The following is a 57,671-nucleotide window of genomic DNA, read 5'->3' on the forward strand; positions in this document are numbered from 1 at the left end:
TTATCTAAAATTTTATCTTTCGGCTCTGTAATGATGTTGATTTCTGGTTATTTGTTGACTTTGTTTTTTAAATTAAAGGGAAGTTTGATTTCCGTTTTTTTTATAGAAGGTTTAATCACAACTTTAATAATATTACTTTGTTTTAAAAAATATAAAATTAGTTTAAGAACATTTCAAATCAATAAATAAATATGCAAGAGTCTTATTTAGAGAAAGAAAAGGAATATTTTTCAATAATCAGAAAAGATATTATTTCTTTTATTGGTATGGATAAGGATTTAACAATTTTAGAAATTGGAGCAGGAAGCGGTGCGACATTATTAGAATTAAAAAACAAAGGCATTGCAAAAAAGATAATAGGATTTGATATAGTAGATGTTGCACACAACAAAGAAAAATTTGATTTTTTTATTATTGGAAATGTTGAAAATGATGAATTTTCGTTTGAATCTGACTTTTTTGATAGCATAATATTGGCAGATGTTCTTGAACATTTAATAGAACCACAAAGAACAATTCAAAAATTAATTCCACATTTAAAAAAGAGAGGAAATTTTTATATCAGTTTACCGAACATTAGAAATTATGAAGTTTTTTATAAAATCTTTGTTAAAGGAACTTTTGAATACACAAATGAGGGAATTTTTGATAAAACACATGTTCGTTTTTTTTGTAAAAAAGACATGTTAAACCTAATCAATCTATTTCCAGAGTTAGAAGTTCAGAAAATAGAATCAAATTTAAAGCATATTTCTTCAATGAAATCAACTTTAAACAAACTAACTTTTGGTGTTTTTGAACCTTTTTTAAGTACACAGTATTTGATTAAGGTAATTCGAAAATAAAAGAAATAATACTGTTGATGAATAAGAAAGTATATATTGTTCTTTTAAATTACAATAGTTCTGCAGATTCTATTGAGTGCTTGGAAAGTATTTTAAAGTTAAAGTATACTAATTATCAGGTAATTGTTATTGATAATAGCGAAAAATCGCAATATTTTGAAGAACTAAAATTATGGGCTCAGGGAACTCATATTCCTAAGCACGAATTCTTTAAAAATCACACTCATCCTTTAGAAAAAAAGCCATTATCTTTTCTAAGTATTGATGAAAAAGATTTTGTATCAGAAACGAAGCAGGAAAAGATACTTTTGGTAAAAGCAGAGCGAAATAAAGGTTTTGCAGCAGGAAATAATTTGGCACTAAAATATATTTTAGACCAAAAAGAAAAGGATTCCTATGTTTGGCTTTTGAACAACGATACAGTAATAGAGAAAAATGTACTGACTGATATTATTTCTCAAATCGAGAAACAAGATATATCTGGTAAAATAAATATATATGGGACTGCTTTATTGGAATATGATAATCCATCCAAAGTTCAATCACTGGGAGGTCTTTACCACTCCGGAACAGGTCTGACAACACATCTTGGAGAAGGAGTTTTGATTGATGAAGCCATTTTAAACTTTGATAAAATAGTTCAAAATGTAAGTTATCCTGTTGGAGCCTCTATGCTAATAAAGTGTAATGATCTTGAATCAATTGGATTATTATCGGAAGATTATTTTTTGTTTTATGAAGAAATAGATTGGGCTTCAAGAGCAAAGAAAAAAGGAGGCGGTGTAAAAATACTACCGGTTTTTGGGGTTTACCATAAACAGGGAAATAGCACGAAATCAAAATTTAATAATCGGAAATCTGAATTTATAGATCTGATTTCATTGGATAGCCGGATTATTTATGCTAAAAAGTATAATCGAAAAAATCTTATAATTGTTTATTTATCGATTTTGACCTTGACTATTGGTAATCGAATCTGGCAAAGAAACTTTAAGGTAATTCCAAAAATTTTAAAATTGCTTTTTAGTAAAAGCAAAAAATTATCGTAATAAAATGAAAATAGATATTAAAAAAGTTTTTTTAGTGTTTCTGCCTTTTACTCAGGCACTAACTTTGAATATCTTTTTCCCACTTAAAATATCTGAAATAGCACTTGTCGTTTTAATTCTATTTTATGTCAATAAAACGGTTATCTCAAAAGATACAATTTGGTTTTTTAATAATAATCTCGTTATTCTGTTATTAGGAATTCTGGTGACATTATCCTTTTTTGTAAATATTTTCTGGAACTATCCCTATCCACCAAAGCTAATTCCTTTTAGGATCAACAGAGTTGGGGATAGTTTTATCAGGCTTTGTTATTTTTACTTGTGTTTAGCAGCTTATTACATATCATTTCGACTATTCACCAAAGATATTAGAATTTTAGAAAAATGGGTTTTAGGAGCAATGATCTCAGCTATTTTTGGATGGTATTTATTTTTATCATCAAAACTTAATATACCCTATTTTACACTTCCAGGTATGGACGATCCACAAATATTGGAGGGTTTTATAAGGTGTAGTACTTTTAAAGAGGGTAATTATTTTGGATTATTTCTATTATTATCAGCATCAGTTTCTTTTTATTTAGAAAAGAGAGCCCATGGGTGGTTTTTACTCTTTAGTGTTATAGTATCAATGTCTACCATTTCGATAATTTCAGTATTCATTTTTATATTCTATTTTTATAGAAAAAGACTTTTAAGTCTAAATATACTTCTTAAAGTGATTCCAGTTGCAGTTATAGGAGTTTTACTGTTTATTCAGACCGATCTTTATCAAAAGTATGTTTATCAAAAACTATTTGATTCAACGAGAACACTTACTCAGAATAATTTTTCAAAAGTAGATAGGGTTATTACGGGAAATGTTGCTTTTTATTCAGGAATAGAAAATCCTTTTTTCGGAGTAGGGCCGGCTAATTATGGACTTCATTATGATTATTACAACAATTATAAAAAGATTGTTGTGCATAGAAATGATTATTTTGATCATTTTGCACAGCGAAAGAATGAAAGAGCGATACCAAACAATGTATATTTAGAAGTTTTGTCTGAATATGGTGTAATTGCCGCAATATTGTTTATGCTGTTCTTATTTCTTATTTTAACAAAAGCTTATTATTTAAAAGAAGATGCCATAGTTGCTGGTATATTCAGTATTATAATTTCTTTTAATGCATTTCCGTCGTTTATAATGCTCTTTATTTGGGTTTTTCTTGCGATACCTTTTGCGATTCATCGAAATAAATTAAACCAGCAGACAGCAACAATAAATTAATCCTTTGTAAAAAAAAGCCATATGATTCAGGAGGTCTTTAAGAAAAATAAAATAGAATTGGTCTGCTTCTTTTTTATAGCATTTGCTTTTGTCTTTAAAATTTCTTTAGCGACACCATTTATTTTGTTTTTGCTACTATTGAATATTTCTGGGGCGAAAGATTTTAAAGATAATTTTGCGGTTAAATTATTAAGCTTATTATTCGGATCAATCTATATATTGTACTTGTTGTCCTTCTTTTTGAATTATGATTTTTCGTCAAAATTAATTATTCGGTCACTTGGTTTTATTTTTATTCCATTATTGTTTTTAGTAAAAAGGATAAGTGAAAAGGAGATAAAGTTTTTTATTTTTTCCTTTTTAATTCTGCAATTGATACACACACTTTATATTAATTGTATTGTATTACAGTATCATTTTTTTTCAGCATCTAAAAGTTTTGAAAACTTTACCGCTTTGGTCGAAAATAAGTTCTTAATAGAAAGACCTTATTTTTCTTTAAATTGTTTATTATCAATATTTTGTGTTAAGTTTTTATTGGATAGAGCCACAGTAAAAAAAGGAATACTCTATTTATTTATCGGCCTGATGATTTTTACTTTGTTCATTATTGCCGCAAGACTTGCAATGGGGGTTTCGGTACTAATTTGTCTTTTTATTTTTTTAAAAGAAAGGAAGATAGCTTATTTTGCAGGGTTCTTATGCATTTTAGTTGTTACTGTTTTGACGAATAAATATGCTATACAAAGACTTGCAATAGAAAAAGGAGAACCTCGAATTGCAATATGGACCTGTGCAAAAAATATTATTGATGAACAAGAGTTTAATTATTTTATCGGAACTTTTAGCAGTGAGAAAGTGGATAAAAAATTAATTGAATGTTATAATTCAAAAGAAATATCAAGTGGTCCGTATTGGTGGATTGGAAAATACAATTATCAGTACAACACCCATAATCAATACCTTTGGTTTTTTGTTTGTTACGGTTTATTGGGACTAATTTTATTTTTAGGAATTTTTGGTGTTCATTTCTGGAATTTTATTAAAAACAAAAATGCATATTCCTTTTTTTTCATATTGATTTTTTCATTCCAAAGTTTATTTGAAAATCTTTTAAGCAGACAACTTGGAATTTATTTGTTTATTTGGTTCTGTTTTCTTTTTGTGTTCCCAATCGAAAATACAATTCAGGATGAAGAATAAAATTGTAATCAATGGCCGTTTTTTAACTCAAAGAGGAACAGGAGTTCAAAGGGTGGCTACAGAAATAAGCAAACATTTACAACAACATTATAAAGAGGATATTCTTTTTGTTTGCCCTAATAAAACTTTCTTGAATCCTGCCGCAGAGTCATTTAATTGTGTAAAGACAGGATTTTTTTCGGGTTATTTGTGGGAACAAGTAGAATTACCTTTTTTCTTATTTAGGAACAAAGTTTCCTTATTGATTAATTTTTGTAATACAGCTCCAATTCTATTTAAGAAAAATTTAATCGTCATTCATGATATGGCGGTAAAAGAGAATAAAAATTGGTTTAATTGGAAGTTTGCTCTTGTTTATAACCTTTTGTTTCATTTTAATTTAAGAAGAGCCTTAAAAATTATTACAGTTAGTCATTTTTCAAAAAAACAAATTTTGAAATTTTACCCCAATATTGAACAATCAAAAATAGAAGTGATTTATTTGGCCAGTTTTTTTGATTTTAATGAAGAAAAAAATCAAAATACAGATTATTTTATAGCGGTAAGTTCTTTAGATCCAAGAAAAAATATTAAAGTAATTTTAGAAGCTTTTAAGTTATTGGATTTCAATCATTATAAGTTGAAAATTATTGGAGGTTCTTTTAATAATGTATTTAGAAAAGATATTTTAGAATATGATTCAAGAGTAGAATTCTTAAATGAAGTTTCAGATTCTGAGCTAGAAAAACAGATAAGAGGAGCAAAAGCACTTATAAATGCTTCTTTTTATGAAGGATTTGGGCTTTCGGCGCTTGAAGCAATGAGTCTTTCTACCCCATGCATCTTGTCGGATATTCCCGTATATAGAGAACTATACGATGGAATCGCCACATTTTTTAATCCAGATGTCCCGGCAGAATTAGCACAAAAAATCGAAGATTTAATTCGTTCGCAAAGTTATAACGATCTTTGCAAAAAGTCGTTTGAGGCATCTCAGAAATTTAGCTGGGAAAAAGCGTCACAAAATTATATTTCTATACTCGACGATTTGAAAAATAACTAGATGAGAGATTTGAAAAAAGCATTAATTAGCGATTGGTATTATGTAAATGGAGGTGCTGAAAAAGTAATACATTCTATAAATTCAATATGGAATGATTTTGATCACTTCGCACTGATTGATTTTTTAAATGATGAAGACCGAAAGTTTATTCTAAATGGAAAAAAGGTAAAGACTAGCTTTATTCAAAGACTTCCAACGGTAAAGAAAAACCATCGTAAATTTTTACAGTTATTTCCAACAGCCATAGAACAATTTGATTTAAGTGATTATGACTTAATAATTAGTTCCTCATCTGCTGTAGCGAAAGGAGCGCGGACCCGAAAAGATCAGCTTCATATTTGTTATTGTCATTCGCCTATGCGATATGCCTGGGATTTGCAGGATCAGTATTTAAAAGATTCAGGCTTAGATAAGGGTTTAAAAGGATTTTATGCAAAGTATGTTTTGCAGAAAATAAGAAAATGGGATGTCTCAAACTCTGAAAATGTCGATTATTTTGTTGCCAATTCTAATTATATAGCACAAAGAATAAAGAAAATTTATAATCGTGAAGCAACGGTTATTTATCCTCCTGTCGATGTTGAATTTTTTAGTTTAGAAGAACAGAAGGATAATTATTATCTTACAGCTTCACGATTAGTTTCTTATAAAAAAACACAATTAATAGTAGAAGCTTTTAATGAATTGCCACATTTAAAATTAATTGTTGCAGGGGACGGACCGGAGTTTCAAAAACTTCAGACAATTGCTAAAAGTAATATTGAGTTTGTTGGATTTGTAGAAACCAATAGTTTAAAAAATTACATGCAAAAAGCAAAAGCATTTGTTTTTGCCGCTGAAGAAGATTTCGGAATTATTCCGGTTGAAGCACAGGCCTGTGGAACTCCGGTTATTGCATTAGGAAAAGGGGGGACTTTAGAAACAGTTGTTGAAAATAAGACAGGAGTTTTTTTTCAGGAACAATCATCAGAAAGGATTAAACAAGCAGTGATTGATTTTGAAAAGATGAAATTTAGTTCGACAGTAATTCGGGAGCATGCGATGAAGTTTTCGAAGGAACGTTTTGAAAATGAAATGGAAGAGTTTGTTGAGAAGAAATTAAAAAAAGGATTTTAGTTTAAAGTTTTTAAACTGTAGAATAATTCCTATAATTGCATAATTTTTCAAATCTTTAAACATTTAAAAATATGAAATATTTGTTTTTACCAGCGGCTATTTTAGTAACAACGTTTGGTTATAGTCAAAATAAGATCGAATCTAGTGGAAATGTTGGTATAGGTACATTATCACCAAGTACAGCACTTCATGTAAATGGGGGTGATATTTCAGTTACCGGAGCAAATCAAAAAATTGGTTTTAACACAATAGATAATTTTACAAGTGGAATAGGTACTGTAGCTCACTATGGAATGTCTTATGTAAAAGATGCATTAAACATACCAATGTTGTCTTCTTCAGGTTATTTTGGAATGAATTTTTTTACTTCAGGTACTGAACGAATGAGAATTGATACTAATGGAAATGTCGGAATTGGAACCACAAATCCAAATGCAAAACTCCAGATAAATGGTGATATTTCGAGTGTAGGGGCTAATCAAAAAATTGGTTTTAGCACAGCAGATAACTTTGCAAGTGGAAATGGGACAATAGCTCATTATGGAATGTCTATTTCAAAAAATGTTGCGAATGAGCCGATAGTTTCACATTCCGGTTACTTTGGAATGAATTTTTTCACTGATGGTTTAGAGAGAATTAAAATTAGGATTGATGGTAATGTAGGTATAGGTTCAATCAATCCTGATGAAAAACTTACGGTAAAAGGTAAAATCCATGCCGAAGAGGTGAGGGTGGATTTACAGGTCCCTGCAGATTATGTTTTTCAAAAGTACTACACAGGTAAATCGGATTTAAAATCGGATTATGTGATGCCAACTTTAGCTGAGGTAGAAAAATTCACGAAAGAGAATAATCACTTACCAAGTGTCCCTTCCGCTCAGGAAATAAAAGAAAAAGGACTACAGGTAGGAGAAATGAGTAATGCTCTTTTGCAAAAAATAGAAGAATTAACGCTTTATATTATTGAACAAAATAAAAGAATTGAAATACTTGAAGCAAAGCTAGACAAGAAGTAATTGCTTTCAATGTTTTTCTTTGTGATATTCTAAAGAGCTGCCTAATTATTTTTTTAGGCAGTTTTTTTATAGAATAGTTTTTATAATTTTCAAATCAGTTACATTTGCGAGGTATAAATAATTACTATGAAAAGAATACTTATTACAGGAGCAGCCGGATTTCTGGGATCGCATTTATGTGATCGTTTTATCAAAGAAGGATATTATGTTATCGGAATGGATAATTTGATTACCGGAGATCTTAAAAACATAGAGCATTTATTCAAATTAGAACATTTCGAATTTTACCACCACGATATCACCAAGTTTGTGCACATTCCAGGTGATTTAGATTATATTTTACATTTTGCTTCACCTGCAAGTCCGATTGATTATTTAAAAATTCCAATTCAGACCTTAAAAGTAGGATCTCTGGGAACACATAATTTATTGGGATTAGCCCGTGTTAAAAAAGCGAGAATTTTAATTGCATCAACATCCGAAGTTTACGGAGATCCTCTGGTTCATCCGCAAACCGAAGAGTACTACGGAAACGTAAACACTATTGGTCCACGCGGGGTTTATGATGAAGCCAAACGCTTTCAGGAATCGATTACCATGGCCTACCATACTTTTCATGGGGTAGAAACTAGAATTGTACGTATTTTTAACACCTACGGCCCAAGAATGCGTCTGAACGACGGGCGTGTAATTCCGGCCTTTATCGGACAGGCATTGCGCGGGGAAGATTTAACCATTTTTGGGGATGGAATGCAAACACGTTCATTTTGTTATGTAGACGATCAGGTCGAAGGTATTTTTAGACTGTTGCATTCAGATTATGTATATCCCGTAAATATTGGAAATCCGGATGAGATTACGATTAAGGATTTTGCAGAAGAGATCATTAAATTAACAGGAACCAATCAAAAGGTAGTCTACCATCCATTACCGGTAAATGATCCGTTACAACGCCAGCCAGACACCACAAAAGCGAAAGAGTTATTGGGTTGGGAAGCAAAAGTAAGCCGTTCTGAAGGAATGAAAATTACGTATGATTATTTCAGATCACTTTCGAAAGAAGAGCTTTCAAAAGAAGAACACAAAGATTTTTCGAACTATATCAAATAAGAAAATTTAAACGGGCAATTATTTCCAGAATAATTGCCCGTTTTTTATTAAGTTACTTAAAAAGCATTCTTTTCGATGAGTTCCTTCATTTGCTGATCCAAATTAAAATGACTTTTGGCATGAAGAAAAATAGCCTTTTTCATCTTCTGAATTTCTGCTTTACCTAATGTCGATATTGTTCCTAAAGTTGTATTTAATTGTTGGAAATCTTCAACGGGAACTACCCAACCAAGGTTATTCTCTTCTACAATATTTTCTCCTTCGCCTCCTCCATAGTAAAGTATTGGAAATCCTAAAGCACTATATTCAAATATTTTGGACGGAACAGAGCCGTAAATCCTTGTCTTGAGCGGAACAAGGGCAATATCTAAATTTTTTAAAGTTTCATGCAAAACATTTCGTTCTAACATTCCGTGAAAAACAATTTTTTTAGTTGGATTTTGGTTGAGGTAATTCACAATCTGAGTTTTCTCGGCACCATCACCAAAAATATGCAGTTCGATGTTGCCATTTTCTAAATTCAATTGCTGAATAAGTTCAAAAACTCCTTGCGCAACGCCTAATAGTCCGGCATAGAATAGTTTAATAGGTTCGCTGGAATTGTTTTTTTCTTCGAGGAAATCTTCAACAAAATGATCCGGGTAATTACGATATAGAAAACATTTTTTTTCGGGAAAGACGGAATGAATATGGGTAATGATTTCATTAGATTGCCCAAAAATATGCGTTGCTTTTTGGTAAATAAAACGTTCAATAAAAAGCAAAATTTGGTGTGAAATACTGTTTTTCTTTAATACCTGCAATTCGATAGCGGCAGTTGGCCAAAGATCTGAAACATTCAAAAGGATTGTTTTACCCTTAATCCAAAGTACAAAAACAGAAACAAACGAAAGTAATAGTGGCGGTGATTGTACAATTACTTTTTTAGGTGTCTTGGCAAACAATAAATAAAAAAACAAAGTACTTGAAAACGATAGTGTCGAGACAATTCGTTTAAAGATATTCGAACTGTTACTCGGATAGATCCAAAGACGTTTTAAGGTAATGTTCTGGATTTTTTCGGTAACAGAAAACCGGCCTTCATATTCCGGAAATAATTCGCCTTTTGGATAATTAGGAAGCGGAGAAATTACCGAAACTTCATAACCATTTTGATCCAATTTTAAAGCTAGTTGTTCTATTCTATTGGCCGCAGCACCTTTTTCGGGTGGATAATAGTTTGATATGATTAGAATATCCTTCATTATTTTTTAGCCAGTAAAATTGAAACAATTCGTTCCGATGCTTTTCCATCCCATAAATCCGGGACACCACTTTTCTTGGGACCATTTTTTAAAAATGAACCGTATACTTTTTGTAAATTTTCTAATGACGTTCCAACAATAGTATTTGAACCAATGGTTTCGGTTTCGGGACGCTCAGTGTTATTTCGCATAGTAAAACAAGGAATTTCCATTACGGTTGTTTCCTCAGAAATACCACCGCTATCAGTAATAACGGCAAAACTGTTTTTTATTAAATACATGAAATTCAGGTAGCTTTGTGGAGCAACAAAGAGGATATTTTTAAACTTAGTTGAACTTTCGCTTAAGATAGCCTGTGTTCTGGGATGAATTGGAAACAATATTTTTTTGCCTTGAGCTAAATCATCAATTCCATGTAGTAAAGCAATAAGAGAAGAAACTTCGTCTACGTTTCCGGGACGATGTAAGGTTAGAACAATATAGTTTTTTTCACTAAGCTGATGTTCTTCCCAAAAATCCGGAGCCGAAATTCTATTGATGTTCTGATATAAAGTATCGATCATAACATTTCCTACGAAATGTACATTTTCAGGATTTGATCCTAGTTTTAATAAATTTTCTGAAGCGGATGTGGAGGTCGTAAAAAAGTAATCCGTAATGCTATCTGTCAGCATTCTGTTGATTTCTTCCGGCATTGTTAAATCTCCGGAACGAATTCCCGCTTCAACGTGTGCTACCTTAGTATTGCATTTTTTGGCTACAATCGAACACGCCATAGTAGAATTTACATCACCAACAACCAAAACTAAATCACAAGGATTTTGAATAAGTTCCTTTTCGAAAGCAATCATAATTGCAGCTGTTTGTTCTGCCTGAGAGCCACTTTTTACTTCCAGATTTACATTTGGTTTTGGAATATTTAATTCTTCGAAAAAGGTATCACTTAAGTTTTTATCGTAATGCTGTCCTGTGTGAACCAAACGAAAGGAAACATCAAAGCCTTGATTTTGCTTGTCTTTTATAGCGTTAATAAGAGGTGCTATTTTTATAAAATTAGGTCTTGCACCTGCGATTAGGGTGATTTTCATGGGACTATTAGATTCTTTCTAAAAACATTCTTTCGGCAAAAGTAAAGTTTAAATTGGAATTTAATCAGAATGGAATAATTTCTTAAATAGCGAACTGTGAATTTGCTTATTTTTTATAACCAATTTTTACTCTCTCATTTCCATCTTCTTTTTTCTCGGTTAGTTCATCTAAATAGGAAAAACCAATTCAATATTTTTGTCATGATTTTCTAACTTCTTTTGAATCTGAAGAATATCCACTTTAATTTCAGTTGTATCTAGCAGCATTTCTCTCACTTTGGTGAAAATGCGCATAATTTGTATATTAGTTTGAATGGCTTTATCACTTTTTAAAACGCTTGATAACATCATAACGCCATGTTCAGTGAAAACAAAAGGTAATTTTCTGCTTCCGCCCCAACTTGAAGTCGCAATTTGCGACTTCAAGTTTTCAAATTCGTTTTCAGTAAGTTGAAACATGAAATCTTTTGGAAAGCGAGATAAATTTCTTTTTACCTGTTCATTTAATCTTTTTGTTTCCACATCATAAAGCAGCGACAAATCACTATCCAACATCACTTTTTGATTACGGATATAATATATTTTGTTAGAAATAGTTTCTTCAGAAAGTAAAGATTGATCTTCCATAAGTTTTGATTAAAAAAAACAAATGTAGGATTTTATTTATATCAAAGGTAAGATTTAAATTGTTTTAACTTTCCACTTTTACTTCTGTCTAAAACTATTTTTCGGGTAAAGCTGAAAGTTAAATTTGGTTCTAAATATACCGTAATTGCCTTTTCTATCTTTTGAATTTGCGTTACATTTAATTCATTATCACTAACATATTCAATTTCAAAAGTATTTAATTGTGTTTGTTTGATGGTAAATTCTTTAACGTTTCCATCGTCTTCAATAATACTTTTAGTAACATAATAAAAGGTTAAACCCGGTGCTTTTTTCCCACTTGGTAAGACAGCAATATCATTGGTCCTTCCAATAAGTTTTTTTAGAATGGGTTTCTGCGGAGTACTTTTTTCATCCAAAATTCCGATATCACCTATATCATATCTGATAAAGGGATGTGCTTTATTAAACAAAGATGTAATCACAATTCGGCCTTCTTTTCCATATGGAAGAATCTGATTGTTTTCATCTAAAATTTCTATAAAAAGCGTTTCCGAATTAACCTGCCATTCGCCTTTTAAGTTTTCAAAAGCAATCAAATCAAGTTCTGAAGCGCCATATTCATTAATAATTGGAACATTCAATTGTTTTTCTAAGAGTTTTTTATCGGATTCAAAAAGCATTTCCGAAGTAACGAAACAAGCTTTTAAAGAGGGACAAACTTCTTTTAAGATAAGATTTTTTTGTTCTAAATACTTAGCAAATAAAACAATCGAACTCGTGTAACCGTTGATATAATCGAATTTTTTAGTTTTGAATTTTTGCAGAAATTTTTCGAGAACGCCATCAGATAAATCGAAAACCGGAAATCGGAAACGATGTGTCAAAAAATCTTTAATTCGTTCTTTATAATATCCGGTAAAATTCATCGGAATACCATAGAATCGAGCTTGATATGAGCGATTAAAATCGATATTGTACCAGCCAAAACGCATAAAAATCGAAGTCCAGGTCAGGGCATGGCAATGCTTATCTTTGGCAAAAACAAAAGGAGTTCCACTAGATCCTGAAGTTTTATTGAGGTACACATTTTTTAAGGTGTAGCCTTTTGAAAGCCTTTCTTCTAGTGGTTTTTGTAAATTTTGTTTGTTCAGGATGGGTAAATTTTTCCATTCCAATTTTGTATTACCTCCAGCCAATTCCCGGTAGAAAGAATTGTTTTTCAAATGAAAAGCTACGATTTCTTCTTTTCTGTTTTGAAGAAAATGTGCATACTGTTCTTCCGATAAATTTCTGATTTCATCCAATTGAGTTCTGGCTTTCTTAATCGGAAAACCATTTAATTGCAGCGAAATATCGAAAAGAGAAATCATTTGAGGAGCTAATTTTCGTCAAAAATAATACTATCAAATTACTAACAGAGAACAATCAACAACTTTTTAAGATTTAATTATTTTTTACGTGTAAAAGCAATTATTTTTGCACCACAACTAAATACAACTACACCATGACAATTTTACTATTGGGATCGGGCGGAAGAGAACATGCTTTTGCCTGGAAAATGACTCAGAGTCCGCTTTGCGAAAAACTTTTTGTTGCACCTGGAAATGCTGGAACGTCGGCAATTGCTACAAATGTTGCAATGTCTCCAACAGATTTTGATGCAATCAAAGCATTTGTAATTCAGGAGAATGTAAAAATGGTAGTCGTAGGCCCGGAAGATCCTTTGGTTAAAGGGATTTACGATTATTTTAAAAATGACGAGAGCTTACAGCATATTCCGGTTATTGGGCCATCAAAATTAGGAGCTCAGTTAGAAGGAAGTAAAGAGTTTGCCAAAGAGTTTTTAATGAAACATAATATTCCAACTGCTGCTTACGACAGTTTTACGGCTGAAACGGTAGAGAACGGATGTGCTTTTTTAGAAACATTACAACCTCCATACGTTTTAAAAGCCGATGGTTTGGCTGCAGGAAAAGGAGTTTTGATTATTCAGGATTTAGAAGAAGCTAAAACAGAATTGAGAAACATGCTGGTTCACGAAAAATTCGGAGCAGCGAGTTCAAAAGTGGTAATTGAAGAATTTTTGGACGGAATTGAATTAAGCTGTTTTGTTTTGACTGATGGGAAAAGCTATAAAATCCTTCCTACAGCAAAAGATTACAAACGTATTGGTGAAGGTGATACAGGTTTAAATACAGGTGGAATGGGAGCTGTTTCTCCGGTTCCTTATGTTGATGCTGTTTTGATGGAAAAAATTGAAACACGTATTGTAAAACCAACTATCGAAGGATTTCAAAAGGATGGAATTGAATATAAAGGATTCGTTTTTATTGGTTTGATCAATGTAAAAAATGAACCAATCGTAATTGAGTACAACGTAAGAATGGGAGATCCTGAGACTGAAGTTGTAGTACCGAGATTAGAATCTGATTTAGTGGAATTGTTCCTTTCGGTAGCCAATCAAAAATTAGATACATTCGAATTAAAAGTTGATCCAAGAAGTGCTACTACTATTATGGTGGTTTCCGGTGGATATCCTGAAGAATTTGAAAAAGGAAAAGTAATTACCGGTTTAGAAAATATTGAAGATTCTATTGTTTTTCATGCAGGTACAAAATTAGAAAACGATAGTATCGTGAGTAATGGAGGACGTGTATTAACGGTAACTTCTTATGGAGACGATTTTCAACAGGCCATAAAAAAATCTTACCAAAACATAGATAAACTAAGCTTTGATAAGATGTATTTTAGAAAAGATATCGGCTTCGACTTACTTTAAAAAAGAGTGAGCCGTAGTATCTTGGTTTTCTGTTCCGGCATCATCAAAAATGCGTAATTGTTTAATCCAATAAACGATTGCGCATGAACAGATGATCATGAAAATCCAGTTGATCGTATTAGCACCAAACCATGTAACAAGTTCCAAACGACGTAAAAAATCAAGTGGTGCGAATAAAATGTTAACGAATAAGTACTGTATTCCTTCAAAAAAAGCTGTCATAATTTTATAAAATTATATGTTATTTATTGTTGTGTAACGCATTGAAACCAGAAGTCTGTTAGCAGAATCTTTTTTCAACTTGTTGGTTTTCCTTTTTAAACAAGTATTATATTTACAATCACAAAAGTATAAAATATCCTTATGATAACAAGTGTTTTTAAAAAATCTACACCATTAAATTATTCATTGGTCGTAATTTTAATACTGGTTTTCTTTTTCTGTTTCAAATTCAGGAACCTTCCTGGATAACATCTTATTTTTTGGCATTCCAAAAAGTGAGCTTATTGTGCTTTATTCTGGCCTCATTTTTCCTGATAAATTTTATCGTAAAAAAGAACGGACTCAGTAAAGACAATGGTTACGCGATATTTTTTTACTTATTGTTTCTATTGTTTTTCCCCACAATATTTAACAATGCCAATGTAATATATGGTAACTTTTTTATACTTCTGGCACTTCGAAGATTGATTTCGCTGCAGTCGTTGAAAGCTTCTAAGGAAAAAATATTTGATGCATCATTTTGGATTTTAATAGCCTCTTTATTTCAATTTTGGTGTATTCTTTTCCTGATTTTAGTTTTTATCTCAATAGTTTTCCATGTTTCCAGAGATTATAGAAACTGGATTTTACCTTTTATAGCACTTGTAGCAGTGTTCATAATCTTTTTATTGGTCTCTTTAATTTTCCATATTGATATCACTGATTTTTTTCAGAAACGTGCTGTAATCGATTTTAACATTGATTATTTCAAGAGCAATTATGAAAACGGAGCACTTTCAATCTATGTGGCCGTAGCCTTATTTTTTGTAGTTTCGATGTTGACTACCTTGTCAAATCGACCACAAATAGTACATTCTTCATACAAAAAGGTAGTAGCTTGTTTCTTTATTGCAGCCTTTGTTTATATTCTATCGCCGGATAAAAGTAACGATTTGCTCTTTTTTAGTGTTGCGCCCTTGACTATTATGGCAGCAAGTCATGTAGAATATATGCAACAAAAGCTCAATAATGAAATTGTTTTTTATGTGTTGATTTTGTGTAGTTTATTTACATTTTTCTCTCAATTATAATTTACTTCCGTAAGCAAGATCTCCGGCATCGCCAAGACCCGGAACAATATAATTTTTTTCATTTAGCTTTTCATCTAAAGAAGCGACCCATAAATGACAGTTTTCCGGAAGATTTTCTTCCAGAAAAGCAACACCTTCCGGAGCAGCAATAACTACAACAATATGAATCTCTTTTGGAGTTGCATTTTGAATTAGTTTTTCGTGAACAGCAACGATAGACTGACCCGTTGCCAACATTGGATCAAGAAGTAAAACAGTTTTGTCGTTTATGTTTGAAACAGCCTGGTATTCAACTCTAATTTCGAATTCGGCATCGTTATTTGGATGGTATCGGCAAGCCGAAACAAAACTATTCTCGGCATGGTCAAAGTAATTTAAAAAACCGTTATGCAGCGGTAAACCGGCTCTTAAAATGGAACATAAAACTAAATCACTCTCTATTTCAGTCGTATTTTTAATGCCAAGCGGGGTTTGAATTTCAACATTTTTATAAGCCAGATCCTTGCTCAGTTCATAAGCCATAATTTCGCCAATTCGTTCAATATTTCTTCGGAAACGCATGCTGTCGTTCTGAACATTAACATTTCTGATTTGGCCTAAAAAGTGATTTAATACGCTGTTATTTTTGGAGATATAATGAATTTTCATACTGAATTTTTAGAATTATGGATAGATTGTAGTGCAATAACGAAAAATTAATCGTTTTCTTCACACCATAAAAGTATAAAAAGTATCTTTGTGACTCTAATAAATAAAGACATGTTTTCAAAATTAGCATATTCTGTTTTCGAACAAAGCATTAAAGATTATCATCAATTTGATAATGTTGATCAACCTATAAACAATCCTTACCCAAAGGATAAATTTGAACACTTATTGTATTTGAAAAACTGGATTGACACTGTTCAATGGCATTTTGAAGATATCATTCGTGATCCGCAAATTGATCCGGTAGCGGCTTTGACTCTAAAAAGAAGAATCGATGCCTCAAACCAGGAGCGTACAGATATGGTGGAATATATCGACAGCTACTTTTTACAAAAATACAGTGAAGTAAAAGTAAAAGACGGGGCAAAAATCAATTCTGAAAGTCCGGCTTGGGCTTTTGACCGATTGTCTATTTTAGCTTTAAAAATTTATCATATGCATGAGGAGGCAACTCGTGCTGAAGCTTCACAGGAGCACAGAGATAAATGTCAGGAGAAATTAAATGTACTTTTAGAACAAAGAAGTGATTTATCAACTGCAATTGATGATTTATTGACTGACATTGAAAATGGAGATAAATTCATGAAAGTGTACAAACAAATGAAAATGTACAATGACGATGAATTGAATCCTGTTTTATATCAAAACAAAAAATAATTTGGCAGAGTTGTCCAATACAATAAAGCATATAGCCGTCATGAGACTATCCGCAATGGGAGATGTCGCCATGACGGTTCCTGTTTTACGCACTTTTGTGAAGCAGTATCCAACGGTTAAAATCACCGTAATTTCACGACCGTTTTTTAAGCCATTTTTTGAAGGAATCCCAAATCTTGAGTTTTTTGCTTTTGATGAAAAGCAACGTCACAAAGGATTTGCAGGGCTACTTAGATTATACAGTGATGTAAAAAAACTCAAAATCGATGCTTTTGCTGATCTTCATAATGTTCTGAGATCCAAAATTGTAAGCCTTCTTTTTTCTTTAAGCGGAAAAAAAAGAGCCACAGTTGACAAAGGACGTGAAGGTAAAAAAGAATTAACTCGTGCCGAGAATAAAATTTTTGCACAATTGCCAACCATGTTTGAAAGGCATGCAAAAGTATTTGAAAAACTTGGTTTTCCTTTAGACATATCAAATCCTGAATTCCCGCAAAAAGCAAAATTAGACTCAGATATTTTAGAAATCATTGGTGATCAAAACCAAAAATTAATTGGGATTGCACCTTTCGCACAATACAATTCTAAAGTATATCCACAAGATTTAATGCAGGAAGTAATTGCAAAATTGGCAGAGAATAAAACGTATACCATTTTACTTTTTGGTGGAGGAAAGAAAGAAATTGAAATCCTGGATTCGTTTTCACAATCCTTTGAAAATGTAGTTAATGTGGCTGGAAAAATTAAATTTCAACAGGAACTACAGCTCATTAGTAATTTAGACGTTATGCTTTCTATGGATTCCGGAAATGCTCATATTGCAGCAATGCTGGGAGTAAAAGTCATTACACTTTGGGGTGCTACACATCCGTATGCCGGATTTTTACCATTCGGACAAACAATGGAAAATGCTTTGGTTTCAGACAGAAATCAATATCCAAAATTACCAACATCTGTTTATGGAAACAAAATCGTTGAAGGTTACGAAGACGCTATGAGATCGATTTCACCCAAAGATATAGTCACGAAGATTCAGTTAAGCATATAATCCGTTTAAATCATAGAAAAAGTAGCCAACTGTTTTCTTTTTGGTTTTATTAGCAACGATTACAACAAAATGATTTTCTTTTTCTGTAGACAATAAAATGTGCTCAAAATCCTCCGTTGAATTTCTGTAGATTTTGTGCACCAATTGTGACTCTTTAATTTTGTTCGATAGTATTTTAGCAGCTTTTAATTTGCTTATGTAGGGCCAGATATTAAAAGTATTCTTCTCAGAAACATTTATTTCGGTCATTTTACCAATCATTGTGGCACTATATTTTTCTTTGGTAAGTAACTTGGGACCTTTTTTATTTTGTTGTTTCTTAATGATAAAGTAGATACAAAAAAGAGCTGTTATTACAAAAAGTGCTATAAAGGATAAACGAAGTAAGTGATGTATTGTCATAATATTTAAGATTTAAACTGTTGACAAATTTGATTTAGCGCTACAAATCTACAGAAGAACACATGAGATTGTGATTGCTATAATTTTACCTCTAATATAATAAAAATTCAGCAATATTTTATCGAAAAAATGCTTTTATTATAATTGCAATTAGAGCCAAATTTTCTCATCCCGGCATCTGCTATAAATATAACTTTTTAGATTCGAAATCGTGGCTTGATAATTTGGTGCTTCATAACCAAATCGTTCGTGTTCCATTTGTTCTTTTTCGACAGCATCACAGCCTTTTATAACTTCTTTAAGCATATCCAGCATGGCGAGTTCTTTATTGTTTGTCTTCTGAAATTTAAATTCTATAAGTTCATCCTGAAGTTCTTCACAATATTCCAGAAGTTTTTCAACTTCAGGTTCATCCAGAAGATATTCTTTATTTTTAAAAATTTCCTGTACAGATTTCATAACGTAATTTTTAGGTCCCAAATTCAAGTTTTACAAAGGTTGCTAATAATTATAAAACAAAAAAAATTCCAAATCCCAATTGTAAGTTTGAGATTTGGAATTTGAATATTTTGAGATTTTAACGATTAAACATCATCATAATCTACATAAATAGACTCTGAAGTAGGATGTGCCTGGCAGGTTAAAATTAAACCTTCAGCGATTTCGCTATCTGTTAAAATCGAGTTTTTAGTCATTTCAGCACTTCCGGAAGTTACACGAGCCAGACAGCTGCTGCAAATTCCACCCTGACAAGAGTATGGAGCGTCGATTCCTTGTTTTAAAGCGGCATCAAGGATGGTTTGCTTTTGAGACATTTCGAATGAAACTTCGTCATCATCAACCAAAACCGTAATTTTTGTATGTCCTTCTAATGAAGTATTGATTTTATTTTCCTGAGTAGAAGAAGTAAAAAGTTCAAATTTAATTGCCGATTCTTTTACATTCTTCTCCTTTAAAATTCCCGAAACCGTATCGATCATTTCTTCAGGACCACACAAGAAAAATTTGTCAAATTGTAATTCTTTGTGTTTGTTGTTCAAAACAAAATTTACTGCCGATTTATCAATTCTTCCAAACAAAGCATTTTCAGCCTTAGCCTGACTAAAAACATAATGGATGAAAAAACGACCTACATACTGTAATTGTAAATCATGTAATTCCTGGTAAAAAATAGTATCTTCAGGAGTTTTGTTTCCATAAACCAATACAAATGAACTTTTTGGCTCACTTTTTAAAACCGATTTAATAATAGAAAGTACCGGAGTAATTCCGCTTCCGGCCACAAAAGCCGCATAGTTTTTTTGTCTTTCAGCATCTGGTTCAAAAGTAAATTTTCCTTCCGGATGACCTACTTCAAGAACATCTCCAGCCTTAAGTCTCGTATTGGCAAATTGAGAAAACAAACCATTTTTTACTGCTTTTACAGCAATACGTAATTCGTTGCTTTCAGGCGCAGAACAAATAGAATAAGCACGACGAATCTCTTGGTTATCAAGAGTTAATTTTAAATTTATGTATTGTCCGGCTATAAATTTATAGTCCGATTTTAGTTCTTCAGGAACATTAAAAAGTACAGAAACAGCATCAGCAGTTTCTCGTTTTACCTCTTTAATTATTAGTTTTAAGAATGAAGGCATGATTGTATTTTTTATGCAAAAGTAGCAAACGACAGTTAATTGACAGGCACTAAACGATTATTTTTAACTTTTTTTGTAACGTTTTCTTACATTTGATCACATACTAGAAAACTCAAAACAAATAACCATGATTAAAAAGTTTATTTACCTGGAATGGAAAGCCTTTGTTAGATCTGCATCATTCGGCACAAGTGTCGTGATGAAAGTTTTATTAGGTTTTTTAATGGTCTATTTTTCCTTGCTTTTTGTTGGAGCCGGAATAGGAGCATTCTATATTTTAAAAAAAATGAAACTGGAGCCTCTGGTGACAATCAACCAATTTTTGATTTACTATTTTCTTTCCGATCTGGTGATTCGTTTATTGATGCAGGCAATTCCGGTTTTGAATATTAAACCATTATTAATTCTACCGTTCAAAAAACCGACCATTGTTCATTTTTCATTAGGCAAAACAGCATTGTCTTTTTTCAATTGGGTTCATGCACTGTTTTTTATTCCTTTCTCAATAGTTTTAGTTTTAGAAGGTTATGATCTTTTGGGAGTTATCTTCTGGTTTTTAGCGGCATTCTCCTTAATTTATATCAACAATTTTTTGAATATTATTCTAAGTAATATCGACAAGTTGTTTGTTGTTTTTGTTGGAGCAATTATCGCTTTAGGAGCCGCACAGTATTATAAACTCTTTGATATTACGAGTTTTACAATGCCAATTTTTCAAGGTTTTTATGCAACAAAAGGACTGTTTTTGATTCCTGCTTTGATTTTGATAGGGCTCTATCTGTTTACTTTCAAATATTTCAAGAATAATTTGTTTTTAGATGCAGGACTTTCACAAAAAGAAGACATTGCTACCACTGAAAATCTTTCTTGGCTGAATCAATTCGGAACATTAGGAACCTTTCTTAAAAACGATATCAAATTGATTAAGAGAAACAAAAGATCAAAAACGACTCTGGTAATGAGTTTTATCTTTTTGTTTTACGGACTTATCTTTTTCGGAAACAAACAACAGCCCGAGGTGATGACCATTTTTGCCGGAATATTTGTTTCAGGTGGATTCTTATTTGTCTTCGGACAGTTTGTACCGAGCTGGGATAGTTCGTATTACCAATTAATGATGACCCAGAATATTCCGTATCGCGGTTACATAACGTCAAAATGGTGGCTGATTGTTATTGCTACTTTCATCTCTACAATACTGGCGTCTTTTTATCTTTTCTTTGGATGGCAAATTTATTTAACGGTCGTTGTTGGAGCAATTTATAATATAGGAGTCAATTCGCATCTGGTACTTTTGGGCGGTGCTTTTACAAAAACGCCAATTGATTTGAGTTCGGCGGGAGGTGCCTTTGGAGATAAAAAAGCGTTTAATGTTAATGCAATGCTGCTGACATTACCAAAGATATTAGTGCCTTTAGGACTTTATGGAATCGGATTGTATTTAGGAAACAAAACCATAGGATTAGCACTTGTAGCCGGAGCAGGAGTTTTAGGTTTTGCTTTTAAAGAAAAAGTATTTTCACTGATCGAAAAAAGATATAAAATAGAGAAGTACAGCACCATAAGCGCTTATAAACAAAAAAACTAATTAGTTAATTAGAAAATGTGTCAATTAGAAAATTGATAGCATATAATTGGAAATCAATAAATTAACGATTAAAAAAATCAACAATTAAACTTTCAAAAATGATACAAGTAAACCAACTTTCAAAAAAATACAACGGTACAACAGTTTTAAACATAAACAATCTTGAAATTCCAAAAGGGCAGAGCTTTGGACTAGTAGGAAATAACGGGGCGGGAAAAACCACTTTTTTCAGCTTGTTACTTGATTTGATTCAGCCTTCAACGGGAAATATAATAAACAACGATATTCAGGTGAATGCAAACGAGAACTGGAAATCTTTCACAGGATCATTTCTCGATGAAAGTTTTTTGATTGGGTATTTAACTCCTGAGGAATATTTTTATTTTATTGGGGATTTACGCCACCAGAACAAAGCCGATATTGATGCTTTATTACAGCAGCATGAAGAGTTTTTTAACGGAGAAATCCTGAACAACAAAAAATATTTAAGAGATTTATCTAAAGGAAATCAGAAGAAAGTAGGTATCATTGCTACACTTATCGGAAATCCGGAAGTCGTTATTTTAGACGAACCTTTTGCAAATCTGGATCCGACAACGGTAAGCCGATTAAAAAAAATCATTAAGGATCTGGCCGATAATCCAAATGTTACCGTACTGGTTTCCAGTCATGATTTGCAGCATACCGTAGAGGTTTGTGACCGAATAGTAGCCTTAAATAAAGGAGAAATTGTAAAAGATATTCAAACTTCAAAAGAAACCTTACAAGAACTGGAATTGTTTTTTGCAGTATAAGTTTCTATATTTCAAAAAGAAGCGTATTTTTACAAGTCAATATACTAAAAATCCTTTTTAGAAGTTAATTGATATAAACTCTTTTCTATTGAAAAAGAATACTCTTAAATATAGTTTTTTTATTGTTTTTTTATTCTTTTTGATAGCCTGTTCTACCAAGAAAAATAATTTTTTGGCGAGAAATTCCCATGCACTAAGTACAAAATACAATATTTTGTATAATGGTGGAATTGGTCTTGACAAAGGATTAAAGGCTGTTCATGCGAATAATCAGGATAACTTCTGGAAAATGCTTCCGATCGAAAAGATGCAGTTTGATGAGAACTTTTCACAAGGAGATAAACCCAAAAATGCTGATTTTGAAAAGGCGGAGACCAAGGCCACAAAAGCGATTCAGAAGCACTCCATGAATATTGGAGGAAGAGAGCGAAATTCGCAAATCGACGAGGCTTATCTGATGCTTGGAAAAGCGAGATACTATGATCAGAGGTTTATTCCAGCTTTGGAGGCATTCAATTATATTTTGTACAAATACCCGAACAGCAGTAATATTTATACAGCGAAAATCTGGCGCGAGAAAACCAATATGCGCTTAGGTAATGATGCTATTGCAGTAAAAAATATCAATCTGCTCTTAAAAAATACAGATTTGAACAAGCAGACATTTTCAGATGCGAATGCTTTATTGGCAGAAGCTTATTTGAATTTGGAAAAAAAGGATAGTGCAGTTGCTAAACTTAAAATCGCCGAGGAGTTTACCAGAATAAACGAAGACCGCGCACGTTACCGTTTTATCTTAGGTCAGATGTATCAGGAAGCCGGAATAAGAGATAGCGCGTTCTATTACTATGACGGTGTAATTGACATGAACAGAAAAGCAGATCGAAAATACATGATGCATGCCTACGCAAAAAAGGCACAAATGTTTGATTATAAAAATGGAGATCAGGATTTGTTTTTAGAAATGTACAATAAGTTAGTGGCAGATCGTGAAAACAGACCTTATCTGGATGTTTTATTTTATGAAATGGGAGTCTTCTTTGACAAAAATGACGAACAGCAGGATGCTTTGGTTTTCTACAACAAGTCATTGGGAAGAAAATCAAAAGACCCTTATTTAATAGCGTCGACTTACAGAAATATTGGCGACATGTATTTTAAGAATACCAACTACACTATCGCTGCCAAATATTATGACAGTACATTAGTAAAATTAGATCCTAAATCCAGAGAGTTTGCTTTTATTGAAAAAAACAGAAAAAATCTGGACAATGTTATCAAGTACGAAGCAATTGCAAAACGTAACGATAGCATCATAAAAGTATACGGTTTGTCTCCGACTGACAGAAAAAGTTATTTTAATGATTATATAGCTGTTCTCAAAGAAAAAGACGAGGAGAAACGAATCTTAGAAGAAAAAGAAAAGGAAAAACTGGCCAATATCGATCGTAACACAAATGCTAATGGAGGACCAACAGCGGTTAACCCTCAGTCAGTTGGAGCGGCTAATCCCGGAATAGGAGCATTTAATCCGCCGTCAGGAAATGAAACGGCAAGTACCAGTACGAGTACTTTTTATTTTTACAATCCTACCACAGTTGCTTACGGAAAATTGCAGTTTAAGAAATTATGGGGTAATCGGGTTTTAGAAGGCAACTGGAGATTGGCCGCTGTGAAATCAGCCAATAATGCCGCATTAAACGACACCTTAAATAATAACGCTGCAAATGCACTTAAAGACACTATAGTTATTGAAAAATATACTACAGATTTCTACGAAAAACAACTCCCTCAAACACAAGCTGCAATCGATAGTATTGGTGTTGAACGTAATTTTGCGTACTATCAATTAGGGCTCATTTACAAAGAAAAATTTAAGGAATACAATCTGGCGAGTGACAAACTGGAGCAATTACTAAAAAATAAGCCGGAGGAAAAATTGATTTTACCGGCGATGTATAATTTGTACAAAATATATCAAATTACAAATCCTGCCCGCGCCGAAAGGATAAAATCAGATATTACAAACAATTATCCGACTTCACGATACGCTCAAATTTTAAACAATACCAATGCGGCCGATTTAGCATCACCGGATAAAGAGTACCAAAAATGGTATAAATTGTTTCAGGAGGAACAGTTTGATACCGTCTTAGATAATATTGACAATCTGATCAATCAATATTCAGGTGATGAAATAGTTTCTAAGTACGAATTGTTAAAAGCCAATACCTTAGGAAAAGTAAATGGTCTGGCCGCTTACAAAAAAGGTTTAGAATCAGTTGCCGATAATTATCCAAACAGTGATGAAGGAAAAAATGCACGCGAGATTTTAGAAAAGCAAATACCGGCTTTAGAAAAACTTGATTTTACTTCTGTTGACAGTAAAAACTGGAAAATTGTATATGTAGTTGCTAATAATGACACTAAAACCCGTCAAAAGATTGAAGAAGCGATCAGAGTCTTTTTATTAGTTGAAAATTATGAGAGATTGACAACTTCTTTTGATAAATACAATAAAACCGAAAGTTTTGTGGTGATTCACGGTTTAAAATCAGAGGCATACGCCAGAGATATTTCAGGAGTTTTTAGAGACGATAAAAAGTATAAGATACCGAATCCCGCAATTATCATATCGAGTGATAATTACAAATTGGTTCAAATTAAGAAAAATCTCGATACCTACTTAGCCCCCAAAACACCATAATCATGTTTGATAAAGTAAAAAAAACGGAACAGAACTTTTAGGAAAAACGAATCGAATAGTTGAAGGAACCTCTATTGTAGGAGACATCGTTGCTAAAGACGATTTTAGACTGGATGGAGAATTGATAGGAAATTTTACTTCACAAGGTAAATTGGTTATTGGAGTCTCCGGCGTTGTTAAAGGCGAAATTGTTTGTAATAATGCCGATATTGAAGGAGTATTTCAGGGAAAAATTAAAGTTTTAGAAGTCCTTAATATAAAAGCATCGGCACAGATTCATGGAGAAGTTGCCATAGGAAAACTGTCTATAGAACCAGGCGCCAATTTTACCGCTACCTGTACCATGTTAACTCATACTAAAGATGTAACCCTAAAAGATGGAAAAGGAACCGAACAAAAACAAAAGGAACAAGTGGCTTCCGCTCATTAATATTCCCGTTCAAATGGGGATCATTATTTTTTTATTTTCCTATTTTGGTACCTGGCTGGATGAAAATCATCCCAGTCAAAAATTAAATTATAACACCATCTTTGTCATGATTGGAGTTGGATTGGCTTTGTACAATGTAATTCGTCAGGTTAACGAAATCAATAAAACAAAGTAAATCATCTTTTAAACAGCTTGAAATAAATATTGCATCTTTGCAAAAAAAAATCAAATGCTTTTAAAAAATTACAAACCCATTCTATATTTATTCTTTTTTGCTTTGGCGGCTTACTTATTGCACAAAGCCCTTTTTTCAGTTTTAGAAATTAATACCCAAAACTTTTATTATAGTACAGCCTTTTTGTATTTGATTTTTTTCACACTGTCGGCATTTTTATACCTTATATTATTAGTAGTAAAAAAGAAGAATTTTGAAATTGTCGGAATGGCTTTCCTGTTTGGGACCGCTAGTCAAATGTTATTAGCCTATTTAATTTTAAGACCGATTTTGGAAAACAAAAGTAGCGAGGTGATGGTTGAAAAAATCAATTTTTTTATAACATTTATTTTGTTTTTGTTATTTCAGACGCTTTTAACTGTCCGATTATTAAATGAAAAGCATTAAAATGGGGATTATGCAAAAGAAGGTTCAAAAATAATTTTTCATATCCTTTTGAATATTAATAAAAAATGTACCTTTGCACCAAATTTTAGAAACGTAAAAAATAAGATTTTTAACAGATATGGTGATTTCAAACAAACCGCTCAAATTTATTCTTGCAGCTTTAGTAGCTTGTTCTCCAGTAATGAGTTTTGCAAATTCAGAGAATGACTCAACGCATGTACATGCTGAAGCCGCTCATGAAGAAAAAGTAATTTCACATAACGCGCCGTCAGAAGAGGAGCATGCAGCTCTTGACCCAAAAGCAAAAGTGGACGCTTTTATTGATCATCACTTACAAGATTCTCATGATTTTGTTTTCTTCTCAGATGAAAAAGAAAATAAACATTACGGTTTTCCATTACCTGTAATTCTTATTGACGGAGGTTTGAAAATTTTCTCTTCTTCAAAATTACACCACGGTGAAGCAGTTGCTGAAGTTGACGGAAACTTCTACAAATTAGTTCACGGTAAAATTTACAAAACAGATGCTGCCGGAACTATTACTTTTAATGACCACGGACATCCTGAAAACGAAAAACCATTAGATTTTTCGATTACAAAAAATGTAGTGTCAATGCTTTTTGTTTCGGTATTATTATTTTTAATGTTTACCGGATTAGCGAAGTCATATAAAAAAGGACCAATCCCAACTGGTTTCGGAAGAGTATTAGAGCCGCTAATTATTTTCATCAGAGATGAGATCGCCGTTCCAAATATTGGAGAGAAAAAATACAGAAAATTTATGGGTTACCTTTTAACGGTGTTTTTCTTTGTATGGTTGTTAAACTTATTAGGTATGACTCCACTAGGAATTAACGTTACAGGAAATATTGCAATCACAGTTTGTTTAGCTGTATTTACTTTTATCATTACTCAGTTTAGTGCTAACAAAGATTATTGGGGACACATTTTCTGGATGCCAGGAGTACCAGTTCCGATGAAAATTATTTTAGCTCCAATCGAAGTTTTGGGAACATTAACAAAACCATTTGCATTATTAATTCGTTTGTATGCAAATATTACTGCAGGTCACGTAGTAATTATGAGTTTGATCGCGATGATTTTCGTAGGTAAAAATTTAGCAGCAGATTTACCAATCTCTTTAGGACTAACATTATTTATTTCGGTAATTGAAGTTTTAGTTGCATTTTTGCAAGCGTTCATTTTCACAATGTTATCTTCATTATTTATAGGTATGGCTGTTGCAGATCACGACCATGATCATGGGCACGGACACGAAGACAATGTTATTATTTAATTTAGAAGTTTAATTTTATATATATAAATACTTATGGGAACAATTCCAACTTTAGTAGGTGCAGGTTTAGTAGTAATCGGTGCAGGTTTAGGTTTAGGTAAAATCGGTGGATCTGCTATGGACGCGATTGCTCGTCAACCAGAAGCTGCTGGTAAAATTCAAACTGCGATGATTATTATCGCGGCTTTATTAGAAGGTTTAGCGTTTGCTGCTTTAATCTTAGGAAAATAATAAAGAAAGAACTAACAACATCTTTAACGGTTGGTTAAAGGTGTTGTTACTTTTAAAAAAAGAAATTAAATATTTAATATAGTTATAAAATGGATAAGTTAATTAACGATTTTTCATTCGGTTTATTCTTTTGGCAAGCGCTAATCTTGTTGGTTTTGATTTTACTTTTAGTAAAGTTTGCCTGGAAACCAATTATGGAATCTATTACAGCAAGAGAAGAAGGTATTAAAGATGCATTACTTTCTGCAGAAAATGCAAAGAGAGAAATGGAAAACTTACAAGCTGACAATCAAAGAATTTTGAATGAAGCTCGTGCAGAGCGTGACGCGATGCTAAAAGAAGCTCGTGAAATGAAAGAGAAAATGATTGCTGATTCTAAAAACGAAGCACAAGAAGCGGGTCAAAAAATGATCGAGCAAGCTAAAGCTGCTATCGAAAGTGAAAAGAATGCTGCTATGGCTGAATTGAAATCACAAGTTTCAACTTTATCATTAAGCATCGCTGAAAAATTATTGAAAGAAGAATTATCTAACAAAGAATCTCAAACTAAATTAGTAGAGAAAATGTTAGGTGACGTAAAGCTAAACTAAGATTATGGCAAGTACAAGAGCAGCAATTCGTTATGCAAAAGCAATTCTGGACTTAGCAAACTCTAAAGGTGTTGCCGAAGCTGTCAATAACGATATGAAGTCAATTGCAACGGCAATTGAAAGTAATGAAGAATTAAGTGCCTTTATTCAAAACCCAACTACAAAAGTTGAAGTTAAAGAAAGTGCTCTTTTAGAAGTTTTCGCAGATGTAAATGGTGTAACTAAAGGGTTATTTCATTTATTATTTGAAAACAAAAGATTTGAAATTCTGGAAGCTATTGCTTTAGAATACAAAAAAATATTTGACGAAGGTAATGGTGTTGAAGTAGCAAAAGTTACAACAGCAATCCCAATGGACGCCGCTTTAGAAGCTAAAGTTTTGGCAAAAGTGGCGACTTTATCAGATAAAAAAATAACAATTGAAAATACAGTAGACCCATCTATCATTGGAGGGTTTATTTTAAGAATAGGTGATCAACAATACAATGCTTCTGTGGCAAACAGATTGCAGGTATTAAAAAGAGAGTTAAGTAATTAGTTTTATTACACATAAAAGTGTCTAAATTATAAATTAAGATGGCGGAAATCAAACCTGCTGAAATTTCAGCAATATTAAGAAAGCAAGTAGAAGGTTTTGAATCTGGTGCTACGCTAGAGGAAGTAGGAACAGTACTTCAAGTTGGAGACGGTATTGCTCGTATTTACGGGCTATCGAATGTACAATATGGTGAGTTAGTTGAATTTGACAACGGACTTGAAGCTATTGTATTGAACCTTGAAGAAGACAACGTTGGTGTGGTACTTTTAGGACCATCAACTGGAATCAAAGAAGGATCAACAGCAAAAAGAACGCAACGTATTGCTTCTCTTAAAGTAGGTGAGCAAATGGTAGGACGTGTAGTAAACACTCTTGGTTTTCCAATTGATGGAAAAGGACCAATTGGTGGAGACTTATACGAAATGCCTTTAGAAAGAAAAGCACCTGGTGTTATCTTCCGTCAGCCGGTAACGGAGCCATTACAAACTGGAGTAAAAGCAGTTGATGCTATGATCCCGGTTGGTCGTGGACAACGTGAGCTTGTAATTGGTGACCGTCAAACAGGTAAATCAACTGTTTGTATCGATACAATCTTAAATCAAAAAGAATTTTACGATGCAGGAAAACCTGTATTCTGTATATATGTTGCAATTGGGCAAAAAGCTTCAACTGTAGCAGGAATTGCTAAAATGTTAGAAGAAAAAGGTGCAATGGCTTATACAGTTATTGTTGCAGCTAATGCTTCTGATCCGGCTCCAATGCAAGTTTATGCTCCTTTCGCAGGTGCTGCAATTGGAGAATATTTTAGAGATTCAGGTCGTCCGGCTTTAATTGTTTATGACGATTTATCTAAACAAGCTGTTGCTTACCGTGAGGTTTCTCTTTTATTAAGAAGACCACCGGGACGTGAGGCTTATCCTGGAGACGTTTTCTACTTACACTCTCGTTTATTAGAGCGTGCTTGTAAAGTAATTGCTGATGATGGAATTGCTAAAAACATGAACGATTTACCAGATTCTATCAAGTCTATCGTAAAAGGTGGTGGTTCATTAACTGCATTACCAATTATCGAAACTCAGGCTGGTGACGTTTCTGCATATATTCCAACAAACGTAATTTCGATTACAGATGGTCAGATTTTCCTTGATGGAGATTTGTTCAACTCTGGAGTTCGTCCTGCGATCAACGTAGGTATCTCTGTATCTCGTGTTGGAGGTAATGCTCAGATTAAATCAATGAAAAAAGTTTCAGGAACGTTAAAATTAGATCAAGCTCAATTCCGTGAATTAGAAGCTTTCGCTAAATTTGGTTCTGACTTAGATTCAGTTACTTTAAACGTAATTGAAAAAGGAAAAAGAAACGTTGAAATCTTGAAACAAGGTTTAAATGATCCTTATCCTGTTGAAAATCAAGTAGCTATTATTTATGCAGGTTCTAAAAACTTATTAAGAAACGTACCTGTAAATAAAGTAAAAGAATTTGAAGCTGATTTCTTAGCTTACTTAAACAGCAAACATAAAGATACGCTTAACGCGTTAAAAGCTGGTAAGTTAGATGACAACATTACTGATGTTATCGAAAAAGCAGCAAAAGAAATTTCAGCAAAATATAACTAATATTTAGTTTATAGTTTTTAGTTTATTGTTTGTGGTTTGTCCCAACAATAAACTAAAAACAACAAACAATAAACATAAAATTAATGGCAAATTTAAAGGAAATCCGTAATAGAATTACTTCCGTTTCATCGACGATGCAGATTACATCGGCTATGAAAATGGTTTCTGCTGCAAAGCTTAAGAAAGCACAAGATGCAATCACTGCGATGCGCCCTTATGCCGAGAAATTAACGGAGTTGTTGCAAAATCTTTCCGCTACACTTGATGGTGAAGTTGGAGGTGATTACACTACTCAACGTGAAGTAAAAAAAGTATTGCTTGTAGCCATAACTTCAAACAGAGGTTTATGTGGCGCATTCAATTCTAACGTAATTAAAGAGGTTAAGAATCGTACCGAATTTTACGCAGGAAAACAAGTTGACGTTTTTGCTATTGGTAAAAAAGGAAATGATGTTTTAAGCAAAACGCATAAAGTACACGGTCATCATAATGCAATTTTTGATCATTTAACTTTTGAAAATGTTGCCGGAATTGCTGATAACTTAACAGAGAAATTCCTTACTGGAGAGTACGACAGAATCGAATTGATCTACAATCAGTTTAAAAATGCTGCGACTCAAATTGTTCAGACAGAGCAGTTTTTACCGTTAGCTCCAATTAAATCTGATGCTGCAGTTTCTACAGGAGATTACATTTTTGAACCTTCAAAAGAAGAAATCGTGTTGACTTTGATTCCTAAATCATTGAAAACACAATTATATAAAGGAATCCGCGATTCATTTGCTTCAGAACACGGAGCACGTATGACAGCAATGCACAAAGCAACTGACAACGCAACTGAATTAAGAAACCAATTGAAATTAACTTACAACAAAGCACGTCAGGCTGCTATTACTAACGAGATCTTAGAAATCGTTGGTGGAGCGGAAGCTTTAAATGGATAAGAAAATTTCAGTATAAGAAAAAGCAAAAGAGCCGGCATATCAATGTCGGCTCCTTTTTTATATATAGGGTTGTTGTTTTTTGAAATGAAGCTTATAAAATGGTGATTCTCAATTTAGTCAAAAAAAGAGAATCAATACCATTTTATAAATCACCAAGTGCTTTGTCTTTTCTGGGAACAAACTAGCTTTATTAGTCCCAATGCTCTGTTTTTTTGAGGGTTACATTTCAGCAGAATCAATCCCGTTGCTTTGTCTTTTATAGGAACAAACTAGCTTTATTTGTCCTCATGCTTTGCTTTTTTGTAGGGTTGTATTCTAGCTTTTCTCATTCCCTTTTTTACAAAGTTACTATAGAACCGGTTTTAGAAATTTATATAATTTTCGAACTTTTTTATACATTTTACAGGTGAAGTTGTGGTTCAATTTTGTGAGGAGCAATGGAAAAAATTGAGTATTTTTGAAATCTATTTTTTTAAACGATGAAACTACAAATACAAGAACTCACTACAGTCGAAGAAATGCTGGGCCAAATTGAAACCATGCGATTTCTTTATCCAAATCTTACCCTCGAAAAGTACACAGCATATCTTTCAGAAATGGTTCCACATAACTACATCCAGATAGGTGTTTTTGAAGAGGGCGTTTGTTTAGGAATTACCGGTTGCTGGTCGGCTACCAAATTATGGACAGGTAAATATCTTGAAATAGACAATTTTGTCGTAAATCCGGACGTTAGATCAAAAGGTATTGGAAAATTACTAACGGATTATATCGAACAAAAAGCCCTGGATTTAGATTGCAGCAGTATCGTTTTGGATGCTTTTACCGGAAATTTTGCCGCGCATCGTTTCTATTACAATCAGGGGTACGCGCCAAGAGGTTTTCATTTTGTTAAAATTTTGGACGAAAAAAAATTAACGCACTAAAATTCAGGCAAGTTCTTTTATTGAAGCGCAAAATCAATAATAAACCAAAGAATTGGTTATTTTTGTTTTATAAATTTTATTACACACATATATTTTGGGATTATATAAAAATCTATTCAAACAAACGGCTATTTACGGACTAGCGACGGTTTTGCCGCGAATGTTGAGTTTTCTGTTAGTCAGACTGTATACAGGTATTTTACCAACTGCAGAATACGGTGAAGTCTCGATTGTTTTGTCCTGGATGGTTTTCTTTAATGTGGTGCTTTCCTACGGAATGGAAACGGCATTTTTTAGGTTTTACAGTGCCGAAGACGATAAGAAAAATGTAATAGCTACTTCCACAATTTCAATATTTTGGTCGTCCATAATTTTCCTTTTTGCAGCTTTAATTTTTAGAAATACATTGGCAACTCTGGCCGAAGTAGATGTACAGTACATCACGTACACTGTATGGATTCTGGTTTTAGATGCTTTGGTTTTAATCCCTTTTTCTAAATTAAGAGCCAATCAGCGGCCTATGGTTTATGCGGCCATTAAAATTGGAAATGTTATAATCAATCTGTTACTGAACTTATTTTTCCTGATGTACCTTCCTAAACTGGCGGCATCAAACCCTAATTCTGTTTGGGATAATTTGTATGTCGAAAACTTTCAGATTGCTTATATATTCATTGCAAATCTATTGGCGAGTTTAGCGACGTTCATCGTGCTTTCACCAAACTATCTTTATCTCGGACGTAAATTTGATCCGGTACTTTGGAAAAAAATGATGAAATACGGTTTGCCTATTTTAGTGGCGGGACTTGCTTTCGCAGTTAACGAGCATTTTGATAAAATTTTATTGGGTTATCTATTACCTGAGAATCTTGCAAAATCTGAAGTTGGGGCGTATTCAGCCTGTTATAAACTTGGACTGTTCATGGTTTTATTTGCAACGGCATTCAGATTAGGAATCGAACCCTTCTTTTTCAGTCATGCGAAAAACGAAAATGCACCTCAGACCTATGCCGTAATCACAAAATACTTCGTGATTTTAGGATCATTGATTTTATTAGGTGTCATTGTATTTGCAGACGTTTTAAAATATTTATTGCTAGATAATAAATCGTATTGGGAGGCCATGAAAGTGGTACCGTTGATCATTTTGGCAAACTTCTTTTTAGGGATTTACAACAACTTATCGGTTTGGTATAAACTGACAGACAAAACACAAATTGGAGCCTATATCTCTATTGTAGGTGCCATCGTGACTTTGATCTTAAACTATGTTTTAATTCCAAAGTACAGTTACTACGGTTCTGCAATTGCGACTATTTCTGCATACGGGAGTATGATGTTGATTTCATATATTTTAGGGAACAGGTACTATCCAATCCCTTATGATATGAACAAAATTGGAGCTTACTTAGGAATTTCAATCGTATTTTCGGCTATTTCTTTTTATGGATTTAGAGAAAATTATTTCGTTGGAATCCCTTTGTTTTTGGGCTTTGTGTATTTTGTATATCATAACGAAAAACAAACAATTAAAGGAATGATGAATAAAAAGTAAGGGTACTTTTTAATCTTTTATAATAAAAATGAAAATACAAATTATCAATAAATCACAGCACGCTTTACCGAACTACGAAACGATAGCTTCGGCAGGAATGGATTTGCGTGCCAATTTAACAGAAGCTATTACGCTAAAACCTTTAGAAAGAACCATTGTAAAAACCGGACTTTTTATAGAATTACCCATTGGTTATGAGGCACAAGTACGACCAAGAAGCGGACTGGCGGCGAAAAAAGGAGTAACCGTTTTAAACTCTCCAGGAACTGTTGATGCAGATTATAGAGGTGAAATAGGCGTAATTTTAGTAAATTTATCCAATGAAGAATTCGTAATCGAAAACGGAGAGCGAATCGCACAACTTATCATTGCAAAACACGAAAGAGCAGAGTGGATTGAAGTGGAAGAACTTTCTGAAACGTCAAGAGGAGAAGGCGGATTTGGTAGTACAGGAGTAAAATAAAAATTTAATAATTTAAAAATTGAAAAATTAAAAGATTTGCTATTTTATTAATTTTTCAATTTTTTAATCTTTCAATAAAAAAATGAAAATAATCGTTCCAATGGCGGGTCGTGGATCAAGACTTAGACCACATACTTTAACAGTTCCAAAACCATTAATTCCAGTTGCTGGTAAATCGATCGTGCATCGATTGGTAGAAGACATTGCTAAAATATTAAAAGAACCTATTGAAGAGGTTGCTTTTATTTTAGGAGACGCGGCTTTTTTTGGAGACGATCTTGTAGCAAGTTTAGAAGAATTGGCTGGAAGTTTAGGAGCTAAAGCTTCCATCTACCGTCAGGATTTACCTTTAGGAACAGGTCACGCGATTATGTGTGCCAAAGAATCTTTATCAGGTCCGGCAGTAATTGCTTATGCAGATACTTTAATCAGAGCCGATTTTGAATTAGATCCTGCTGCGGATGCCGTTATTTGGGTAAAACAAGTAGATCAGCCGGAGGCATTTGGTGTAGTAAAGTTAAACGCCAATAATGAAATTATAGAATTAGTAGAAAAACCAAAAGAATTTGTTAGTGACTTAGCGGTGATTGGAATCTATTATTTTAAAGAAGTAGGTGATTTGAAAAAGGAACTTCAGGGAGTTTTGGATAATAACATTCAAAATGGTGGAGAATATCAGATTAACGACGGTATCAAAGCCATGATGGCAAACGGTAAAGTGTTTAAAACCGGAAGTGTGGATGAATGGATGGATTGCGGAAATAAAGATGTTACCGTTGAAACAAATTCAAGAATGTTAGGGTTTTTACACAATGATGGGGAGCACTTAGTAGATTACGACGTGAAATTGGAAAACTCAACTATCATTCCACCGTGTTATATTGGCGAAAATGTAGTGTTGAAAAACACAACAGTTGGTCCAAATGTATCCATTGGTAAAGGTTGTCACGTTACAGACAGTACAATTAGCAACAGTTTAATACAAACTTATTCTCAAATAAAAAATGCACAGCTTGACAATGCAATGATTGGAAATCATGTGGTTTATGATGGTAAGTTTAGCAGTGTTAGCATTGGAGATTATTCAGTTTTAGAATAGATTATCAGTTGGAATAGATTCGTTTTTGTTTAAAAATAAATTTAAAAAAATGATACAAAAAGGAGTTATCGCAATTTTATTTTTCGTTTTGCTTGGCAATCCCATTTCGGTTATGGCTCAAACAGAGCCGGAAGATATTGCTATGGCAACCGATGAGTATCAGGATGCTTTTTATGAATCGTTGAAACAAAAAGGAATTGAAAATTATGATAAGGCCATCACTTCATTACAAAAGTGTATCAAATTAAAACCTAATGATGCGGTAGCTTATTTTGAACTTGGGAAAAATTATCTGTCCTTAAAAGATTATCGAAGTGCGCAGGATTCGTTTGAAAAAGCAACTCAGCTTGATCCTAAAAACAAATGGTATTGGTTGGGAATTTATGACGTAAGTTATGAAACCAAAAATTATCCTTTGGCGATTGAAACCATTCAGAAAATAATGGTTTTTGATGAAGAGTACAAAGATGATTTGATTTCGCTGTATATGATCACCAATCAGTTTGATAAAGCGTTGGTGGCGATCAATGAAATGAATGAGAAGTATGGGAAATCAGAAGATCGTGATCGCTATAGATTGCAAATCTTATCTCAGGGGAAATATCAAAATGCAGAAATTGATAACTTGATTGAGCAGATAAAGCAGCATCCAAAAGAAGAATCAAATTATGTAAATCTGATTTTTTTATATTCAAAATCAGAAGAAACAGATAAGGCGCTAAATGTTGCGAAACAACTGGCAAAGGAAATTCCAACTTCAGAATGGGCGCAGGTAAGTTTGTTTAAAGTCTATCTGGATGCTAATCAGGCCGATAAAGCGATTAAGGCAATGAATGTAATTTTAGGAAGTTCAAAAATTGATTCCAAAATAAAACATCGTACCTTAAATGAGTTTTTGATCTATACGAACAAATATCCACAGTATGCTCCAGATTTAGAGAAAGCCATTTCGTATTTCGATAACGATCCTAATGTGGATGTGGCCAAAGAAATTGGAAAATTCTATCACAGTAAAGGTCAGTTTGAAAATGCGATTAAATATTACGAAAAAGATTTAAAAGCCAATTCAGAGACAGACCGTGAAACCAATTTGCTTTTGCTTGAAGCGTATGCCCAGATGAAACAGTTCGAGCCAATGACAAAAAGAGCGATGAGCATGATCGAGGTTTATCCAAGTCAGCCGCAGTTTTATTATTATGCCGGTTTAGGAAACAATCAGCTAAAGCAATTTAAAAACGCAAAAACCGTTTTAGAAATAGGACTCGATTATGTGGTAGAGGACAAAACACTGGAGGCAAATTTTAATATTCAGTTGGGAGAGGCTTACAATGGATTAGGAGATGCAAAGAAAAAAGAGGAATACTTTTTGAAGGCAAATGAATTATTGAAAAAGAGAAAATAGAGGAAAGAGGGGGATGTGTTTATATACTAAGATCTTGATTTTTAGTTTTCGACAACCTGAAACAACACTATAAATAATTAAACAGATTTTGATTTGTCCAGATTCAAAATTAAAAAAGGCGGTAAATGAAAAAATATATAGCGATAGCGGTATTGTCTGTTTTTATGATTTCCTGTAAATCAAAGGCGGTTGCAGTGCAGAACAATACCAGCGAAGTAAAAGAAATTACTCCAAAAGAAGAAAAAAAAGTAATAGAGAATCATTATAACAATAAGTTAGATTTTTCAACGCTGTACGTAAAAGCCGGTGCGAGATATGTTGACGATAAACAAAGTCAAAATGTTACCGCTGAGATTAAAATTGAAAAAGACAAACAAATTTTAGTAAGTGTTCGTTTTCTGGGTATTACTATGGCAAAAGCTTTGATTACGCCAACAGCAGTAAGCTACTACGAAAAAATAAACGGTACCTATTACGAAGGCGATTTTACAAGTTTAAGTAAATGGCTGGGAACAGAACTGGATTACAGTAAAGTTCAGAATCTATTGGTTGGTGAAGCTTTAGATGATTTGAGAAAGGGAAAATATGCCCAAACTATAGTAGATAATCTTTTTCGTTTAGAAGATGAAAAAGATTCTAATTTGAAAAAATCATTCTATTTGGATCCTGAAAAATACCTGCTGCAAAAAGAAGAGATCTCACAGCCATCAGAAAACAGATTCTTGCAGATTTCCTATGCCGACAGTAAAGTTTTCAATCAGGGAATACTTCCAACAAGTATTGAAATCAGTGCAATTCAGCCAAAAGGAAAAACAAATATTAGTTTAAATTACAATACGATTTCGTTTAACGAAGAACTTTCTTTTCCTTACAGTGTGCCAAGTGGTTATAAGAAAGTTATAATTAAGTAAATTTGCAAAAAGAAAATATAAACATGCCAAAATTTCTCCTAAGCCTAATTTTTATATGTGCCACTACTTTTATGTGGGCACAAGATTCGCAACAAGAAAAACTGGAACAGCGTAAAGCGCAGATTCAGCAGGAAATTAGAGATAATGAAAAGATGCTGCAATCGGTAAAGAAAAAAGAAAAATCGGCAGTAAATGTTTATTTAATTCAATCCAATAAAATCAAGCTGAAAGAAAAGCTGATTAATACTACTGCAAAACAGGAAAAACTTTTGAGTAATGATATGTATATTAATCAGGTTAAGGTTAATAAACTTAAAAAAGAGCTGGAAGTATTAAAGGCAGATTATTCAAAAATGATTCTTAAATCATACAAAAGCCGATCTGAGCAAAGCAGAGCCATGTTTATTTTATCTTCAGAGAGCTTTTTACAAGCCTACAAAAGAGCGCAATATTTGAAACAATATACCAATTTCAGAAAAAACCAGGGATTAGAAATTCAATCTAAAACCGCGGAGTTGGAAGACTATAATGCCAGGTTAAATGGTCAGCGTATTGTGAAGAAGAAGATTATTGCTGAAAATGAAAAAGAAAAACAAAGTTTAGAAACGGAAAAGAAAGAGCAGCAAAAACTAGTTAATTCGATTAAAAAGGATAAGAACAAAATTATTGCCGATACGAGAAGTAAACAGCAGGAGGCCAAAAGAATCGACAGACAAATTGATCGTTTGATTCGTGAAGCCATTGCAGAAGCCAACAGAAAAGCTGCCCTGGAAAGAGCAAAAGAAAATCCTGGTTCGACAGCATCTAAAACTCCGGTTTCTTCTTCTAAAATTGCATTGACTCCGGAAGGAAAAATTTTAGCTGCCGACTTTAAAGCCAACAGAGGAAAATTGCCATGGCCGGTAGAAAAAGGATTTATTTCATTAGGATATGGTGATCAGCCTCACCCTCTTTATCCGTCATTAACGGTGCATAATTCAGGAGTTGAGATTACAACAGAACAAGGAGCAAGTGCCCGTGCCGTATTTGAAGGTGTAGTATCGAGCGTAATTGTTTTGTCTCCAATCAACAGAGCTGTTATGATTCAGCATGGAGATTATTTTACCGTTTATCAAAATCTTAGTCAGGTTTTTGTGGAGAAAGGTGATAAAGTAAATGTAAAACAAAGCATAGGAAAAGTGAGAACCAGTGGTGACACCGGAAAAACAATCATTAAGTTTTTGATTCTTCAAAATACATCCAATAACAATCCGGAAGGATGGTTGCAAAACAGATAATAGTAGTCAACTGCAGTTTTAAGTTTAACTTTTAAAAAGTTTCCAAAACCGTGTTATAATAAAGTTGATTCAGAACTTAAATAAAAACCTTTTCACCGGAAATAGACTGGTGAAAAGGTTTTTTTATTTAAAGTTAATCGTATTGTTCAAGTAAATATTTCATAACATCTGTTGTCGTTACAATTCCGGTAAGTTTGCCATTGTCGACAACGGGAAGTGCGTGAAATTCCTCGGTAACTAAAATTTGAGCTAAATCCCGAATACTGGTATCTGATGAAACGGTTTTTGGCTTTGAAGTCATGATTTGAGAAATACTGAGCATTTCTAAAATAGCTTCGTCTGCCTCCTCCTGTCCTTCGAACAAAGCACCAAAAGTTAGGCGATTAATATCCGTACGGCTTATGATACCAATTACTTCTTTGCCTCTAACGATTGGAATATGTCGGATAGTGTGTTGTTTTATAAGTTCAACAATTCTTTTAAGGTCGTCATTTTCACTTGCAGTAATGACGCTTTTAGTCATAATATGACTGATAGGTTCTCTCTTTTTCATAATATGAAGTGTTGTATTATTTCCATTAAAATTGTGAAATAATTCACATAAAACAAATGACCTTTATCATGTTTTACAACTTCTCAAAATGTTGAAACAAGTAGAGTATTTGCTGAATTTTCTTTAGAAGGAGAGCTATTTTTGAAAGAAATTGAACGAGAATACAAAAATCATCCTATTGTTCATTTGAAATTGCACCGATTGAAATTTAAAAATAGTATTTTTGCAGTATGGAAACAAACAGACAGAAAAAAATAGGCGGTGTCATCCAAAAAGATTTGGTTGATATTTTGCAAGGTGAAGTGCGAAAAAACGGAATCACTAATTTAGTAATTTCAGTATCCAAAGTTAGTGTTACTACAGATTTATCGGTAGCGACAGTTTATTTAAGCATCTTTCCTCAGGATAAAGCCCAAGAAACTTTAGAAGGCATAAAGTCAAATACAACTTTAATCAAACACGATTTGTCACAACGTGTGCGTTTACAATTGCGTCGTGTACCCAACCTGGTGTTTTTTATTGATGATTCTTTAGATTATATCGAAAAGATTGATAATGCGTTATCTAACAGAGAGAACCCAATTGAAAACCGTGATCTTTTAGAAAAAAGAAGAAAATCATAAATTGAATTTCCCCCTTTACATAGCCAAGCGTTATATTTTTAGCAGAAGTAAAAACAATGCTATCAATATCATCAATCGTATTGCCAGCATGGGAATTATTGTTGGAACGATGGCTTTGTTTGTGGTTTTGTCCGTTTTTAGCGGACTAAAGGTTTTCAGTCTTTCGTTCACCAACGAAATAGATCCTGATCTGAAAATAAGCAGCACTTACGGGAAATCATTTTTTGTAACGCCGGATCAGGAAACTCAGCTTAAAAACATTGAAGGAATTGCTTCCTACAGTAAGATTATCGAAGAACGGGTTTTGTTTTTGTTTAAAGACAAACAGCTGGTAACCTACTTAAAAGGCGTTGACAAAAACTATATTGTTGTTAACGATATCAGGAAAAAACTTTTTAACGGAGAATGGCTAAAACCGGATACTTATCAGGTGGTTATTGGTTATGGAATTGCTCGTGATTTTTCGTTAGGAATTCTTGATTTCGAAAATCCTTTGCAAATATTTGCACCCAAACCAGGAAAAGGAGCGATCGAAAATCCGGAAGAAGCATTCAATAAAACAGACGTTTTACCAGTTGCAATTTACTCCATCAGTGAAGATTTAGATTCAAAATATGTTTTTGCTGATTTAGGTCTGACGCAGGAATTACTGATGTATAAAACAAACCAGATTTCCGGAATAGAATTCAATCTGAAAGAAAACGCCAATGAAACTGCGATCAGATCTCAGCTGGAAAAATTATTCAAAAATAAAATCACCATAAAAAACAGAGCACAGCTTAACGAATCTTTGTATAAGATGCTCAATACCGAAAACATTGTAGTGTACCTGATCTTTACACTGGTAATTATCGTAGCCCTTTTTAATTTAGTGGGTGCTTTAATTATGATGATTTTAGAGAAGAAGCACAATCTGAAAACGCTTTTTAATCTGGGAACAGAAATCACCAGTTTACGCAAAATATTCCTTCTTCAGGGAACCTTGTTAAGTGTTTTTGGAGGTATAATTGGTCTTGTTCTGGGAATCATTTTAGTATTGCTTCAACAAGAATACAATTTGATTATGCTGACACCTACTTTGGCCTATCCGGTCGTTTTTACTTTAGAAAATGTACTTATCGTGATGGCAACTATTGTATCACTTGGTTTTGTTGCTTCTTTAATTGCCAGTAGCCGTGTGAGTAAAAAGCTTCTTGATTAGTATTTCTACCAGAAAAATATTACCTATATTTACCGTCTTAAAAATCTACAGCATATGATAGTTTCTGCTTAGTCCTATTTTATTTTTAGAATAATTAGGATACTTACGTTTGTTTTTTGAGTTCAGATCGTTGCATCTGGACAAATTTTATCATTTATCTTAATTTATTATGACAGAAACTACCATACAGAAAAATCTATTTTCTAAAATTTACACGACTTTAAAACAGGCTCTCCAGGGAGATGAGTCTTTTGATTATACCGCAGGAAGCATTAAAAAAGCAGTCATTCTATTAGCCATTCCGATGGTTTTGGAAATGATGATGGAATCTGTTTTTGCTTTAGTCGATTTGTATTTTGTCGGGCATTTGGAGCACAGCAGTTTTGCAATCCAAACGGTTGGATTAACCGAATCGGTTTTAACCATTATATATTCTATTGACATCGGGTTAAGTATGGCAGCAACTGCAGTCGTAGCAAGGCGTATTGGAGAAAAAGATCCCGTCGCTGCTGCAAAAGCAGGAATGCAGGCCATCGTTATTGCATTTGTGTTAAGTATTTTTTTAAGCATTTTTGGAATTATCTATGCCAAAGATATTCTCCTTTTAATGGGAGCATCTGCAGACGCGGCCGAACATGGTTTTAGATATACCCAGATTATGATTGGTTCGAGTTTAAGTATTACGCTTTTATTCCTGATTAATGGAATCTTCCGTGGTGCCGGAAATGCTGCAATCGCCATGAAAAGTCTTTGGATTGCCAATATTTGTAATATTATTTTATGCCCGATACTAATTAATGGTTTTGCCGAAATTCCTGCACTTGGTTTACTTGGTGCTGCGATCGCCACAACTACCGGAAGAAGTATTGGTGTCCTGTATCAAATTTATCATTTGTTCTATGGAAATGGAGTTTTGAAAATTAAAATGTCCTACCTCTTACCGGATTTTAAACAGATAAATGCCTTAGTAAAAATTGCGGCACCAGGCGTATTACAGTTTGTGATCGCTTCCTGCAGTTGGATTTTTCTGGCGCAGCTGGTGGCAACAACAGGAGGAGATCACGGATCGGCAGGTTATCAGACCGCTCTTAGAATAATGATGTTTTTTATTCTTCCGGCCTGGGGATTGAGTAACGCCGCTGCGACTTTGGTGGGGCAAAATTTAGGAGCCAAACAAATTGAGCGCGCGGAGAAATCTGTTTATACTACAGCAAAATACAATGTCATCTTTATGGCGACTATTATGATCATTACCTTGTGCTTTAGCGAATATATCATCTCATTTTTCACCAATGACGAAATGGTAAAAACCATTGCTGTTGAAGCGTTACAGATTATGAGTATCGGATTTATTTTTTACGGAATCGGGATGGTTTTGATCAACACATTTAATGGGGCGGGAGATACCTGGACACCAACAGGAATTAATTTCTTTGGATTTTGGCTGTTTCAGATTCCGTTGGCATTTGTGCTGGCAAAACATTTTAATATGGGACCAAAAGGGGTTTTCATTGCCATTCCGGTTGCTGAAACTGCTATTACTTTAGCAGGGATTTTCTTTTATAAAAAAGGAAAATGGAAACGTGTTCAGGTGTAATTCTTAAGAGTAATATTTTTTTAATATTAGAAAAACCTTCTATTTTGAAGGTTTTTCTTGTTTAGTATAAATAGGTGCAAACTATAAAAACGTAGATAAAATAGTACTTTTGAATTTAAAACAATCAAAATATTTGAATTATAGAATAATGAAAAATCAGTTTAGAAAAATTAAGATTACAATTGGAGTGGGTTTGTTCGCTTTTACCATGCACTCACAGCAAATAGGGGATGGATTGGCGAAGGGAATAGGTGATTTTACAGTACCTCTTCTTTCAGGAACGTATTGCGCACTAAATCCAACTGGAACATTACCTGAAAATGATTGGCAACATTTATTTGTAGTCAGACACCCAAATCTTAACAATAATTATCAATTGCAGATAGCTTCAATTATATCTGAGAATGATAAATTGTATTTCAGAAAGTTAGCAGCCGGAGATGCAACTGCAATCAATCCAAAGTGGCATGAGCTAGCAACCAGAGGGAAAAATAATTTTATAGGAGATCAAACAATTACTGGAAATGTCGGTATAGGAACTCCAAATCCGAGTGAAAAACTCGAAATTTATAACTCAGATACTACACCGGCTGTAGTTTCCCTAAAAAGCAAAAGAAATGATTTGTCGTTTGTTGATGTGGGTAGAATAAGTGCCAAACAGGAATCTGTAGAGATAGCAAGAATTGGAATGCCCAGAGCTGGAGGAACATATATGGGATATTTGACCTTTTGGACAAAAGCAGATAATAATGGCGATTTAACTGAAAAAGTTAGAATTGCTGAAAATGGTAATGTTGGTATAGGAACTCAGAGACCAACTTCAAAATTAACTGTAGCAGGTGATATTAATTCAAGAGAAGTTAGAGTTAGTGTAGATGCCGGTGCTGATTTTGTTTTTGAGAAAGATTATAATTTACCATCGTTAGAATTTGTGGATAATTATATTAAAGAAAACAAACATTTACCTCAGATTGCTTCGGCTACAGAAATGCAAAATAATGGTATTAATTTGTCAGAGATGAATATAAAACTTTTACAAAAAATTGAAGAGTTAACTCTTTATACGATTGAACAGAATAAAAAGATTAATGAACTTCAAAAAGAAAACAGAAGGTTCTCTGATATTGAAAAAAGACTGGCACAGTTAGAAAAAGTAAAGAAATAAAAAAAAGTAATAATCTTTGTCGAAGTTTTAAACTTTGACAAAGATTAATTTAAATATTTAAACAAACTCATATCCGGCATAAACCTGTTCGATTTCTTTCATAACAGCGAAAAGATTTTCAGGTTCATCAGTAGTAACTAGTTTTTGTTTGTATTCTTTAAACGAATGGATTCCTTTGAAATAATTGGTGTAATGACGGCGCATTTCAACAATTCCCAAGCGTTCGCCTTTCCAATCCATAGACCATTGCAAATGATTTCTGGCGGCTTCAACACGATCAATTACGGTAGGAGAAGGTAAATGCTCGCCGGTATTAAAATAGTGCTTGATTTCGTTAAAAATCCACGGATAACCAATCGCAGCGCGACCAATCATGATTCCGTCGATACCGTATTCATTTTTATATTTTAATGCTTTTTCAGGACTGTCGATATCGCCATTTCCAAAAATAGGCATGGTGATTCTCGGGTTGTTTTTTACACGTGCAATGTGCGACCAATCCGAATGACCTTTATACATTTGTGCACGGGTTCTGGCGTGAATTGTCAGAGCCTGAACACCAATATCCTGAAGCCTTTCGGCTACTTCATCAATATTAATAGAGCTATCATCCCAGCCCAAACGTGTTTTTACCGTTACAGGTAAATCGGTACTTCTGATCACCGCTTTGGTTAAACGTACCATCAGATCGACATCTTTCAAAACTCCCGCTCCGGCACCTTTGCAAACCACTTTTTTTACCGGACATCCAAAGTTAATATCTACCAAATCCGGTTTTACGGCAGAAACAATTTTAGACGAAAGTGCCATTGCTTCTTCATCACCACCAAAAATCTGGATTCCAACAGGACGTTCGTAATCAAAAATATCCAGCTTCATTCGACTTTTGATAGCATCACGAATTAATCCTTCCGACGAAATAAATTCAGAATACATTAAGTCAGCGCCATGCGTTTTGCACAATCTGCGAAACGGTGGATCGCTCACATCTTCCATCGGTGCGAGTAATAAAGGAAATTCGGGTAATTCTATGTTGCCAATCTTGACCATCTTCAATATTTTTTGCAAAATTACAACATTTAGTTCAATTTGTACCCAATTGAGGTTCAAAGGTTCAGAGAGGCAAAGGTTCAAAGGTTTTTTTGTCTGTTTTTTGAACGGTATTCTGTCTTTGTTTTTTAAAAGAATTGAGACTCGGAGGCTCAGAGTAGCAAAGGCTCAAAATTTTTCAGATAACCTTTTTCCCTCTGAACCTTTGTCCCTTTGAGCCTTCTCAACGGTAATCAAAAAAACGAATAGGTTTTCGGCTCATAGGGTTAAAAACCAAAGGATTTAACGCTTCTTTTGGAGCGAATTCAATTTTTGGGGTTACTCTTAATTTGGCTCTGAAATGATCTTTAATCTCCTGTAAGAATTCAGGAGTCTGATTTTTTACGGCTATTTTTATCAGGATCTCATCGGTTCCCAAATCGTTGGTCGAGATCTCGATAATATGGTTTTCGATGTTGTCAAATCCGCTCAGAACATCATTCATCGCAGGCGGATAAAGTGTTGTGCCTTTGTATTTGATCATTTGTTTTTTGCGGCCAACAACCGGACCAACACGCAAGGTATTTCTTCCGCAGGCGCAGGGAGCATTGTGTAATTGAACAATATCTCCGGTTTTAAAACGCAATAAAGGCATAGCTTCAATACCTAAAGTAGTAAAAGTCAATTCGCCAATTTCACCTTCTTTTACAGGTCTATTATTTTCATCTAAAACTTCTACAATGATCAACTCCGGATGATGATGACCACCAACACCGTGTTCGCATTCGGTAAAAGCAGTGCTCATTTCGGTAGAGGCATAAGTGGAGAACAACTTAATATTCCACTTTTCAGTGATTTTGTTTGACAGGGTATTCATTGAAAAATCCTGATTTCGCAAAGGTTCGCCAATACAAATGGCGCCTTTTATGCTGGAGTTGTTGTAATCAATTCCGTGTGCTTCTGCATATTCGATTAATTTCAGTAAAAAGGAAGGAACAGTAATCAGGTAAGACGGTTTGTATTTTAAAATCGAATCCCATTGCAATTCCGGAATTCCAGCACCAACGCGGATTACACCCACTTTTAATTTTCGCAGTCCCAGAAAATAAGCCAGACCGGCCATAAACTTTCTGTCAATTGTCGTCATCAGTTGTACTACATCACCTTCGGCAATTCCGGCGCAGGCAAACGAAATGGCTTCGTTATAAGCCAGACGATCCAGATCAGAATCGGTTAAACCAAAAGTAACAGGATCGCCCAAAGTTCCTGAAGTAGAAGCATAATCAATAATCTGATGTTGCGGAACACATAAAAAATCATCGTTGTACTCTTGTAAATCTTCTTTTGTTGTTACGGGTAAATGCTGTAAATCTTCAAGGGTTTTAATCTTCGAAAGGTCAATATTTTGTCCGGCGAAAAGACGTTTGTAAAAAGGAGAATTTTGACTGATATAGTGTAATAGTTCCGCTAACTTCTGCTCTTGAAAAATTTTAATTTCTTCTAGAGAATTTTTTTCTATTAATGGAATCATTGTAATTTTCTTTTGATTTTTTTTAAATATTTTTCAATCACTGTTTTGTCAGGAACAGTTGTGATTTCTTTTGTTAGTGCTTTTTCAAAATTGGACTGAGAAAGACGGTACTCTTTTTTTTGATAAAAGTACAACCCTGCTTTGTAATACACAACCCAATAGTTAGGGTTTAACGATTGGTAATTCGGTATGAATTGAGGACTTATTGTTTCTTTGTTTTTCAGATACGAATCAAATTTGTGGTCTTCGACTCTAAATTTTTGGTAATTTTTATAGGCTATTGTTTCTAAAAAAGGATCTTTTGGAATGTCTAAATTTACTTGCTGTAGGGAAACAATGTGATCCGTTTTTCTTTCTTTAAAAATACTATCCAGATTGTAACAGACAAATTCGCCTAATTGATACGGATTTGTAGACACCCAAACCTGTTTTGTAGCAGGTTTAAAGATAACACCGTGATGAGCCATTAGCTGGTTAAGTGCTTTTTCATTACCGTAACCCAGATTAATATTGTTTAAACCCTCTTTGTTTCGAAGAATTTCAGAGGCAATTTTAGGATCGATTTTCGGATTTTGAGAAAAAAGTTCCTTCATCTTTTCCATACGATATTCAGAATGACTGTTGGCCATTTGAAACCGATTGCGTTTTTCGTTTTTTAAATTTTCTCCCTGAAAATGATTCGAACAAAATAATTGATTGCTGTTTGGGGTTTCGTAAACGTCCATTTTTTGAGGTGTGACTTCAATCAGAACGGCTTTGTTATCTTCTGCACTTCCCAACATAATTGATTCGGATACAAAAACGGCTCTTTTTTTGGCAATAGCAATTGCTTCGTTTATGTTTTTGGCGTGCTGTAATATTTCACGTGTAAGAATTGAAATGGGTGTTTTGGCAATCAACGGAATTTCAGATTTTCCGGCATTGATGGTAACCGTTAGTCCTTTTTCATTCATTCCGGAAACCGCACCAATCATTCCGGGCCAGGTAATCATCATAAATTTGTTACCTTCTTTGGGATTGATAAACGCCACGATTTTGTTTTCAGCGAAAGCATCGTTCACATAAAAATCAAAGTTGCGCCCCAGGATTAAATTTCCGTCTTCCGATTTTTCTCCCCATGCCGCAAAAGACGAACAGCCCACTAATGCCAAATCCTGCAAAGCATGACCAATGTCGTGTGCAGCATGCAGGTACAAACTGCGTTGGTATTGTGGTGCAATGTTATTAAAATCAGGAGAGGTGTATTGTGAAACTCCAAAAATTTCGGTTTGATATTCTTCCGGAACATTTAAATATAGTTTTCGATTGTACCATTTCAGGAAATGACGAAGTAGTTTCTGCTGAAATTTTGACGGAACGATATCCTGTATTTTAGAGAAGAAAATACGCTCTTGTTTTTTTAAAAGCGAATCTGATAAAGCACCCGTGTTGAGTCCGATTTCTAATGGATCGCCTTCGGCATACAATTCCCAAAGGCCTTGTTTGTTTTTTAAAAGCGAATTTTTTCCGGAAATAAAAATACTGTCGGAAAGTTTGGTGACAACAGGTTTTGTCGCATTGTATTTGGCAATCTCAGGCTGATGTCGCATTGATTTTGATGTTCCGCAAGAGGCCAGCATCGTTAAAAAACCGATAGATAAAAAGAATATAATTCGGTTTTTCATAGCTTTTTATTCAGATGCCTGATTGATTTTGTTTACCAAATATTCTTTACCAACAATTTCAGAACAGGTTACCACGGCTCCAATAGTTACTCCGAGAACTCCATGCATGTTGATACTTTGGCCCGTAAGATACAAATTATCCAGCTTGGTTTTTGAGGGAATCAGCGTTTTCATCGGATTATTTGAATCCTTAACATATCCGTACATATTGCCATTGTCCCCGCCAATATAGTCGCGATAGGAGAGCGGTGTCGAGGTATGAACAGATTGAATGCAGTTTTTGATCCCCGGAAATTTCAGCTCGATTTCTTCTAAAAACTTTGTCGCTTTTTTGGCTTTAAATTCTTCGTAACTCTCGCCACGGTCATTTTCTTCAACCGTAGTATTAAAAGTAGTTGCCCACGGGATTACATCATCGTATTTCATGTAGGTAATAAAAGTCATCCCTTCTGCCCATTCTTCCTGTTTTTTGGAGGCATTCATTGAGGCCATAAAGCCTTTTGGCCAGGAATCATCATCATAGTTATGAGCGGTCCAGACTTCGCTGCTTTTCTTAAAATGATAATGGTTATGATTGATGTATTTAAAAGTTTTCGGTTTAAAAACGATGTACAGACTAAAAGCCGAAATTACGCCTTCGAGACTTTGAACTCTACTGTAAAATGATTTTCGGAAATGTTCCTCTCCGGTCATTTTCAGAGTTGTTTTTGGCTCGATGTTAGAGATAAAATAGGAACCGGAAACATTGGTCCCGTCCTTCATGCTTACCGAAGTTACTTTTTTATTTTCAACATTAAAACGGGTAACTTCTTTGTATTTGTAAAATTCACCACCGTATTTTTTGAGCTGTTTTAAAAGCTGCTTGGTAATCTGACTTCCGCCATTGATGCAGCGCCACGAACTTTGAATATAAGAATTTACAGAAAGTGCATGAACATAAAAAGGTGTTTTGTCGGCAATTCCGGCATACAAAAAATTAGAACCGGCAAGAACTGCTTTCAGTTTTTCATTTTGGGTACATTCATCGATCGTCTGTTTGGCGTTTAAGCCTAAGATTTCATTATCGTATTTACCTTCCCATTCTAAATTGTAGAGCGGAAAAGATTCGCAAATTGTTTTTATTCTTTTGCAGTATTCCTCGATACCGGTTTTTTCTTCCGGAAAAAAATGTTCCAATTGAGAAGTAAAATTAGCGTAACCCTGTGCATGAGGATATTCGTTTTGATCGTCTTCAAAAGAGATGATGTCAAAACCGTTATCGTCCATTTTTTTGAGGTTAAGATGCTCCATAATGCCCAAATAGTTGAAATATTTGAACAGGTTTTGTCCTTCTCCTAAGCCTCCGATGTAATGAATTCCGGTATCAAAAATGGTTTTATCACGTACAAAAGTCTGGAGATTTCCACCATACTGATTGTTTTTTTCGAGCACGCAGACGCTATAACCTTCCTTGGCGAGAATAATCGAAGAGACTAATCCACCCAATCCACTGCCAACAATTACAACATCGTAATGTTCTTTCATGCTCCTTTTTTCTTTAATACAATTATACTGTTATCTTCAAAAATACATTCAAAATCAAATGTAATCAAAGTGTTTTTTAAATCAGAAGGATTGAGCAAGATTACTGTAGAAGTTAGAGAAATGATTTTTTCAAGATCATTCACTTGATTTTGATCGGAAATCAAAAGAACATCATATTGATTTTGCAAAGCTGGTTCAAGCGTATCTAAATAAGAGATTTTTCTTTTTTTGAGGAAATAATTGGTTTTTGAAATCGCTCTTTTTTCTTCGTCAAAATTAAACGAAGTTATTTTTCGCTGAGGCTCCTGCAAGGTTAGTAATACATCTAATTGTCCATAATCATTGGATAAATGAAGTATTCTGTCTTTCGCGGAAAGCTGTTTGTTTAAACGATAATAGACTTCCAGATTCTCTTTTAAATCCCTCTTGACGTTATTGATGATTTCGATTTCTTTATAATCGAAACTGTGTAAAATCATTTTTTTGAAATAGTCCGGACCTTCTAATTGTTGACGAATTTTGTGGTACTCTTCTTTGAAAAAAGCACTCATTTGTTTGGTTCTCTCAGCATAATTTTTTCCGAAAGAAGTATTGTTCGGAGAAATTCGTTCCAGGATTGAAATCGTAAGATGGCTGTGATGAATGACAAAATCGCCTTTTGGAATCGCTTCTGAAGCTCCGTGAATGACCACAGGAATAATATCCAGATTAAATTCTTCAGCCAGATAAAAGGCTCCTTTATGAAAACGTTTGACCTGATTACTCTCAGAACGCGTTCCTTCGGGGAAAATCATTAACGAATACCCTTCGTTTACTTTTTGGCGCAAATGTTCTACTCCGCCTTCAATTCCTTCCGAAACCGGATAAAAACCTGCTTTTCTGACGGTACCGCCAAAAATAGGAGAGTTGTACACCCAGTCGCTTACTAAAAATATAATTTTAGGACTTAGCATTCCCATTGCCAAAATATCAATGAACGAAGAATGGTTGGCAATAATAATGGCCGGTTTTTCGAAGGTTTCTCCAAATTTATTCACGACTTTTTTATGAATAAACGGATTGGAATACAATACCGATTTCATGAATTTTGAGATCACGTATCGGAAGGCTTTCATTTTTGTTTTCTCCTTAATCGGCAGGAGCGGCATAATAGTGATACTGAAAAGCGACATCAAAATTCCGCCCATACCGTAATAGAAAAAAGAGATGACACCGTGTATAAAAGTGCGTAAGACAAACGGAGGATTTCCTTTTTTTGAACGGTTTGAAATGAATATTTTAAAAAGAATAGGGTAGAATATAAACGTAATAATAAGTGCCGCAAAAACCCCGATTAGTGACACGGATGAAATAGATCTCAACGCTGGATGCTTAGCAAAAATCATTGCACCGATTCCTAAAATTGTTGTGATTACTGCAAGAATGATAGAGGTTCGATAAATAGCAATTTCGTTTTTTCCGGTCGTATATTCTTTTTGAAGGGCGCTGGTCATGAAAATACTGAAATCGACGCCGTGACCAAAAATCAGGGTACAGACAATCAAGCTGAATATATTCATCTGAAGTCCAAAAACACCCATAATCCCAGCCGTAACAATTCCCGTTAAAGCAATTGGAATACAGCTTACAATAACCAATTCCAGTCTTCGGAAAAAGAAAAATAAAATCAGAATCACCGCTATAAACGAATAATTTACCAGTGTGTTGAAATCGGTTTTTAAAGTACTGAAAAACGTTTCATTCATCTGCTGGCGATCAATTGCAATCAGCTTTTGTTTAGTCTCAGTTGATTTTACGAAAGAATCTCTTTGTTGAGGACTCACTTTTACGAGAGTAGAAATGGTGAAGAATCCGTTTTTTTCGGTTACAAATTCTTTCAGCTGTAAAGCCTGTATTTTCAAATATTCCTGTGCGGAAATGGGTTTGAAATTGAAATTCAAATGCTCAAAAAAAGCGGTATAAGTAGTAGGTTTAAATCCGAGTTTGGAACCTTCGGCAATTAGTAGGGTTTGTAAAAGCTGTTTTTTGCTGGTGTCCCAAAACGAATTCCAGCGATCGATTTTTTGCTGTTGCTCCTTTTGCGAAAGCATGATACCGCCAACAGAACTGAAATTCAATATTTTGCCGTTTTGTTTTTCTTTTGATAAATCGGAGAACAGGGCAGAGTTATTTCGTAAAACCTCTTCCATACTATTTCCATAGGATGCTACATAAATGGTTTTGGAGGTGAGGCTTGTACTTTCTTCCAGATCTTTTTCAGCCGCTTTTATTTCTGTCGGAATAAAATTCAGTTGTGACAAATCGTTGTTGAATCCCACATTCTTATAAGTAAAGCAGGAAACAATGACTATTAAAACACAAAAACCAATTAGAAATTTGTTGTTGTGAAAGGAAAAACGAGCCAGTTTATCAATCACATTTTTCTTGTGTTCTACGTTATTCTCTTTCGGTTTGTAGAGATGCGGAATAATTAAAAGAGAGAAAAATGCCGAAGCCATTACGATAACGGCAGCGAAAATCCCCAAGTCATTTAAGGCATCTGATTTTACAAAAAGCAGGCACAAAAAGGCAACAGCCGTTGTTGAACTGCTCATGATGACCGGCATAGTAATGTCTTTGTACAAGGTTTTTATATCGCTGTTGTGCTTGTAGTGTGTGAGAATATGAAGGGAATAATCAATGGTGATTCCCAGTAAAATAGAACCAATTCCTAATGAAATAGCAGAAATTTGTTCTTTTGCAAAATATAAAAAGGCGATGGCAAACAAAGCGCCAAAAACTGTAGGAAGAAAAATAATTACCGGAATCAATACTTTTCTATAAAACAAAATCAAAATGAGCATCAGTGTAAACATCGCGATTGATGTGGTCAGGATGATATCACTCTTGATTTGATTGGCATTTGCAACTGCGATTAGGGCAGAGCCAAAATAATGAATCGAGGTTTTGGTTTTGTATTTCTGATTCAGATTGTCCTGAATGGATTTCAGTTTTGATGCAAAAAGGGTATTCTGTTCGGTTTCGCTTGAAGGAAGATTTGAGGTAATAAAAAGAAGTAATTTCTTTTTGTCTTTGGTCATGACAAAACCATTGTCAAGCGTAAAATCGTCACCAATATTTAATTGCTGTAATTTTTTTAAAGCGATAAAGGAGATTCCCAACGGATCCTGTAAAATAAAATCTTTCGTGATAAATCCTGATGGAGCGATAATTGATTTATAATTTCCCTGAACTGTCGCCGCGATACTGTCTTTTTGAAGTTTACTTTGCAGGACTTCGTAATCCTTATTTTCCAGAAAAAGAGGCAGATTGTGATAGACGAAATCAATGGTTTCCTGAATATTTTCTTCGTCAATTTTTCCCTGAATACCACTTACATAGGGCTTGCAGGATTGAGTGACACTGTCTGAAAAAGCAGTTGCCATTTCTTTTAGATCGTCTTCGGTTCCGTTTTTATCGAGTTTGAAAATAACGGTAGTTTTATCAGCAAAATTAAGCTGTTTAAGCACTTTTGCTGTGACATCTGTTTTATCATTTGTGGGAATCAGTTTGGTGATATCCTCTTCAAATTTAATTTGAGAGGCAAAAAATCCAAAAACAAAAAGGATCAAAATAGCCAGAACAACCGATAAAGATTTTCTTCGGTTTACAAACATATGAATGGCGTAGAAGTATTGATGCATGTTTATTTATTATTGTTTTTGCTTACAGTTTTTTTGCCACAGATTGAAAGGATTAAATTGATTCTAAATGCTGTTGCCAATTCGCCACGAATTTCACGAATTTTTGCCAATTAATTTGTGCTAATTTGTGAAATTCGTGGCTAAAAAAAATCTGTATAATCCTTTCAATCTGTGGCAAGACGTTATGTAATCTTGGTTTGGTTCTTAGCGCTAAAAGCGGTTAAAAGTAAATAACTTACCAGACCTGCAGAGAGCGCTAAAACGGATGCTAAAATAAGACTTCCCACGATATATTGTGTTGCATTTTTTTGAATATCATCAAGTGTAACCGAACCATTTGCAGTTAGCATAACATCGTTTGAAACAAAGTAACTTCCCATTTTTAAAGACCCGTAAATAACAAAAGGAATGAAAGGCGGAAAACTTACATTTGAAGCCAGAAAAGCAATCACTTTATTAAGCTTAAATAAGGTAGCAAAAGTTAAAAGCAGGATGGTTTGGAACCCCCAAAAAGGAGAGATTCCGATAAAAATTCCCAAAGCAATTGCTGCCGATTTTTTGAAATTGGAATCACTACTTTCTAAAATGTCTTCTAAAAAGAATTTTTTAAAACCTTTTTTTTTGCTTTTCTAAAAAAGTCTCTGGGTTTGATGTACAGCAATGCCCAAATGACCAAAACGGTATTTAATATGCTGATGCGGGTAAAGTCTTTAAACGGACGAAAGTGCGAAACTCGTTCAGCAGGATCGTACAAAATTTGAACAGGAATATTTTTAACCACAATACCTTTCCAGGCAGAGCGAACGATTACTTCAATTTCGAATTCAAATTTATTCGTGTAAAATTGTTTCGGAATGAGCTTCAAGGGATACAGTCGGTAACCGGATTGAGTGTCGTCGAGTTGAATTCCGGTTTCAAATTTAAACCAGAAATTAGAAAACTTATTTCCGAAACTGCTCTTTTTGGGAACATTTTCCTGAGTCATATTCCGGCTCCCAATCAATAATGAATTAGGATTGTTTTGAATCTCAGCAATAAAATTAGGAATATCGGCAGCAAAATGCTGTCCGTCCGAATCAATTGTAATGGCATACTCAAAATCTAACTCGATTGCTTTTCTGAAACCATTTCGTAAAGCTCTTCCTTTTCCCAGATTTTTAGGATGATGAATCTGAGTGCATTGCGAATAGTGTTTCAGAATTTCAGAAGTTTCATCGGTCGAACCGTCATTAACAATAATGACGTTTGAAGTGAAATCTAAAACAGAATTCAACACTCTTTTCAATGTTTTGTGATTATTGTACGTTGGAACAATCACACAAAAATTTGTAGCGTTTAGTAATTCCTGCTGTGGTAAAGTAGGTATCATGAGTTTTTTTTCCTTTATCTACTTCACAAATTGTTTCTCTTTCTCAGAGAAACTCTTTGATTGTAAAACAAAGTTTTTTAGATATTCTTTTAAGGCAGCACTTTGCTCTGCGTAATGATCAGTGAGGTATTTTTTGTCTTCTTTAATGTTTTTTCTATAGCCGGTAATTCCGGGAACGTTCTCCTGAATACTCAGGCGAATCATTCTCATTTCGATATTATTGGGATCATTTTTTATAGTGGCTTCCAATAATTTTGCGCCTTCTTTAAAACGATCCATTTTATCTTTTAACCGGTTTTTAAATTTCGAATCCAATAAAATAGAAGCCGCTTTATAGGCTACCAGAATTTTATCATCGTCGGCAGAAATACCGGAAAGTTTTTCTGAAAATTCTTTAGCGTTTGCTTCTGATTTTGTGACGTCGGCATACATTTTTCTAATGCTGGATAAATCCGGAGTACTCACAAAATGAACCCATAAAAACAATGACAATACTAATTTCATAGTTATATTTTTTTGTACACATTGCTCAGTTTCAGCGCAACGGTGTCGTTAAAATAAGTGGTGTTTTTCACCTTAACCAAATCTTCTTCTGTTGTAACAATATCAAGTTCTAAGCGTAGTTCCGGATTTACTTCCGGATTAATCAGCGCCATAAACTTCACATTGGAAAGTGTCTGCATGATCAAAGTACTTTTGGTGATAGACTCCGTAAGTTCTTTTATAATCTGAATCATGCAAACTCCCGGCATAATTGGATTGCCCGGAAAATGACCTTTGAAAACGTCGTGTTTTTCATTGATCAGAATCGAAATTGTGTATTTAGAATCTCCTGTTTTTTCTTCGGAAAGAACTTTGTAAAAATCTTTTAAAACCATATTTTTTTATTTGCCAAAAGGATAAGAAACACCTATTTGAAAACTAACATTTGTATTATAATCTCTAAACCAATAATCATTATTGTTACCGTTGCTGCCGTAATAATCACTATCAAGAACATCCACAATTCCTTTTTTGAAACGGGCCTCAAAAGTCAATCCGGAAGGTAATCTATAACCAATACCCATTATAAAAGCCAGATCAATATCTGATTTTTCATAAAGTAAGTTGTCTCGTAATCTAAAATCTAAAGTGGGTCCAGCCTGAAACTGAAAGCCATTTTTTAAAGTAAATTTATTGACTACAGCAATGGAAAGATAATCAATTTCTAAATCTTTCAAACTCACAACATCGTTACCGTTATTATAACTGATAAAAGTTTTAACGTTACTCGCACCTTGCTGACTATACGTGATTTCGGGTTGTAAAGTGTAAATTTTGGTTAATTTGATTTCACCAAAACCACCTATATAAAAATCAGTTTTATAGTCGGAACGTGTATTGGAGAATGTAGAAAAAGAAGCTCCTGCTCTCAAACCGGGTTTAAAGGTAACCTGTGCTTGTAAACTTGTTAGGGCAAACAAGGCCAATACGATAATTATTAAATTTCTTTTGTTCATGATTTAATTTATTTTACTTTGAAAGTGTAACTAATACCTATTTGGAAAACCTGATTTAAAGTAATGTCATCATAATAGCGTCTGTTTTCATTATTATAATCATATCTGTCGTAGCCATAAATATCAACCAATCCTTGTTTTATGCGGGCTTCAAAAGTTAATCCGTTTGGAAGGGTATACCCAACTCCGCCAACAATAGCAAAGTCAACATCAACAGGGTTCTCTCCAAATTTGTCAAAATTATCATTGGTTTTAAAATCTATAGAGGGTCCGGCTAATACGTGGAAACCTTTTCCTTTAAAATTAAATTTAGCCACAGCTCCAAGTGTAAGATAGTTAATTTCGGCTTTCTGGCTTCTGCGACGGGAAGTATTGTTGTCAAAATCTAAATAAGACAAACGAATCTCAGAACCCTGTCTGGAATAATTCAACTCAGGCTGCAACGTAAAATATTTATTGAATTTTATAGCCATTAATGCACCCACATAAAAATCAGATTTTGAACTGCTATTTTCCGGCATATTACTTAAATCCGATATATTTAAACCTCCGCGAAATCCCGGACTAACCTTTACCTGGGCATTTGACTTTATAATTCCAATACATAAAACAAAGGCAATTACGGTTATTTTTTTCATTTTTGGTTTGATTTAAGTTTAGGTTTAGTTTAAATTTTTACTCTGATTTCAAATAATTTAATTCAATTTTCAGTTTAATATTTTGATGATTAATCAAAATTTTCTCAGCAAAAATATTGTTTTCTGAACTAAATGTCAGTGTAAATTTTTCTTTTGTTTTAGAAGACTGAACGACCTTTTCTAACTTTTGGTCCTTTTTGGAGATAAAAAGATAGTTGTCACGTTTTCCATCCTGTGATTTATAGATGTCTGCTGATTCATTTTCGAATTGTTGCTGAAAGATATAATCTTTTTTCAGTAGCAAGCGAAAATCTTCTTTTAAGGTATTGATAAGGATTTTTCGGTCTAATTCGGATACAATCGAATTGATTTTAAAGTCTGTTTCAGAAATTTCAAAATCCATTAATTTGTTGCCAAATTCTGTTGTAAAAACAATACGATGTGTAGTGTCATTGATTTTTTTGGCGATGAAAATTCCAGACATTTC

At 33.8% G+C, this 57,671-nt stretch carries 54 protein-coding genes and 2 pseudogenes (1 of these 56 running past the window's edge); 35 read left to right on the plus strand and 21 right to left on the minus strand.

The features are described 5' to 3' along the window. The 9 genes from C245_RS24635 to C245_RS0112045 form a co-directional block, all read left to right on the plus strand. On the plus strand, window positions 1–189 hold a 189-nt coding region (locus tag C245_RS24635; RefSeq protein WP_035746599.1), incomplete at its 5' end, for a hypothetical protein. A 2-nt stretch (window positions 190–191) separates the two neighbouring features. Then, window positions 192–845, plus strand: a complete 654-nt coding sequence (locus C245_RS0112010) for a bifunctional 2-polyprenyl-6-hydroxyphenol methylase/3-demethylubiquinol 3-O-methyltransferase UbiG (RefSeq protein WP_017496842.1) — start codon at window positions 192–194, stop codon at window positions 843–845. A gap of 17 nt (window positions 846–862) precedes the next feature. Next, on the plus strand, window positions 863–1,894 hold the full coding sequence (locus tag C245_RS0112015; protein WP_017496843.1) for a glycosyltransferase family 2 protein: 1,032 nt from the start codon (window positions 863–865) through the stop codon (window positions 1,892–1,894). A gap of 4 nt (window positions 1,895–1,898) precedes the next feature. After that, the gene (locus tag C245_RS0112020; protein ID WP_017496844.1) at window positions 1,899–3,167 is read left to right on the plus strand and encodes an O-antigen ligase family protein; all 1,269 of its coding nucleotides are present in this window, start codon (window positions 1,899–1,901) and stop codon (window positions 3,165–3,167) included. Window positions 3,168–3,755: 588 nt separating this feature from the next. Next, window positions 3,756–4,370: an O-antigen ligase family protein gene (locus tag C245_RS24270; RefSeq protein ID WP_157495853.1), complete on the plus strand. Its 615-nt coding sequence runs from the start codon at window positions 3,756–3,758 to the stop codon at window positions 4,368–4,370. Beyond that, complete coding sequence (locus C245_RS23005; RefSeq protein WP_017496846.1) at window positions 4,360–5,412, plus strand: glycosyltransferase family 1 protein; 1,053 nt, start codon at window positions 4,360–4,362, stop codon at window positions 5,410–5,412. The genes C245_RS24270 and C245_RS23005 overlap by 11 nt, the downstream gene beginning before the upstream one ends. Further along, window positions 5,413–6,528, plus strand: coding sequence for a glycosyltransferase (locus tag C245_RS0112035; RefSeq protein WP_017496847.1), 1,116 nt, complete (start codon window positions 5,413–5,415; stop codon window positions 6,526–6,528). 71 nt (window positions 6,529–6,599) lie between these two features. Further along, entirely contained in the window at window positions 6,600–7,544 is a 945-nt protein-coding gene (locus C245_RS23705) for a hypothetical protein (RefSeq protein WP_017496848.1), read from the plus strand. 126 nt (window positions 7,545–7,670) lie between these two features. After that, the gene (locus C245_RS0112045) at window positions 7,671–8,654 is read left to right on the plus strand and encodes a UDP-glucuronic acid decarboxylase family protein (RefSeq protein ID WP_017496849.1); all 984 of its coding nucleotides are present in this window, start codon (window positions 7,671–7,673) and stop codon (window positions 8,652–8,654) included. Between the two features lie 56 nt (window positions 8,655–8,710). On the opposite strand, the gene C245_RS0112050 is transcribed toward C245_RS0112045, so the two are convergent. From C245_RS0112050 to C245_RS0112065, 4 genes are all read right to left on the minus strand, one after another. Next, a complete protein-coding gene (locus C245_RS0112050) occupies window positions 8,711–9,898 on the minus strand; it encodes a glycosyltransferase family 4 protein (protein WP_017496850.1) in 1,188 nt (395 codons plus the stop codon). Then, entirely contained in the window at window positions 9,898–10,986 is a 1,089-nt protein-coding gene (wecB, locus tag C245_RS0112055; RefSeq protein ID WP_017496851.1) for a non-hydrolyzing UDP-N-acetylglucosamine 2-epimerase, read from the minus strand. The genes C245_RS0112050 and wecB overlap by 1 nt, the downstream gene beginning before the upstream one ends. A gap of 168 nt (window positions 10,987–11,154) precedes the next feature. Further along, window positions 11,155–11,613 (minus strand): ORF6N domain-containing protein, encoded by a 459-nt coding sequence (locus C245_RS23015; protein ID WP_017496852.1) that lies wholly within the window; start codon window positions 11,611–11,613, stop codon window positions 11,155–11,157. A gap of 41 nt (window positions 11,614–11,654) precedes the next feature. After that, window positions 11,655–12,965, minus strand: a complete 1,311-nt coding sequence (locus C245_RS0112065; protein WP_017496853.1) for a phenylacetate--CoA ligase family protein — start codon at window positions 12,963–12,965, stop codon at window positions 11,655–11,657. Window positions 12,966–13,099: 134 nt separating this feature from the next. On the opposite strand from C245_RS0112065, the gene purD reads away from it, so the two are divergent. Continuing rightward, entirely contained in the window at window positions 13,100–14,374 is a 1,275-nt protein-coding gene (purD, locus tag C245_RS0112070; RefSeq protein WP_017496854.1) for a phosphoribosylamine--glycine ligase, read from the plus strand. Here purD and C245_RS0112075 read toward each other — a convergent pair. Then, on the minus strand, window positions 14,366–14,596 hold the full coding sequence (locus tag C245_RS0112075; RefSeq protein ID WP_017496855.1) for a hypothetical protein: 231 nt from the start codon (window positions 14,594–14,596) through the stop codon (window positions 14,366–14,368). The genes purD and C245_RS0112075 overlap by 9 nt on opposite strands. Window positions 14,597–14,856: 260 nt before the next feature. Between C245_RS0112075 and C245_RS23020 the strand changes: the two genes are divergently transcribed. Further along, window positions 14,857–15,666 (plus strand): DUF6427 family protein, encoded by an 810-nt coding sequence (locus C245_RS23020; RefSeq protein WP_232424360.1) that lies wholly within the window; start codon window positions 14,857–14,859, stop codon window positions 15,664–15,666. Here the strand turns inward: C245_RS23020 and upp are convergent. Then, window positions 15,661–16,314: a uracil phosphoribosyltransferase gene (upp, locus tag C245_RS0112085; protein WP_017496857.1), complete on the minus strand. Its 654-nt coding sequence runs from the start codon at window positions 16,312–16,314 to the stop codon at window positions 15,661–15,663. The genes C245_RS23020 and upp overlap by 6 nt on opposite strands. A 111-nt stretch (window positions 16,315–16,425) precedes the next feature. Between upp and C245_RS0112090 the strand changes: the two genes are divergently transcribed. Together C245_RS0112090 and C245_RS0112095 are read left to right on the plus strand one after the other, a co-directional pair. Continuing rightward, a complete protein-coding gene (locus C245_RS0112090; RefSeq protein WP_017496858.1) occupies window positions 16,426–17,031 on the plus strand; it encodes a DUF4254 domain-containing protein in 606 nt (201 codons plus the stop codon). Window positions 17,032–17,071: 40 nt separating this feature from the next. Then, complete coding sequence (locus C245_RS0112095) at window positions 17,072–18,079, plus strand: glycosyltransferase family 9 protein (RefSeq protein WP_017496859.1); 1,008 nt, start codon at window positions 17,072–17,074, stop codon at window positions 18,077–18,079. On the opposite strand, the gene C245_RS0112100 is transcribed toward C245_RS0112095, so the two are convergent. From C245_RS0112100 to C245_RS0112110, 3 genes are all read right to left on the minus strand, one after another. Next, window positions 18,068–18,481, minus strand: a complete 414-nt coding sequence (locus C245_RS0112100; protein ID WP_017496860.1) for a hypothetical protein — start codon at window positions 18,479–18,481, stop codon at window positions 18,068–18,070. The genes C245_RS0112095 and C245_RS0112100 overlap by 12 nt on opposite strands. Window positions 18,482–18,631: 150 nt before the next feature. After that, window positions 18,632–18,940, minus strand: coding sequence for a hypothetical protein (locus tag C245_RS0112105; RefSeq protein ID WP_017496861.1), 309 nt, complete (start codon window positions 18,938–18,940; stop codon window positions 18,632–18,634). A 125-nt stretch (window positions 18,941–19,065) separates the two neighbouring features. Beyond that, the gene (locus C245_RS0112110) at window positions 19,066–20,118 is read right to left on the minus strand and encodes a ferredoxin--NADP reductase (RefSeq protein WP_017496862.1); all 1,053 of its coding nucleotides are present in this window, start codon (window positions 20,116–20,118) and stop codon (window positions 19,066–19,068) included. A 127-nt stretch (window positions 20,119–20,245) separates the two neighbouring features. Between C245_RS0112110 and C245_RS0112115 the strand changes: the two genes are divergently transcribed. The 18 genes and pseudogenes from C245_RS0112115 (at window position 20,246) to C245_RS0112205 (ending at window position 39,108) form a co-directional block, all read left to right on the plus strand. Further along, the gene (locus C245_RS0112115) at window positions 20,246–21,706 is read left to right on the plus strand and encodes a DUF5687 family protein (protein ID WP_017496863.1); all 1,461 of its coding nucleotides are present in this window, start codon (window positions 20,246–20,248) and stop codon (window positions 21,704–21,706) included. Window positions 21,707–21,804: 98 nt separating this feature from the next. Further along, on the plus strand, window positions 21,805–22,500 hold the full coding sequence (locus C245_RS0112120) for an ABC transporter ATP-binding protein (RefSeq protein WP_017496864.1): 696 nt from the start codon (window positions 21,805–21,807) through the stop codon (window positions 22,498–22,500). Window positions 22,501–22,588: 88 nt separating this feature from the next. Then, a complete protein-coding gene (locus C245_RS0112125) occupies window positions 22,589–25,207 on the plus strand; it encodes a hypothetical protein (RefSeq protein ID WP_017496865.1) in 2,619 nt (872 codons plus the stop codon). 2 nt (window positions 25,208–25,209) lie between these two features. Next, a pseudogene (locus C245_RS23025) lies at window positions 25,210–25,637 on the plus strand (polymer-forming cytoskeletal protein). Then, window positions 25,585–25,812, plus strand: coding sequence for an AtpZ/AtpI family protein (locus tag C245_RS0112135; protein WP_026110030.1), 228 nt, complete (start codon window positions 25,585–25,587; stop codon window positions 25,810–25,812). The pseudogene C245_RS23025 and the gene C245_RS0112135 overlap by 53 nt, the downstream one beginning before the upstream one ends. 565 nt (window positions 25,813–26,377) lie before the next feature. After that, complete coding sequence (gene atpB, locus C245_RS0112145; protein ID WP_017496869.1) at window positions 26,378–27,556, plus strand: F0F1 ATP synthase subunit A; 1,179 nt, start codon at window positions 26,378–26,380, stop codon at window positions 27,554–27,556. Between the two features lie 33 nt (window positions 27,557–27,589). Next, a complete protein-coding gene (gene atpE, locus C245_RS0112150; protein ID WP_008465835.1) occupies window positions 27,590–27,787 on the plus strand; it encodes an ATP synthase F0 subunit C in 198 nt (65 codons plus the stop codon). Between the two features lie 89 nt (window positions 27,788–27,876). Continuing rightward, entirely contained in the window at window positions 27,877–28,377 is a 501-nt protein-coding gene (locus C245_RS0112155; RefSeq protein WP_017496870.1) for a F0F1 ATP synthase subunit B, read from the plus strand. Window positions 28,378–28,381: 4 nt separating this feature from the next. Then, the gene (atpH, locus tag C245_RS0112160) at window positions 28,382–28,915 is read left to right on the plus strand and encodes an ATP synthase F1 subunit delta (protein WP_017496871.1); all 534 of its coding nucleotides are present in this window, start codon (window positions 28,382–28,384) and stop codon (window positions 28,913–28,915) included. 38 nt (window positions 28,916–28,953) lie between these two features. Beyond that, window positions 28,954–30,531, plus strand: a complete 1,578-nt coding sequence (atpA, locus tag C245_RS0112165) for a F0F1 ATP synthase subunit alpha (RefSeq protein ID WP_017496872.1) — start codon at window positions 28,954–28,956, stop codon at window positions 30,529–30,531. A gap of 83 nt (window positions 30,532–30,614) precedes the next feature. Beyond that, window positions 30,615–31,475, plus strand: a complete 861-nt coding sequence (gene atpG / locus C245_RS0112170) for an ATP synthase F1 subunit gamma (RefSeq protein ID WP_017496873.1) — start codon at window positions 30,615–30,617, stop codon at window positions 31,473–31,475. A gap of 479 nt (window positions 31,476–31,954) precedes the next feature. Continuing rightward, window positions 31,955–32,401, plus strand: a complete 447-nt coding sequence (locus tag C245_RS0112175; RefSeq protein ID WP_017496874.1) for an N-acetyltransferase — start codon at window positions 31,955–31,957, stop codon at window positions 32,399–32,401. A gap of 94 nt (window positions 32,402–32,495) precedes the next feature. Beyond that, a complete protein-coding gene (locus C245_RS0112180; RefSeq protein WP_017496875.1) occupies window positions 32,496–33,956 on the plus strand; it encodes a lipopolysaccharide biosynthesis protein in 1,461 nt (486 codons plus the stop codon). 28 nt (window positions 33,957–33,984) lie between these two features. Next, window positions 33,985–34,419 carry a dUTP diphosphatase gene (gene dut, locus C245_RS0112185; RefSeq protein ID WP_017496876.1) on the plus strand — a complete coding sequence of 145 codons (435 nt, stop codon included), beginning with the start codon at window positions 33,985–33,987 and terminating at the stop codon, window positions 34,417–34,419. An 82-nt stretch (window positions 34,420–34,501) separates the two neighbouring features. Next, a complete protein-coding gene (locus C245_RS0112190) occupies window positions 34,502–35,518 on the plus strand; it encodes a sugar phosphate nucleotidyltransferase (protein WP_017496877.1) in 1,017 nt (338 codons plus the stop codon). 49 nt (window positions 35,519–35,567) lie between these two features. Then, complete coding sequence (locus tag C245_RS0112195) at window positions 35,568–36,920, plus strand: tetratricopeptide repeat protein (RefSeq protein WP_017496878.1); 1,353 nt, start codon at window positions 35,568–35,570, stop codon at window positions 36,918–36,920. Window positions 36,921–37,045: 125 nt separating this feature from the next. After that, entirely contained in the window at window positions 37,046–37,831 is a 786-nt protein-coding gene (locus tag C245_RS0112200; protein WP_017496879.1) for a DUF4292 domain-containing protein, read from the plus strand. Between the two features lie 23 nt (window positions 37,832–37,854). Then, on the plus strand, window positions 37,855–39,108 hold the full coding sequence (locus tag C245_RS0112205) for a murein hydrolase activator EnvC (RefSeq protein WP_026110032.1): 1,254 nt from the start codon (window positions 37,855–37,857) through the stop codon (window positions 39,106–39,108). 133 nt (window positions 39,109–39,241) lie between these two features. On the opposite strand, the gene C245_RS0112210 is transcribed toward C245_RS0112205, so the two are convergent. Next, a complete protein-coding gene (locus C245_RS0112210) occupies window positions 39,242–39,661 on the minus strand; it encodes a CBS domain-containing protein (RefSeq protein WP_017496881.1) in 420 nt (139 codons plus the stop codon). A 230-nt stretch (window positions 39,662–39,891) separates the two neighbouring features. Here C245_RS0112210 and rbfA point away from each other — a divergent pair, with 230 nt between their 5' ends. The 4 genes from rbfA (at window position 39,892) to C245_RS23710 (ending at window position 44,247) form a co-directional block, all read left to right on the plus strand. Continuing rightward, window positions 39,892–40,284, plus strand: coding sequence for a 30S ribosome-binding factor RbfA (rbfA, locus tag C245_RS0112215; protein ID WP_017496883.1), 393 nt, complete (start codon window positions 39,892–39,894; stop codon window positions 40,282–40,284). Window position 40,285: 1 nt separating this feature from the next. Beyond that, window positions 40,286–41,485: an FtsX-like permease family protein gene (locus tag C245_RS0112220; protein ID WP_017496884.1), complete on the plus strand. Its 1,200-nt coding sequence runs from the start codon at window positions 40,286–40,288 to the stop codon at window positions 41,483–41,485. A gap of 169 nt (window positions 41,486–41,654) precedes the next feature. Then, window positions 41,655–43,082 (plus strand): MATE family efflux transporter, encoded by a 1,428-nt coding sequence (locus C245_RS0112225; protein WP_017496885.1) that lies wholly within the window; start codon window positions 41,655–41,657, stop codon window positions 43,080–43,082. A gap of 148 nt (window positions 43,083–43,230) precedes the next feature. Next, window positions 43,231–44,247 (plus strand): hypothetical protein, encoded by a 1,017-nt coding sequence (locus C245_RS23710; protein WP_017496886.1) that lies wholly within the window; start codon window positions 43,231–43,233, stop codon window positions 44,245–44,247. 57 nt (window positions 44,248–44,304) lie between these two features. On the opposite strand, the gene dusB is transcribed toward C245_RS23710, so the two are convergent. From dusB to C245_RS0112290, 11 genes and pseudogenes are all read right to left on the minus strand, one after another. Next, window positions 44,305–45,297 carry a tRNA dihydrouridine synthase DusB gene (gene dusB, locus C245_RS0112235; protein WP_017496887.1) on the minus strand — a complete coding sequence of 331 codons (993 nt, stop codon included), beginning with the start codon at window positions 45,295–45,297 and terminating at the stop codon, window positions 44,305–44,307. 223 nt (window positions 45,298–45,520) lie between these two features. Continuing rightward, the gene (locus C245_RS0112240; protein WP_017496888.1) at window positions 45,521–46,807 is read right to left on the minus strand and encodes a phenylacetate--CoA ligase family protein; all 1,287 of its coding nucleotides are present in this window, start codon (window positions 46,805–46,807) and stop codon (window positions 45,521–45,523) included. Beyond that, window positions 46,804–48,471 (minus strand): acyl-CoA--6-aminopenicillanic acid acyl-transferase, encoded by a 1,668-nt coding sequence (locus C245_RS0112245; protein ID WP_026110033.1) that lies wholly within the window; start codon window positions 48,469–48,471, stop codon window positions 46,804–46,806. Before C245_RS0112245 ends, C245_RS0112240 begins: the two co-directional genes overlap by 4 nt. 6 nt (window positions 48,472–48,477) lie before the next feature. Then, window positions 48,478–49,995, minus strand: a complete 1,518-nt coding sequence (locus tag C245_RS0112250) for an NAD(P)/FAD-dependent oxidoreductase (RefSeq protein WP_017496890.1) — start codon at window positions 49,993–49,995, stop codon at window positions 48,478–48,480. After that, a complete protein-coding gene (locus tag C245_RS0112255; RefSeq protein WP_035746606.1) occupies window positions 49,992–53,678 on the minus strand; it encodes a 1-acyl-sn-glycerol-3-phosphate acyltransferase in 3,687 nt (1,228 codons plus the stop codon). The genes C245_RS0112250 and C245_RS0112255 overlap by 4 nt, the downstream gene beginning before the upstream one ends. A 182-nt stretch (window positions 53,679–53,860) precedes the next feature. Continuing rightward, window positions 53,861–55,047 (minus strand): annotated as a pseudogene (locus C245_RS23035) (DUF2062 domain-containing protein). An 18-nt stretch (window positions 55,048–55,065) separates the two neighbouring features. Beyond that, the gene (locus C245_RS0112270) at window positions 55,066–55,551 is read right to left on the minus strand and encodes a hypothetical protein (protein ID WP_026110034.1); all 486 of its coding nucleotides are present in this window, start codon (window positions 55,549–55,551) and stop codon (window positions 55,066–55,068) included. 2 nt (window positions 55,552–55,553) lie between these two features. Continuing rightward, window positions 55,554–55,925, minus strand: coding sequence for a 3-hydroxyacyl-ACP dehydratase (locus C245_RS0112275; RefSeq protein ID WP_017496894.1), 372 nt, complete (start codon window positions 55,923–55,925; stop codon window positions 55,554–55,556). Window positions 55,926–55,931: 6 nt separating this feature from the next. Further along, window positions 55,932–56,546: an outer membrane beta-barrel protein gene (locus tag C245_RS0112280; RefSeq protein WP_017496895.1), complete on the minus strand. Its 615-nt coding sequence runs from the start codon at window positions 56,544–56,546 to the stop codon at window positions 55,932–55,934. Window positions 56,547–56,554: 8 nt separating this feature from the next. Next, window positions 56,555–57,184 carry a porin family protein gene (locus C245_RS0112285; protein WP_017496896.1) on the minus strand — a complete coding sequence of 210 codons (630 nt, stop codon included), beginning with the start codon at window positions 57,182–57,184 and terminating at the stop codon, window positions 56,555–56,557. Window positions 57,185–57,221: 37 nt separating this feature from the next. Beyond that, window positions 57,222–57,671, minus strand: partial view of a hypothetical protein gene (locus tag C245_RS0112290; RefSeq protein WP_017496897.1) — the 3' portion only. Its footprint extends 186 nt past the window's final position; only the last 450 of its 636 coding nucleotides appear in the window; its start codon lies beyond the right edge, outside the window; the stop codon is at window positions 57,222–57,224.

Source organism: Flavobacterium sp. WG21 (genome assembly GCF_000335775.1).
Lineage (GTDB): Bacteria > Bacteroidota > Bacteroidia > Flavobacteriales > Flavobacteriaceae > Flavobacterium > Flavobacterium tructae.

Coding starts and splice junctions, on each gene's coding strand:
- C245_RS0112010 (WP_017496842.1), top strand. CDS start 192: ATGCAAGAGTCTTATTTAGAGAAAGAAAAGGAATATTTTTCAATAATC.
- C245_RS0112015 (WP_017496843.1), top strand. CDS start 863: ATGAATAAGAAAGTATATATTGTTCTTTTAAATTACAATAGTTCTGCA.
- C245_RS0112020 (WP_017496844.1), top strand. CDS start 1,899: ATGAAAATAGATATTAAAAAAGTTTTTTTAGTGTTTCTGCCTTTTACT.
- C245_RS24270 (WP_157495853.1), top strand. CDS start 3,756: ATGATTTTTACTTTGTTCATTATTGCCGCAAGACTTGCAATGGGGGTT.
- C245_RS23005 (WP_017496846.1), top strand. CDS start 4,360: ATGAAGAATAAAATTGTAATCAATGGCCGTTTTTTAACTCAAAGAGGA.
- C245_RS0112035 (WP_017496847.1), top strand. CDS start 5,413: ATGAGAGATTTGAAAAAAGCATTAATTAGCGATTGGTATTATGTAAAT.
- C245_RS23705 (WP_017496848.1), top strand. CDS start 6,600: ATGAAATATTTGTTTTTACCAGCGGCTATTTTAGTAACAACGTTTGGT.
- C245_RS0112045 (WP_017496849.1), top strand. CDS start 7,671: ATGAAAAGAATACTTATTACAGGAGCAGCCGGATTTCTGGGATCGCAT.
- C245_RS0112050 (WP_017496850.1), bottom strand. CDS start 9,898: ATGAAGGATATTCTAATCATATCAAACTATTATCCACCCGAAAAAGGT.
- wecB (WP_017496851.1), bottom strand. CDS start 10,986: ATGAAAATCACCCTAATCGCAGGTGCAAGACCTAATTTTATAAAAATA.
- C245_RS23015 (WP_017496852.1), bottom strand. CDS start 11,613: ATGGAAGATCAATCTTTACTTTCTGAAGAAACTATTTCTAACAAAATA.
- C245_RS0112065 (WP_017496853.1), bottom strand. CDS start 12,965: ATGATTTCTCTTTTCGATATTTCGCTGCAATTAAATGGTTTTCCGATT.
- purD (WP_017496854.1), top strand. CDS start 13,100: ATGACAATTTTACTATTGGGATCGGGCGGAAGAGAACATGCTTTTGCC.
- C245_RS0112075 (WP_017496855.1), bottom strand. CDS start 14,596: ATGACAGCTTTTTTTGAAGGAATACAGTACTTATTCGTTAACATTTTA.
- upp (WP_017496857.1), bottom strand. CDS start 16,314: ATGAAAATTCATTATATCTCCAAAAATAACAGCGTATTAAATCACTTT.
- C245_RS0112090 (WP_017496858.1), top strand. CDS start 16,426: ATGTTTTCAAAATTAGCATATTCTGTTTTCGAACAAAGCATTAAAGAT.
- C245_RS0112095 (WP_017496859.1), top strand. CDS start 17,072: ATGAGACTATCCGCAATGGGAGATGTCGCCATGACGGTTCCTGTTTTA.
- C245_RS0112100 (WP_017496860.1), bottom strand. CDS start 18,481: ATGACAATACATCACTTACTTCGTTTATCCTTTATAGCACTTTTTGTA.
- C245_RS0112105 (WP_017496861.1), bottom strand. CDS start 18,940: ATGAAATCTGTACAGGAAATTTTTAAAAATAAAGAATATCTTCTGGAT.
- C245_RS0112110 (WP_017496862.1), bottom strand. CDS start 20,118: ATGCCTTCATTCTTAAAACTAATAATTAAAGAGGTAAAACGAGAAACT.
- C245_RS0112115 (WP_017496863.1), top strand. CDS start 20,246: ATGATTAAAAAGTTTATTTACCTGGAATGGAAAGCCTTTGTTAGATCT.
- C245_RS0112120 (WP_017496864.1), top strand. CDS start 21,805: ATGATACAAGTAAACCAACTTTCAAAAAAATACAACGGTACAACAGTT.
- C245_RS0112135 (WP_026110030.1), top strand. CDS start 25,585: ATGGAAAAGGAACCGAACAAAAACAAAAGGAACAAGTGGCTTCCGCTC.
- atpB (WP_017496869.1), top strand. CDS start 26,378: ATGGTGATTTCAAACAAACCGCTCAAATTTATTCTTGCAGCTTTAGTA.
- atpE (WP_008465835.1), top strand. CDS start 27,590: ATGGGAACAATTCCAACTTTAGTAGGTGCAGGTTTAGTAGTAATCGGT.
- C245_RS0112155 (WP_017496870.1), top strand. CDS start 27,877: ATGGATAAGTTAATTAACGATTTTTCATTCGGTTTATTCTTTTGGCAA.
- atpH (WP_017496871.1), top strand. CDS start 28,382: ATGGCAAGTACAAGAGCAGCAATTCGTTATGCAAAAGCAATTCTGGAC.
- atpA (WP_017496872.1), top strand. CDS start 28,954: ATGGCGGAAATCAAACCTGCTGAAATTTCAGCAATATTAAGAAAGCAA.
- atpG (WP_017496873.1), top strand. CDS start 30,615: ATGGCAAATTTAAAGGAAATCCGTAATAGAATTACTTCCGTTTCATCG.
- C245_RS0112175 (WP_017496874.1), top strand. CDS start 31,955: ATGAAACTACAAATACAAGAACTCACTACAGTCGAAGAAATGCTGGGC.
- dut (WP_017496876.1), top strand. CDS start 33,985: ATGAAAATACAAATTATCAATAAATCACAGCACGCTTTACCGAACTAC.
- C245_RS0112190 (WP_017496877.1), top strand. CDS start 34,502: ATGAAAATAATCGTTCCAATGGCGGGTCGTGGATCAAGACTTAGACCA.
- C245_RS0112195 (WP_017496878.1), top strand. CDS start 35,568: ATGATACAAAAAGGAGTTATCGCAATTTTATTTTTCGTTTTGCTTGGC.
- C245_RS0112200 (WP_017496879.1), top strand. CDS start 37,046: ATGAAAAAATATATAGCGATAGCGGTATTGTCTGTTTTTATGATTTCC.
- C245_RS0112205 (WP_026110032.1), top strand. CDS start 37,855: ATGCCAAAATTTCTCCTAAGCCTAATTTTTATATGTGCCACTACTTTT.
- C245_RS0112210 (WP_017496881.1), bottom strand. CDS start 39,661: ATGAAAAAGAGAGAACCTATCAGTCATATTATGACTAAAAGCGTCATT.
- rbfA (WP_017496883.1), top strand. CDS start 39,892: ATGGAAACAAACAGACAGAAAAAAATAGGCGGTGTCATCCAAAAAGAT.
- C245_RS0112225 (WP_017496885.1), top strand. CDS start 41,655: ATGACAGAAACTACCATACAGAAAAATCTATTTTCTAAAATTTACACG.
- C245_RS23710 (WP_017496886.1), top strand. CDS start 43,231: ATGAAAAATCAGTTTAGAAAAATTAAGATTACAATTGGAGTGGGTTTG.
- dusB (WP_017496887.1), bottom strand. CDS start 45,297: ATGGTCAAGATTGGCAACATAGAATTACCCGAATTTCCTTTATTACTC.
- C245_RS0112240 (WP_017496888.1), bottom strand. CDS start 46,807: ATGATTCCATTAATAGAAAAAAATTCTCTAGAAGAAATTAAAATTTTT.
- C245_RS0112245 (WP_026110033.1), bottom strand. CDS start 48,471: ATGAAAAACCGAATTATATTCTTTTTATCTATCGGTTTTTTAACGATG.
- C245_RS0112250 (WP_017496890.1), bottom strand. CDS start 49,995: ATGAAAGAACATTACGATGTTGTAATTGTTGGCAGTGGATTGGGTGGA.
- C245_RS0112255 (WP_035746606.1), bottom strand. CDS start 53,678: ATGCATCAATACTTCTACGCCATTCATATGTTTGTAAACCGAAGAAAA.
- C245_RS0112270 (WP_026110034.1), bottom strand. CDS start 55,551: ATGAAATTAGTATTGTCATTGTTTTTATGGGTTCATTTTGTGAGTACT.
- C245_RS0112275 (WP_017496894.1), bottom strand. CDS start 55,925: ATGGTTTTAAAAGATTTTTACAAAGTTCTTTCCGAAGAAAAAACAGGA.
- C245_RS0112280 (WP_017496895.1), bottom strand. CDS start 56,546: ATGAACAAAAGAAATTTAATAATTATCGTATTGGCCTTGTTTGCCCTA.
- C245_RS0112285 (WP_017496896.1), bottom strand. CDS start 57,184: ATGAAAAAAATAACCGTAATTGCCTTTGTTTTATGTATTGGAATTATA.